This window comes from Salipiger mucosus DSM 16094 (genome assembly GCF_000442255.1).
Taxonomy (GTDB): domain Bacteria; phylum Pseudomonadota; class Alphaproteobacteria; order Rhodobacterales; family Rhodobacteraceae; genus Salipiger; species Salipiger mucosus.
Genome location: NZ_KE557274.1, coordinates 501,520 through 559,190, shown reverse-complemented (window position 1 = coordinate 559,190; position 57,671 = coordinate 501,520). Strand labels below are relative to the sequence as shown.

The following is a 57,671-nucleotide window of genomic DNA, read 5'->3' as shown; positions in this document are numbered from 1 at the left end:
GGTCACGCATGCCGTTGAGCGGGGTGGTTTGTGTGTCGATAGCAGCCATGTCGGCCTCCTTGAAAGATCATCTGTGTTCTCTGTTGCCGCTAACATTTGCCTCCCCGCTCTCAATGACAACGGACACAAACTGGATGCCGCCTTGCGTTTGCTGCAACGCGGCATGAGCCGACCCCGCTACGACCGAGCGGATTTTCGGGAAACTCAGCAGAAGGCCGGAGCCGGAACCGGATCGAACGCGTCGGGATCGGCTCCCTGGTCACGGATCCTGGCAATGCGCTGGGCTGTCACGTGCACCGAATGGCCACGTTCGGAGAACCCCAGCCCCTGGGAGGCCTCCAGTTCCCCGTCCCAGGCCAGATCCTGAAAATGGTCCGCATAGGCCAGGATCATCTCGACACCGAACCCGAGGCCACGATGCGCCTCATCGATCCAGGCTTGGAAACGCCAATAGAACCCGCAGGTCACGCCCTCCGGAGAGAACAGGACAACCGCCGGCTCGTCGAAACACTCGATGGCCCGGATGAAGTAGCCATCCTCGGAGCGCTCAATCACCGGACCATCTTCCGGGTCGACCTCGAGCAGAAACGCATACTCGTCCGTGGTCCCATCGATCTCGAAAGCCGGAGAGATCAGCGCTGTTTCCAGAACGTGATCCAGTTCTGCGTCGACCAGCCTGGACATCGAAATCCTCCACACAATAGACCGCAAAGTTTGCGGGCCGGTCGCATGGGTCAATTGCCGAACAGGTCCCGGATGATCGTTTCCTGGTCGCTCTGCGAGGACTCCAGCAATCTCTGCACGGACTCCAGAGAGCGCAGGCCTGTCATCTCCTGCACGGATCGAAGGCTCAACCGGTCCTCGGTCGCCTGCCGACAGGCCCGGACGATGAATGTCGCCCGGGCCGTCAGCGCAGATGCGTTGGCGATCCCCGCCTTTTCCATGATCTTCCAGTAAACGTAGGAGATGCTGTCCCGGCGCATGGCCCGCAGCGGCTTCGATCCCGGGTCCTTCGTGGCCCCGCCACCATCCACCGCGCGTTCCGAGATGATCAGGGGATCGCCAGGGACAGCCGGCGCGTTCTCAAGCAGTGAGTGCAGCGCATTCCAGAGACGCCCTTCGCGGGCCATCGGTATCACCCGGGAGGTGAGATACACGCCCGGCTTCGCCCGCAGGTCTATGGCCTCTCCCAACAGATCGTCATCCCCGTAGACGTGGTAGCGTTTCAGGAAGGACATTTCCCGCGGCGTGAGACCGGCATCCGTGCCAAGCAGGATAATCGCCCGGTTCCGGATCGGGTATCTCGTTTTCGATGCGACGGTCAGCATGTTGTCGACATCGAGATCGGACAGGATCCGGATCCCGTTGACCGTCCTTTCCTTGATCCTCCTGCTCTTTCCTACAGAACGGGCCATCTCCATGCGCTCCTGACCTTGACAAACAGTCTCATGGAACAGATTCTCGCACGGAAATACGGATCTCGCAATGACTGAAGAAAATCCTCGCCCCGCGGCGGATTCAATCACCTCGGAGTGGCTTGTGCAGGCAGCTCTGGGCTATCTCAAGAGCTACGAGACGACGACCGGTCACCTCCGGGTTGTTCTTGAAAGAAAGATCCGTCGCCGACTTCGTGGGACTGAAACAGATCTGTCGGAGTTTCACGCCGAAATCGATGCGGCCATCGCGTACTGCACCGAGCGGAACTACGTCGACGACCGGCGTTTCGTGGAGCTTTTCATCGAGAACGCTCTCCGGACCGGAATGTCGCTCCGGAAAATCGACGGGAAGCTGAGACAGAAGCAGATCGATCCGGAACAGTACCGGGACGTCATCGACGAGGCGGAATACGATGAGCTGGAAGCCGCCATCGCGTTCGCCAGGAAGAAACGGGTTGGTGCTTTTCGGCCGGAAGACCAGGATCAGTACCGTCAGAAGGATATGGCGAAACTCGCCCGGCAAGGCTTCGGGTACGACATTTGCCGCCGGATTGTGGAAGAGAATTTCGCTGATGAAGATTAACACTAAGCGGCTCAAGAAGCAGACGTCGCGGAAAGAGAAAACGACGCGCGAGAATAGCCCCGCGGCAGGCGCGGAGTCGCGACCATCATCAGCGGGTCGGTCGCCATCACCCGGCAGCAACACCTCGGTCAAGGACCTTCCATGGTTCTGGCTGTTCAAGGACCGGGGATACAAGGACACGGCCATCCCCCGGGATCCTCCTCCCCGCATCAAGAGCTACGAGAAAATCGAAGAGTGGGTCACCGGAGGGGGATGGATCCTCGACGAAGATGCGGATCTCGCGATGGACATCTGGCTGCGCCGCGTGGATCCGCTCAACTACGAACGGCAAGTGACCCGAGAGCCGTCCAAGCCGGCCCGGCAGGCATCTTCGTCCACCCAAGCCCCAAAGACCGACCCTGCAGGATTTTCGACAGGAAAAAAGAGCAAACGCTTCGGCAAGCGGCGCCGGGAAAGGGAAGCTGCTCACGGCCCGTCCGGGCCGTGACTTTCACGGAAAATCGGTCAATGCTCTGGTCAGATCATTCTGGATTGACCGGCGGGCCCGCTCTGCGTCGTTGATCATATCCTCGGCAATTCGCAGCGGCTTTTCCATCGCCGAACGCTCGAACGAAAGTCCCGCTTCGCTCGTCAGTTGTGTCGCAGTAATACTGATCGGGCCACTCTCGTAGCCCGGAGCATTGATCGATACGTCGAGGAACCTGTCATTCCCTGCAGCGAATGGCGTGTCGAACGACACGATCCTCGTCCCGAGCACCTCGGGTTCTCCGAACCTCTCCTCCGTTTCCCAGGCTGCCACCGTAATCCCGAGGGATGAAAGGTCTTGTTCCGTGCCGTTCCGGGTCTGAACGTTGATCCGAAGCGTGTCATCGTCCTGATCGACCTGCGGCTGGATGAACGAGATCAACGCGAAGACTTCCTCGAGCTGTTCGTCCTTTTCGACCAGAGTCTCGCGCTTGGCTCGAAGGTCCTCGAGGTACCTCAACAGCGCATTTCTGTACTTCGTCACGGCGTTTTCCTGATGAGCCGCACCCATCGTCTTGATACTCTCGAACGTAACTCCGCCGTTGCCGATCCGCTCAGCCTCTACCTCGTAGAAGCTTGACAGAAACTCGCTCGAGAAAGGGTCGGAAAGACCTTCGTACATGTCGACTTCGGGAAGGTCTTGTCGCATATCCTCGACGGTGACCGTCAGCGGCTTGAGCCGCATGATCTGGGCCATGCCACGAACGACCGAGGTATACTCTTCCCGGTCGGCATACCGCAGATCGCGCAGCTCCGGCCGGATCTGAGACAAGAACGGGCCGACGGCGTCGGCCTTGAACACCGCAGGGTATTTCTCGCTCAGCTCTGCCTCGATGTCATCGGCCGGATCGGAGTCCCCGCCTGGCCAGCAAGCACCGGTCATGACCGTCACGAAGCTCAACAGAGCCACGCGGGTCATCATTCGTCCGAACTTTATCATTCGTCTATCTCCGGTCGGCAATCGTGATGGAACGATATTCCCGCCAGGTTAATCCGACGTGTCAGGCCTGTTCGACAGTGCTCTTCGAGCTTTCGTCTTCGTCCATTCCGCGGATAGGCTTGAACGGCCAGAGACGGTCCGTGGAGTGTCATTGGAAGACCTTCGGGACCTCAGGGTCATCGAAGGTCGGAAAAGCAACACAGGGCCGTTCCTGCGGCTTGTACGCCGCATCTCCACATCTCTGCTCCGCAAACCGGAGGCCATTGGCGCATCAGCGCCTCGGGAAACCGGGATTCCGACTCTGCCAGACGCGTAGAGAGATCGCGCTGCACCGTTGAACAGGTTTCTTCGGTCGGTGAAGGAAACTTGCTTCTGCCAGGAAACCAATTTGCATTGGTCGGTGATCACGACTGGCAAGGCGCGTGACCGCGCCGGCATGAGCCCTGATCTCGTCGTTGCCACCCCGATACCCGGGTGCGCACGCGCCTATCGGTTCCAGTCCTTGATCCGGGAAACGTTCGATCCTACCCGGAACCTGATCCAGGACCGGTCTTCCGGATCCGTCTGGCTCGGTCACGCGCCCTTGGGAATCCGACTCCCTGCACATTCTTCGGCAAGCGGATCACGACCTGGACCTTCAGGTCCAAAACAGGAAACGGATGACAGGACCGGCGAGCCCCGGTCTTCCTGGCGCGCTCACGCGCTCTCCGGAATCAGTCTTCCGAATGTCGGACTCGTGTGCATCCGGCGCGGTCACGCGCCATCCGGAATCTGAATTCCGAAGGGATCTTCGGAGTCTGGCTCACCAGAAGGGCCAGGACTCGGCTTACCGACCAGGAGGAAGCAGGTTTCCCGGGCACGGTCACGTGCCACAGGTTCCCTGTTCCTTCCCGGGTAACCATCGACGAAACAGGGAACCGGATACCCGGCACGGTACCCGATTTCCTACAAGCGCGGTCACGCGCCGTTAGGAATCCGATTCCAGAAAGCTGAGCGGGAAACTGGCTGACGAAGTCGCGGCCACGCGAAGTACGGTAACCAGGTTGTCTCCCGGAATCCGGCTCGGGGACAGTCAAAGGTCGGCGGAAAGCCCGACGCCTCGCGCGCGTAGGCGCACGCACGTACAGGCGCACGCGCACGCGCGCGCATTCAATATTCAGGGGGGTTCTGGGGGTCAGTTAAGTTATTGCCATGACTGGGACAATTCGGGCGTTAACTCCCATTTGCCCTAAGGATTTTATGGAAGTTCCCTAAAGATTTTATGTCAACATTCGAAAAATCTCTGTTCTTCCCCTACAGATCTTATGAAGTTCACTTCATTTTCTTGTTGTCCTTTAGGGGAAACAAGGATAGGTGACTAGTGAAGTTCAGAACAGACGTAGGGAAGTTCACCTATCCATGAGCAGTCGAACCGCGATATCCAGGCAGGCCTCGGTCTGCAAAAGTTACGAGGTCATCATGGCCCGTGGGAAGCATCAGCTCGACCTGCAGGACATGAAGACCTTCCTTTACCTTCTTCACCGGTCCTACAACGAGTCCGCCGACGCCGGGATCCAGAGCGTGCCTGTCGCCGAACTGCTGAACTATCTTGGCCACACGAGCATCAAGCTGATGCACCGGTCCCTCAAGAACCTCGGCAGCGTCAAGATCGACATCGATTACCGTGAAGGAGACGATGAGCATTCCGTCAGCTGCCATTTCCTGTCCTACGACGTCTCCCGGACCTCGAACGGCATGCTGGAGTACGCGTTCGATCCCATCCTGATGCGTTTCATCTTCGAGCCGCAGATCTACGGCAAGATCAACATGTCGCTGTTCTCGCACTTCAAGACGACGCACGGAGCCAAGCTCTACGAGATCATGACCCTGTTCAAGAACCGGTTCCATCGGACCTGGACCGTCCCGGTCGACGAATTCCGCGACCGCTTCGGGATCGGGACCGACCAGTACTGCCGGTTCGACAACCTGAAACGCCACGTGATCGAGAAGGCCGTCAAGGAAGTGAACCGGATTGCCCCCTTCGGGATCGACGTGTCCTACATTCGCGGCGGCAAGGGTGGCAAGGTGGAGACCCTGCGGTTCACGGTGATCCCGCGCACCGAGCTGCCGTCGGAGGCCGTCGCAACCGGAAACGATCCCATTCCGCGCGGACGGGACCCGAAAACTGTCGACATGCTGACCGGCCAGACCGACGAGGAAAACACGCTCAACCTAACCGTTTCCGACGAAGCCCTCGAGGAAGCCGTCTTCATCATGTCTTCGAACGGCACCGACGAAGGGGAGCTGGAACGCTACCTGGACGACTGGCGGGCCTCAGTGGCCGGCCAGCGGGTGACCGACCCTGGTGTGAACTTTCTCCGTTGGCTGCGCCTGAAGTTCAGCACGCGGAAGGAAACCGAAATGGAACAGCTCGACGATTCCGTCATCGACAGCATCCTCGCGGAGTACGAATGACCTACGCCAAGCAAGACATCGACGCACCCCTGCACTACGTCAAAGGCCTCCTCGCCCAGCTGCATGTCGAGCCGACGCTGCTGGAGGTCATCGACAAGGAAGTCGAAGAGACCCGTTTCACGGCAGACGCTCTCCGCCGGGAGTGGATCAACGATGTCCTGAGCCGGCCTCCGGAAGATCCCGTCCGGGCCGCTGCCCTCGAGAAACCCGACATCCAGTTCTACCGGTATGTCGAGAAGCGGGCAGCCGATCCTCTGTCCCCTGCCCCGCGGCTCGTGCGTACGCTCGTGGACGAGTTCGGCGTCGAGGTTGTTGCCCCGATCCGGGAGCACACATGGCACCGCCAGATCGACTGGGCCCGTCGGCTCCAGATGCACCCGGACGACGAGTTCGTGTTGCTGGCCAAGTTCTTCCTACGGGAAGCAACCGGAGAGCATTGCGATCAGGCCTTCGAAGGGCTCATTCGGTTCCAGCGCGAGCAGTGTGATCCGGCCGCCTACGAAATCATGGTCGCGCACGACCACACCGGCGAGGACATCGCGACCCTGAAAATCGACGATCTGGAGACTTTCCCGACCTGCATCGAGTACATGCGGAGCAAGCGGGCGGCGAAAATCGCCACGATGACACCGAAGATGCGCAGCGACGTTGCGGCCGGTATCCGGCGGCAGAGTCAGATCGAGGCACAGTCGGACCGCATCGCACGGCTGAAGGAAAGCTACGCGAAACGCCCGGTCTACTTCAGCAGCCTCATTGCCGTCGAAGCCGTCATCATGGGCCTTTCGAGCGATGACATCCTCTCGGTCAACGATGACTTCATCGCATCCCTCGAAACCCAGGGGCCACCGGACGGCGACACGGGGACCGCGGAAAGCCGGTTCCTTGCCCTGATGAACCGGTACACCCGGGAGCAACGAACCGTTCCGGAAATCAGCCCGGCCCAGCGCAATGACCGCATGGACCGGATCCTCTCAATCGGACCCGGCTGGGCAAAGAAACTCGGTGCCATCCACGCTGACGTGGACGGGCTGAATCCCTCCAACTGGAACCGGTGGCTCAGAACCATTCACCACGGCGAAAGAACACCTCCCCGCGACTGGTCGCTCGACTACTACCTGTTCTTGCTGAAGATCGTGCGGGGATAGACAAATGAACGCCAATCCTTTACAACCACCAAGAAATTCGCGAGAACCACACCCATGAGCTCAGACTTTTCCTTTTTCGACGACGTCCTCGGCCGTGACACTGCCCCCAAGCCGGCTCCGGCCAAGCAGCAGTCCAGGTCCAAGACCGTGGCGCGATGGCCGGAAGCCCCTGCAGAAGGATCGGAGCGCCAGCCACGGTCTCAGAAAACGCAGGCGCTTTCCTTCGACCCGGACCAGTTTAGCGCATCGACTTGGGATCGGCACAGGCAAACGGATGACGTCGTCGAGCCCTACGCGCCCAGCGCGCCGCGCAAACGTCCGCCGCGTCGGATGAACCCCATCAAGGCACCTGCCCAACAGGCTGCTGACCCCGAACCCGAGCCGGCCCCGGAAAAGGACGCCAAGCCGAAGCAGTTTCTCCTGCCGGCGCCGGAGCCGGAAGAGATCACGCCGCCCGGACGCAGTGCCCGGACAGAAAAGTCGCGTCCGCGCCACCGAACGGATGCAGAGCGGGCATGGTCGAAGACGGTTGAAACCGTGAAATCGATCTAGCGAATTTAACCGCCCAAAATCAATGATTTGACGCGTGGCCCTTGTTGACGAACAGGGCCACGTCCGTCTCTGCGTCTTCAATTTTTGTGGGATTGTAGCAAGCCCACGCCCGCCATACCTGGCTCCTTCCCCGCCAGTGAAGAATAGAACGAATAAACCGAAAGGATGAACATGACTCCGCCAACTGCCCAGGGCCTTCGCCTTACCCGCCACTTCACCACGGACCAGGAAGGTCCCTACGATCTCATCGATTTCGAACCTCGGACGTCGGAAATCCGACAGCCGAGTGGCGAGGTGGTCTTCTCGATGGTCGACTTCGCTGTTCCGAAGGGGTTCAGCCAGGTGGCGGCGGATGTTCTGGCGCAGAAGTATTTCCGGAAGGCCGGCGTTCCCGCGCGCCTCATGAAGGTTGCGGAAGACAACGTGCCCGAGTTCCTGCAACGGTCGGTTGCCGACGAGGACGCCCTCCGCGAGCTGCCCGAAGACCAACGGATTGTCGGGGAAACGGACAGCCGCCAGGTATTCGACCGCCTCGCCGGGACCTGGGCCTACTGGGGGTGGAAAGCCGGGTACTTCGCGACCGAGGCCGATGCCCGGGTCTACTACGACGAAATGCGCTACCTGCTCGCGTCGCAGCGCTCGGCACCGAACTCCCCGCAGTGGTTCAACACCGGCCTGCACTGGGCCTACGGCATCGATGGACCCGGCCAGGGGCACTACTACGTCGACCACTTCACCGGCGAGATGGTGAAATCGCAATCCGCCTACGAGCATCCGCAACCGCATGCCTGCTTCATTCAGTCTGTCGGGGATGACCTCGTCAATGAGGGCGGCATCATGGATCTCTGGGAGCGCGAGGCGCGCCTGTTCAAGTACGGCTCAGGGACCGGCACCAACTTCAGCGACATCCGTGCCGCGGGCGAAAGCCTGTCCGGCGGCGGCAAGTCGTCGGGCCTGATGTCCTTCCTGAAAATCGGCGACCGGGCAGCCGGCGCCATCAAGTCGGGCGGCACCACGCGCCGTGCCGCCAAGATGGTCATCTGCGATGTCGACCACCCGGACGTCGAGGAGTTCGTCTCCTGGAAGGTCAAGGAAGAGGAGAAGGTGGCCGCCCTCGTCGCCGGCTCGAAGACCCACCAGGAGAAGCTTAACGAGATCTTCGGCGCCATCGCGGAAATGGAGGGCCCCGAGGCCCACGATCCGAAGGCCAACCCCGCGCTCAAGAAAGCAGTGAAATCGGCCAAGCGGGCCCATGTCCCGGAGACCTACGTGAACCGCGTTCTGCAGTACGCACGTCAGGGCTTCACCAGCATCGAGTTCCCCGATCTCGATACCGACTGGGACTCCGAGGCCTACAACACCGTGTCCGGCCAGAACTCCAACAACTCCGTGCGCGTCACCGATGCCTTTCTCAAGGCGGTCGCGAACGACGATGTCTGGGAGCTTCTGGGGCGCAAGGACACGAGCTTCCGCAAGGAAATTCGTGCACGCGATCTCTGGGCACAGATCGGCGAAGCCGCATGGGCATCGGCCGATCCCGGCATCCAGTACCACGACACGATCAACGCCTGGCACACCTGCCCCGAGGACGGTCCGATCCGCGGCTCGAACCCCTGCTCGGAGTACATGTTCCTCGATGACACGGCCTGCAACCTGGCCTCGATCAACCTCCTGCCCTACTATCAGGGTGGCCGGTTCGACGTCGACGGCTTCGAGCACTCCTGCGAGCTCTGGACCCTCACGCTCGAGATCTCGGTCACCATGGCCCAGTTCCCCTCGAAGGAGATCGCCCAGCGCTCCTACGACTTCCGCACCCTCGGCATCGGCTACGCCAACATCGGCGGTCTGCTGATGAACATGGGCCTGGGCTACGACTCGAAGGAAGGTCGCGCGCTCTGCGGCGCCATCACGGCACTGATGACCGGGGTGGCCTATCGCATGTCGGCGACCCTCGCGGTGCCTATGGACCCGTTCCGTCGCTTCGAGGCCAACCGCGAGCACATGCTGCGCGTCATTCGCAATCACAGGAACGCGGCCTTCGGCAAGGAGGACGCGTACGAAGGCGTGAACGTGAACCCTGTTGCACTCGATGCGGCGGGCTGCCCTCAGGACGACATCGCCGAGGCGGCCCGCGTGGCCTGGAACCAAGCCCTGACGTTCGGCCAAGAATACGGTTTTCGCAATGCGCAGGTTTCGGTGATCGCCCCGACGGGCACAATCGGCCTCGTGATGGACTGCGACACGACCGGCATCGAGCCCGACTTCGCGCTGGTGAAGTTCAAGAAGCTGGCCGGCGGTGGCTACTTCAAGATCATCAACCAGTCGGTGCCCGCGGCACTGAGCAAGCTGGGCTACACGCAGGCCCAGAGCGACGAGATCATCGCCTATGCCGTCGGTCACGGCACGCTGAAGAACGCCCCGGCGATCAACCACGAGAGCCTGAAGGCGGCCGGCTTCACGGACGGGATCATCAGCGATATCGAGAGCAAGCTCGCCTCGGCGTTCCACATCCAGTTCGTCTTCAACCGTTTCGGTCTCGGCGACGACTTCTGCCGCAATGTGCTCGGCCTGTCGGATGCACAGCTGAACGACCCGGCCTTCTCGATCCTGAAAAGCATCGGGTTCTCCAAGGCGGAGATCGAGGCGGCCAACGAGTACGTCTGCGGGACCATGACCCTCGAGGGGGCGCCGGGCCTGAAGGACGAGCACCTACCGATCTTCGACTGCGCCAACCCGTGCGGCTCGAAGGGCACCCGCAGCCTGTCCTACCAGGCGCACATCGAGATGATGGCGGCCGCGCAGTCGTTCATCTCCGGTGCGATCTCGAAGACCATCAACATGACCTCGGATGCCACCATCGAGGACTGCCTGGATGCCTACCTCCTGTCGCATGCCCGCGGCGTGAAGGCGAACGCGCTCTACCGTGACGGTTCCAAACTGTCCCAGCCCCTGTCTGCCGCCCTGGTCGACGAAGATGATGACGACGAGGCGGACGAGCTGGCCTCGGCGCCCGCGACCGAACAGGCGCAGGCCGTTGCCGAGAAGATCGTCGAGAAGGTGATCGCGAAGACCGAACGCACCAAGCTGCCGACCCGTCGCAAGGGCTACACGCAGAAGGCGGTACTGAACGGTCAGAAGGTCTACCTGCACACGGGCGAGTACGATGACGGCCGCCTGGGCGAGATCTTCATCGACATGCACAAGGAAGGTGCAGGCTTCCGGGCCCTGATGAACAACTTCGCCATCGCGGTCTCGGTCGCTCTGCAGTACGGGGTGCCGCTCGAGGAATTCGTGGATGCCTTCACGTTCACGAAATTCGAGCCCGCCGGCATGGTGCAGGGCAACGACAGCATCAAGAACGCGACCTCGGTGCTCGACTACATCTTCCGCGAGCTCGCGGTGTCCTATCTCGACAGGACGGACCTCGCGCATATCAAGCCGAAAGGTGATCACATCGCCTCGGTCGCGAAGGATGCCGAAGAAGGCTCGGAGCTGGAAGAGGACGTGCAGTCCGTCCGCCAGATGTCGTCGACCGGATACCTGCGACAGCGCGTTCCTGAGGCTTTTGCCAGCCGGGATCGCGCCGTGGCTCCCGAGGCAACGGCGGCCGTCGTCGAGAAGGTTCTCGAAACGGCCAATGCCGAGGCGGAAGCCGACCCCGCTCCGGCCATGGATGAACGCACCATGGCCAAGATGAAGGGCTACGAGGGGGATCCCTGCGGTGAATGCGGGAACATGACCCTCGTGCGGAACGGCACCTGCATGAAGTGCAACACTTGCGGGTCCACCACTGGCTGTTCGTGAGCAGGAAGAGAAAGGCACGGTCCGATAAGGGGCGCCCGCGGGCGCCCCTTATTTCAAGGATTCTCTGCCACTTTTCCAGCTGCCAAACGAACCGGCCCTAATCGACATCCGGCTCGATCAGCAGCGCCGGGTTCAGATCGACGAGCTTTTGCGCAAGCTGAAGAAGGTCGGTCGCGGCCTTGCGATCACCCCATCCACATAGGCGGGCGCCGAAGTCGTCCCTTACGAAGCGACGTCTTCGGACGGGGCCGGAGCAAGTCTGCCGTCCAGCTTCACCTGCATGAAGGCCAGGTCGAGCCACTTTCCGAACTTCGTTCCCACCTCGGAAATCTGACCAACCTTCTCGAACCCCAGTTTTTCGTGCAGCCGTATGGACGCGACGTTTCCCGCTTCAATGCCGGCGACCATCACATGTTTGTCCAGGTCCCGTGCTCGCTGCATCAGTTCGATCATCAGGGTTCGTCCGATCCCACCGCCGCGCTCACTACTCAAGACATATACGGAATGCTCGACAGAAAAGCGATAACCGTCAAAGGCTCGCCAATCCCCAAAGGTCGCGTACCCGACGATCTTGCCCTCGTCCGACTGAGCCACGAGAACGGGATACCCAACCCGCAGGCGCTCCCGCCACCAGGCGAGCCTGTTGTCCCTGTCGACCACATTGTCGTTCCAGATCGCCGTCGTATTGCGTACGGCATCGTTGTAAATTTCGGTGATCGCGTCGATGTCGTTCTCTTCCGCGTCGCGTATCTGCATGTCGCCCTCGCTCTGCTGATTTTCATTAGAATTTTGCCATTATGGTGCACATCGCCGTACCCGAACTTCACTCTTCGGCGCGATGCCTGCGCCGGCATTTCGTGTTCAATCATCCCAATCAGGCGTGATCAGCCGAAAAGACAGGCGCTCACTCACTATACTGATGAACATTCACTCACTCCTCTCAAGAAGGGGCCTTGCTTTACTACTATAGTGTACGAATCAGCATCTCTCGTTCAGCTCGGTCCGGGACCGCATACGGTCAGATAACGGAGAACACGATGACATACGAAAACGAGAGTTCGGGCGTGACACGCCGTGGAACAATGTTCGGAATGGCTGCTGGCGGCGCAGCGATACTCGGCGGGGCCGCAAAGGCCGCGAATGCAACGGAAGAGCGGCTCAAAGGCGGTGCGGCCGCAATCCCCGAACTTGCGCCTCATTGGCAGGAACTCGACCTGAGGGAAATCCTTTCGAGGCCAGCAGCCTTCATGTCGGTGAGCCAGGTAAAATCACTCTACGAGCCCTGGGGGGTTCAAGCGGCCGAGCGCCACTGGGAGCGCGGCAGTCTTCCCGCAACCGTCAAGGCGGCAAAGGCGGCCCGTGCTGCCGGGAACTTCGTTTCTTTCAACTGGATCGGATACCCGGTTTATCGGCCGACGCACCCGGTGAATGATTTTGACGCGGTTCAGTATGCATCCTGGACTGCCGGCGCGGACCAGACCGAAGAGCAGGCTGCGGCGGACAACGACCTAGCCGATGATCTGCAGGCCCTTGTACGTCCGGGCGACAACGAGTTCAGCGAGGTCGCGCTCCAATGCGCGTGGTTCGGAACACCGCTACCACTGGAACTCACCCGCAAGCAGGTGCAGCCGATTGTCCTGACCGGCATTCACCTCGACTGGTGTATCGAAGGCAACGCAAGGGTCGCGCGAGACAACGGTTTCCTGCCCATCGTCATCGGCGACGCATGCGGCTGCGTCCGACCGGACCAGGAAGCCGCCGCCATGGACAGGATCAACGCATTCTTTGCACCGGTGATCTCGTCGGACGAGTTCGTTCGACTGGTCTCCTGAGTAATCTTTGTGTGGCGAAACCGCTTGGTGGCGGTTACAAGAACAGGGCACTGAGGGGTCGCTGACTTGAACGAGCCATTCGCCAGCAAGGCAACCAAGACTACCGCCGTTCCGCAGAGTTTTGCGGAACGGCTCTTGAAGCTGCGAAAGGACGCGGGTTGGAGCCGGCAACACCTCGCCGGCCTTGCCGGGGTCTCGCAGGGCATGATCAACAAGCTCGAACGTGGGCAAAGCAGTCCGACAATGGAAATGGTCGGGAAACTCTCTGCCGCCTTTGGTATGACGGTATCCGAGATCGTTGCCCAACCAGAGATGGCAGAACTGCGGGTGGCTCGGCAAACTGACCGGGCCACGTTCTTCGATCCGGAAACACGACTCTCGCGCGAAACCGTTTCTCCGGACGGCTCCAACACCGGGATGGATGTCACCAAGGTCGTACTCCCGCCCCATGCAGAGGCCGAATTTCCGGCGGAAGCGTACACGTTCATTAACCAATTAATCTGGGTCCTCGAAGGTGACCTGACCATTGTCTGCGGTCCGGAGACCGAAGTTCTCGGGGCTGGTGACTGCATGTCGCTCGGCCCGCCTACTCCTGTTACCTTTCGGAACCCAACGGATCGTTACGCGATCTATGCGGTGATTGTCCGCCGGCGGTGAGACGTCCACTGGGATCTGTTCAAGCCATATATTTTATTCTTGACCACGAAGCCAAAGGATAGTACCTATTCATTCCATCATTTGAGAACACGAGGACCAGCATGGCATTTTCCCTTCGCAAACTGAACTCCCTGCAGCACGAGATCCGTGCTCAGATCGAAGCGCTGGAAACTCCCCCGGTCCTCGAGGTGAATGCTTTCGACGATCCCGTGCAGCGGGCCCCGATGGTCGCCGAGGAATGGTCCGGAAAGCGCCAGGATGCAGAAAAACTCCGCGAGGTCCTGTTTGAGATCCGCAAGACCGTCTCTGCCGCGAACCACGTGTCGGGTCTGAATGACGTTCTCGCCGATACCGCCATGGTCGACGAGAAGATCAAGGCCACGAGGAAGGCGCTGGAGAAGGATGCGCGACCGAGCGACGATGTTCTCTCGGGCACGAAACAGAAGATCCTCGAAGACGACGGACGAAGCACCATGTTCGCCGAATACAACCACAAGGTGCCATTCGGCGCCCTGAACCAGGAAGTTCGGGGCGAGCTCGAACAGGAGCTTACGCGCCTTCGGAAGCAACACCGGGACCTGAAGGATCAGGCCCTCGAGATCAACGTCGAGAACAAGGTCGACCTGTCGCCCTCCTCCGTGTCTGTCCTCGAACAGCACGGGGTCATCTGAACATCAAGATGACGGGAGCCGGAACCGATCCTGAAATCGGGATCACGCCGGCTTTCGTCCGGGAAGGGTTGCACGAGACAGCAATCTTTATGACCTAGTCCGCGTGACAGCGCGAACGAACGCAAACCCCGGGCTCCTGTGGCAATACCAGCCACTTGCACATTGCTACCCGGCCACGTGTTCCAGTCGCGCATTGCAGCTTGCGCCTTGTTGCCCTTGCGGCTGCATTTTGCTTCGCCTGACGGCACCCTTCCCGACCAAAAATCCGCGATCTCTCCCAAGAAAAGACTGCCAGTAGAATTGACAACAATCGCAACACGTCATATCTATCAATTAGGACTTGACGAGATGGTTGGATAAATGCCATGCGGCTATCCACGACGCAGCTTGCGCGCAGAGAAAGGGTAACGTCTCAGACGATCAGGCGTTGGATTGAGGACGAACGGTATCACAGATACGAACGTACCATCGGAGGACATTATCGCGTCTGGATCGATGCAGATCCGGAAACCGTCCTCTACGCCCGGGTTTCTAGTGCCCGTCAAGCTTCTTCCCTCGATAGGCAAGTACAGATTCTTCGGGAACGATATCCAGACGCGCGAATTGCCCGTGACATTGCCTCTGGATTCAATTTCCGTCGACGAGGCTTCCTCGCCATACTGGAACGCGCTTTGCGCGGAGACCCAGTCCGAGTGGTGGCTACCACATCGGACCGTATCACCCGATCCGGACTCCCGCTCATCCGACACATCCTCGAACTATCTGGAGGTGGAGTCGAGCTTCTGGAAGAGCAAGATCAAGCCGATCCTTTCGACGTGCGCGAACTCGTTGCGTTTATCACTTCCTTCTGCAACTCCGTCCATGGAAAGCGCGCACATCAAAGGGACCGAAAAGATCCGCGTTTACCCAAGGGATGAGGCGTTTGTCATCGGTCTCTGCCGGCAGCATCGCCGGGCCTACAACCAGGCCATCGGATGCTTCGTGGAAGCCGACGAGGGGTATATCGACCGGAATGATCCCGACCTGCGGAAGGTCAACCTGAGGCGCATCATCCGGGACTTTGTCCGCGCGGAAGCGCATGAGCGGGGCGAGACCTTCGGCTCCGCCGCATGCGACGAAGCCGTCGTCGAGGCGTTCAAGACACGCGATGCCGTCATCAAGAAGCGCATGCGCGGCGAGAAGTGCGACTATTCCTTCAAAAGCCTCAAGGAGGTACGGCAGGGCTTCATCATCCAGAAGCTCACGCCCTACTTCGTGACGCGGAATTTCCACGTCTCCGAAGCGCTTCCGGAGGAAGCCTTCGGAGCACAGACGAGAATCATTTCTGAGCGGGGGCAGTGGTTCATCTGCGCTCAGAAACACATCACCACGGTCGGTCAGGACGAAATCCAAGCCCAGTCCGTCGTGGCTATAGACCCCGGTGTGCGGACCTTCGCGACCGCGTACTCAGTGGACCAATGCACCACCTACGGAGAAGATTTTTACATCACGCGGATCTGGCCGTTGTTGGAAAAGCTCGACGAGCTCATCGGCAAACGGGCGAAATCCCGAAATAGCCAGTGGACACGGCACTTCCAGAAGAAAATTGATCGTGCCATGGTCCGGGTGCGAAACCTCGTGGACGACCTGCACAAGCGGGTCGCACATGATCTCGTGAAATCCTTCGACGTGATCCTGCTTCCGACCTTCGAAACGTCCCAGATGGTCGAAAAGCAGGAACGAAAGATCAACACCAAGACCGTCAGGTCCATGCTGGGCTTGGGCCATTACCGCTTCCGGCAGAGGCTCGAGTGGATGTGCCGGAAGTACGGGAAGCGCCTGGTGATGGTCAACGAGGCATATACCTCGAAGACCCGCTCGTGGGATGGTGTGATCCACGACAACCTGGGTGGTGCAAAGAAGATCAGCGACGGAACAATCGTTGTTGACCGGGACGTAAATGGCGCGCGGGGCATCATGCTGCGAGCGCTATATGGCGACCAGGAGCCATGTACGTAAGACTAACGGTTCAATTCTCTGAATTGTTGCGTTTGTTGTGTACGAAACTTGGTGTCTCCGTTGCCGTGCGGGCGAGCTCGGCCGATACCGTGCCTCAAGTCTTCAGGGCCGAGGGGCAGGCCCAGCCGGACAGGCGGACCGCTCTCCGATCCGAGGCGTCGGGAACCGTGGCCCACGTTGCCGTTCGGAAAGGCGCGGACCTGGCGGCCGGGCAGGAGATCGCCCGCCTCGTGGATCGGGATCTCGAGGCCGCGCTTCAGCAGGCGAGCGAAGAGCTCAACCGCGCCCAGCGCGAATTCGACAACGCGCGCTCTCTCTTCGACCGCGGCGTGGCAACGGCCGACCGCGTATCCGATGCCCGCGCCGGTCTCGCCAGCGCAGAAGCCCAGGTTGCTCGCGCAGAGGAAAACCTCGACAATGCCGTCATCCGGGCGCCCTTCGCCGGGCGTCTCGATGCCCTCGATCTCGATGAAGGCGAGTTCGTCCAGGCTGGCACGGAAATCGGCACGGTCCTGGACACCGACCCCCTCGAGATCGCCATCCAGGTCCCCCAGCAGTCCGTGGCACGGATTTCCGAGGGACAGGCCGCGCAGGTCGCGTTCATCACCGGGGAACAGCGCACCGGCGAGGTCGTCTTCGTGGGCGCCGACGCCGATCCGGAAACACGGACGTTCAAGACCGAGATCCGGGTGCCCAATCCTGAAAATGATCTGGCGTCCGGTCTATCGGCGCAGGTGCGCATTCCCACAGGGACATTGCAGGCCCACTTCGTCTCCCCGGCTGTGCTTTCGCTCGGTACAGATGGGACCCTGGGCGTGAAGACCGTCACCCCTGACGACGAGGTCGTATTCCACCCCGTGAGTGTCGAGAGGACGCAGGTCGATGGTGTCTGGGTCAGCGGACTTCCTGAAAATGCCGACATCATCACCATCGGTCAGGGGTTCGTTCGGGACGGAGAGATCGTGGACCCGAGTCCTGAAAAATCAGAATCCGAGCAGGGCACCGGAGGCCAGCAATGAATCAGCTGATCGATGCCGCGTTTTCCAGATCGCGCGTGGTCGCGATTGTCATCCTTATCGTGCTCGCGACAGGGGCCCTCGCCTATTCGATGATCCCCAAGGAGTCCTCGCCCGAGGTCCCGATCCCCATGGTCTTCGTCAACGTCGGCCTGGAGGGGATCGCGCCGGAGGATTCAGAGCGCCTGTTGGCAGAGCTGTTGGAGACCGAGCTCAGCGGGATCACCGGGCTGCAGGAGATGACGGCCACCGCCGGTGAGGGGTATGCGAGCGTGCAGCTCGAGTTCGATCCCGGCTTCGATGCCGACGAGGCGCTCGACAAGGTGCGCGAGGCCGTCGACACCGCGAAGACGGATTTGCCGGCGGATGCGAACGATCCCACGGTCACCGAGATTAACACTGCCCTGTTTCCCATCCTGACGGCGATCCTGTCCGGGCCTGTTCCCGAGAGGACCCTGAACGACCTGGCGAATGATCTCCAGGATGACCTGGAGGGCGTCTCCGGTGTGCTCGAGGTCGACATCGGGGGCGCGCGCGACGAGCTGCTCGAGGTCCTGATCGACCCGACGGTCTTCGAGACCTACAACCTCAGCTTCGACGAGCTGATCAACCAGATCAGCCGGAACAACCGCCTCATCGCCGCGAGGGCCATCGATGGTGGCGCCGGCCGGATGGTGCTCAAGGTGCCCGGGCTGATCGAAGACCTCCAGGATGTCATGGAGCTGCCGGTGAAGGTGCGCGGGGACACAGTGCTGACCGTCGGCGACATCGCGACCGTGCGCCGGACATTCGAGGATCCGACCGGCTTCGCGCGGATCAACGGGCAGCCGGCCCTCGCGCTGGAGATCAAGAAACGCGTTGGAGCGAACATCATCGAAACGGTGGCCGCCGTTCGCGACGTTGTCGACCGGTCACAGGCGGATTGGCCCGACAGTGTCCGGGTTACCTACATGCAGGACGAGTCCGAGCAGGTGAAGACCATGCTCAGCGATCTCGAGGCCAATGTCATCGCGGCCGTTCTGCTGGTGATGATCGTGATCGTCTGGTCCCTGGGTCTGCGCTCATCGATCCTCGTTGGCATGGCGATCCCGGGCGCTTTCCTAAGCGGTGTCGCGGCCCTCTATTTCATGGGGTTCACCATGAACATCGTGGTCCTGTTCAGCCTGATCCTCGTGGTCGGCATGCTGGTCGACGGCGCCATCGTCACGGTGGAGCTCGCGGACCGGTATCTTCTGGAAGGAGATACCCCGAGGGACGCCTACTCGAAGGCCTCCAAGCGGATGGCCTGGCCCATCATCGCGTCCACGGCCACCACGCTCAGCGTGTTCTTCCCCCTGCTCTTCTGGTCCGGTGTTGTGGGGGAATTCATGAAATTCCTGCCGATTACGGTTCTCCTGACGCTCTTCGCGTCGCTGGTGATGGCGCTGATCTTCATTCCCGTGCTGGGCGGGATCATCGGCCGCCGGCAGCCGCAGACCGCGGCACAGGCCCGGCAGATCCACGCGGCGGAGAAAGGCGATCCCAGGAACATGACGGGACTGTCCGGCCTCTATGTCCGGGCATTGGAGTGGGCCATCCTGCGCCCTGTACGGACTCTGATTTTTTCCGTGCTCTCTCTGGTAGGTGCCTTCCTGGCTTATGGGGAACTCGGAAACGGGGTCAGCTTCTTTCCCTCGGTGGAGCCCGATTTCATACAGGTCCAGGTCCGCGCGAGCGACAATTTCTCGATCCATGAAAAGGACGACCTCGTCCGTGACGTCGAAGAGCGCCTTCTCGAGTACGGCAACGTGGCCAGTGTCTATGCCCGCACCGGTGGCAGCCAGCGGTCCGATGCGGAAGAGATCGGTACGATCCAGCTCGAGCTGACCGAGTGGGACACCCGCAAGCCGGCGAAGGAGATCGCAGCCGACATCCGCGAGGACATGTCCGATATCGCCGGCATCGATGTTCAGGCACAGGTGCAGTCCAATGGCCCCTCGGGCGGAAAACCGGTGAACCTGAAGGTGATCTCCAATGACCGGGACGCGCAGGCGACCGCCGTCGAGGAGGCGCGGGCGGCCATGGACCGGATAGGTGGCTTCACGGACGTGACCGACACCCGCCCCCTGCCCGGCGTGGAATGGGAGCTCGACGTGGACCGGTCCGAGGCCGCCCGCTTCGGCGCCGACGTGACCTTGCTGGGGCAGGCTGTTCAGCTGCTGACCCAGGGCATCACGGTTGCCGACTACCGTCCTGACGACACCGACGGATCGGTCGACATCCGGGTCCGGTTCCCCTCTGAGGAACGTACCCTGGAAGAGCTCGAGAGCCTGAGGGTCCCGACAAGCAACGGCCTGGTGCCGGTATCGAACTTCGTCGAGTTCCGGCCCATTCCCCGGTCCGGCGCCATCGAGCGGATCGATCAACAGCGCGTCATCGCCATCGAGGCCAACGTGGCCCCCGGCCTGCTGGTCAATGACCAGGTCATCGCCCTGCGGTCGGCGCTCGAGGAGATGGATCTTCCGGACACGGTCGAATGGACCTTCGGCGGCGAGGCCGAGGACCAACAGGACGCCATGACCTTCCTTGTCGCCGCCTTCGCTGCCGCCATTCTCATGATGACGATCATCCTGGTGACGCAGTTCAACAGCTTTTCGCAGGCCATGATCGTGATGAGCGCGATCATCTTCTCGGTGGCCGGCGTCCTTCTCGGGCTGATCGTCACCGGGCGTCCGTTCGGGGTTGTCATGGGCGGCATCGGGGTCATCGCCCTGGCCGGCATCGTGGTGAACAACAACATCGTCCTCATCGATACCTACAACGATTTCAGGAAGAATGGCATCGATGCCCGCGAAGCGATCCTGAGAACCGGTGCCCAGCGCCTCAGGCCCGTGCTTCTGACGTCCATCACGACCGCCCTTGGGCTCCTTCCGATGGTCATCGGCGTGAACATAGATTTCTTCACCCGGGAGATCGTCTATGGCGCACCGTCAACGCAGTGGTGGACGGAGCTCAGTTCCGCGATTGCCGGCGGGTTGGTCTTTGCGACCGGTCTCACCCTGATCGTGACGCCGTCCATGCTGATGGTTGCGCATCGGCTTGGAGGTCGCAGGCATCTTCGCAGGAGTCGAGCGTCATAGGACGACTGGCGTCCGAGCACGGCCTGGAATAGCATTCTTCGAAAACAAGGAGTCCCGAATGCTACTCGCTCTAGGAGACATCTGCTTTGGCAACCTTGCACTGGGCACGATCCGTGTGACCCAGCTGGATCCGACCGATGCGGCAGACAGGCTCGCGCATGCCATTTCCAGTGGAGACGCCCTCGGGATTTTTGAGTTCGGTGCCGTTCCTGACACCGGATCAGAGAAGACGTTTCGGGAGGTTCTTGAGGCCATCTCCAATGTGCACGGTGTGACGGTCCCTCCTGAGATTTTCTTTTCGGGATCCGGAGAAGACGACGACCCGGTCTTCCCGTTGCCGCCGAACCTTGTTCAGATGCGGCGCGACAAGCCCATCCTTCTGGTCACCTACATGCTCGAACGTGACGAGAAAAACAGAGCCTCCACGCCAAGCACGGCTCCTCTCCCTGGAACGGATAGAGAAGCCGTGATGGACTTCCTTCGAAGTCGCTTCCCGACCAGGGTCGCCAGAGACTCGCTCGAGTTCCACTTCGTGGAGCTTCTTGACGACCGGGAATAGCCAGTCGTCAATCGCAATGACGAGCGTCAACCTCGCCGGGTCTTTTTCAATGCCTTCGACTGCCGTTCGATTTCCGGCATGCGCGCCCGGATCCGGTCGAGGTCATCGGGAACGAAGTGCCGCGCACCGACAGTGCCCTGTCCGGTGACCCGCATGCGCCGATGGAAGGAGGCCTCGACGAGTCCTTCGCGCTCCCACCGATCCAGACGACCCTTCGGAATCTCGAGGTATTCGGCGGCGGCCGTCAGGCGCATCCCGGGACGCCGGTATTCGCTGACCCGGGCGATCTGATCCTTGTTGAACCCCAAAAACCGGAGTTCTTGCTGGCTGTAGATGGAACGCGCACCGGTCAGAGCTGGATCGTCAGATTCCCAGATGCGTTTTTTTCTTCGTCCCAATACCGCTTGATCTCGGCCCGCCGCTCGCGATGACGACGATCCGCCTCTTCCCGCTCACGTTGTTGCCGCGCTTCTTTCTCGGCGGCATGTTTGAACCACTGGTCCAGTCGCTCCCGTTCCTGATCGGTCAGGCAGGCGAGGTCTTCGTCCGTCAAGCTATCCCTGTACTGCAGGATGAGCTGGAATGTATTCTTTTTGCGGATACGAAGCTCACTAATCTTCTGCTGGAAGGGCTTCTTTTCGTATGGAAGATCGAAGTCCGGGCCAATGATTTCGCGCACCCGCTGATCTTCCCGATTTTTGCGCGCTTTCTTTCGTTCCTTGGCCTCCCTGGCTCTCTCCTTCTTGGACTTCGTCTTATACTTCAGCATTTCAGCGGGGTCCGAATATGCTTTCTCGACCGAATGCCGCTCCTCGGGGCTCAGTTCCTGCAGGTCGTCCTCAGTCAGCCTCTCGAAGTTCTGGATCGCATACCAGAGAATGTCCTTACCGAGCGCCTTCCTTTCGCGGATACGCTCCCAGAACGGCTTCCACCTTTTCTTCTGGACGCGGCCTTCAGAAGGCTCTTCCTTCGGAGATACAGTTTCAGGGTTGGCGACACGCGAATTCTGTTCTTGGATCATGTCAACAATTCTAGCGCCCTGTCAGCCTTGTGTAAACCGGCCACCTCAAGAAAAACCCAAGAGGGGAAGCTCGCGCATCCGCGACCACTGCCCAAAACTTCATCTTCCCGAAAACCTCTTTCCTACATCAGAGGTTGTGACCGGTCGGCATCTTTTCTTTGTCGCTTTCGTCCTCAGCGGTACCTGCAGAAGTATCGAAGAGACGATGGAATGAGTGCTTTTTTCGATTGTGATGCTGCCTTGGTCGCAGAAGCGACATTCAACCTACGCCGCGGACGGGTCTTCCCCGTTTCGCGGCTTTTTTTTTGGAGATCCCGATGGGCAAACCAGTGAAGAAGACCACCCCTGACAATGTGACCGTGATGTTCGAGGAGGAGCAGGACACCTTCCCTTCCCCGAAGATTCAGGGTTTCACGCCGCGCAGCGACGGCCAGAAAGCCCTCCGCCGTGCCATCGGGATGCATGACGTCTGCTTCGGGCTGGGCACCTTCGGGACTGGCAAGACATTCGTTCCGGTCGCCATGGGGGTCGAAGGTGTTCAGCGCGGCTTCTTCGAAAAGGTGATCTTCGTGCGGCCGGCCGTGGAATCCGGGGAAAAGCTCGGATCTCTGCCAGGGGACGGGAACGACAAGATCGCACCCTTCATGATGCCCATGCTCGATTGCGCGGTCGACTTCGCCGGAAAAAAGACGGTCGACCGGATGCAGAACACGCGTCAGATTCTCCTCAGGCCCATCGCTCACATGCGGGGGAGCACGCTATCAGACGCGATGATTGTCGTGGACGAGGCCCAGAACTGCACCTATGGGCAACTCAAGATGATCTACACCAGGCTCGGGCACGGCTCGAAGATCGTCTTTGTCGGTGATCCCGATCAGAGCGACATCGGTCAGAAGTCGGGCCTGATGGAGATGGTGCGCAGGATCGGTGACGTGGAGGGCATCGCCACCCATCGCATGGGCCCGGAAGACATTGTCCGTCACCCGATCCTGTCCAAGACAGCTCACCTGATCTGAGGGGCGAGCTCAGCCCAGCGCCTTGAAGAGCGTCGGGCTGAGCTCTCGCTCGAAGGCACCAAGATCGGTGTCCTCGAACCCGCGGCGGCGCAGGTAGGCCGCCAACCTGGGGTTGTTGACGCATTCCACGACGATCCCGTCGACACGGCCGCGGCAATTCGCTTCGAGATGAGCGAGCAGCTCGGTCATGCGGCCTTTCCCCATCTGCGCCTCGTCGTACACGTCGATTGCGGCGATGGTCAGAACATAGCGTTTGCCATCGATCAGCGGCAGGAAGCGGTTCTGAACGCGCGTATAGACCTTCATGTCCTCGCCGTAGACGAACTCGCTGATTCCAAGCATTTTTTCTCGGCTCGTTCGGTCGAGCAGCGCACACATGGCGTCGGCGATTTCTCTGGTATCCATGGCGCCCGCATCCGAAGTCTGATGGCGGACGCTACCTTCGAGAGCGGTCCACCACAAGCAGGACGCCGTGTAAGCGTGCTTCGAAGCGTGCTTCTCATCGGTCGAAGTACCGCAACGGGTTCGGATACCGGGTTCAGGTTTGTCCCCAGTTCACGGGGACAAACCTGTGGATGACCTTCGCGGACATCAGGCCTTGAAGGGCAAAGTACAGTATGCTCATTTTTTGAGCATACTGTCAGAGTGCGGTTCTACCACGGCACTCCGGATGGTGGTCTAGTCGTCGCGCACCTTCGACTTGAGGTCCTTTCCGGGCCGGAACATGATCCTCTTGGATTCCGGGATCATCCGGATCTCTCCGGTTGTCGGGTCCTTGCTCTTGCAGGCTTTCCGGGTGGTGACCCGGAAGGAGCCGAACTTGGAGATCCGGACGTCCTGCCCCTTGCCGATAGCATCCCCGATGGTCTCGGTGACCGCCGACATGACCCGGGACACATCCTTCCGTGTCATTCCGAGCTCCTCTGCGACCTTGGCCTCAATCTCCACCTTGTTCATCCAAGCTTTCCTTTTTTGTAACTGCACTTGTCACTTGTAATGCGAAAGTATTCAGTTAGGATTTACGCGAAAGGATAAGCTCGGATAGAACCCGGGCGGGCAGTTCATGAACGATATTGTACGAGACCATTCGGCGGCCGCGGGGAACGACCTCCGACCGACCGGGCTTACAGATTTCACCGGGCAATCGGATGCGCTCGAAAACCTGTCCGTCTATGTCCGCAGTGCCCGGCGGCGCGGTGATCCGCTCGACCACGTGCTGTTCCACGGTCCACCCGGGTTGGGAAAGACGACGTTGTCCCAGATCATCGCGAATGAAATGGGAACCGGTTTCAAATCCGTCTCAGCTCCTGCCATCAAGAAGCCCGGTGAAATTGCCACCCTTCTCGTCGCCCTGGAGCGTGGCGACGTGCTCTTCGTCGACGAGATCCACCGCCTGCCGCTTTTCGTCGAAGAGGTTCTCTACTCCGCAATGGAGGACAGCAAGATCACGATCCTCGTCGGGGAAGGCTACCAGCAGCCCGAGCCCATCGAGGTCCCGATCCAGCCATTCACCCTCGTTGGCGCCACAACCCGCAAGGGATCCCTCTCGCAGCCACTCCTGGACAGGTTTGGCATCCCGGTACGATTGGAATACTACGATGACGAGGCGCTGACGGAGATCCTGAAAAATGCCGCGCGGAAGATGGGGGAGTTCCCGGGGGACGAGGAGTGCCGAGAAATCGCCCGTCGGTCACGCGGTACGCCGCGGATTGCCATCCGGATCCTGAAACGACTGCGGGATTTCCGAGAAGATGCCGGCGTCGAATACGACATGGATTTCGTCATCGCCTGTCTCGACCGCCTCGGAATTGGTCCGGATGGCCTGGATGAACATGACACGCGCTATCTGGATGCCCTTCGGGACATGTTTGGCGGCGGACCGGTGGGGATCGAAACGATGTCCATCGCCCTCTCCGAGAGTCGGGATACCCTGGAGACATCCATCGAGCCCTTCCTGATCCGGAATGGATTGATCGCGAAAACGAACCGGGGACGCGTTCTTGTCGACGCGCAAGAATAGATCCTTGAGTCTTTGCCAACACTGATCTAATGTGGAGGAAACGTACAGGTTTCCTACCATGGCACTTGCAGCACGCACCCCGCGTCTCAAGAGATCTCTTGCCCGCGTCCGCCGGACGCCGCCCTCCGTCCCCGCGCCGGAGGACGTGATCGACGAGGCCCCCGAGAGCCGGGAAAGTGAAAATCACGATGGCATCGGTGAACAACCGATGATCAATGGCGCGCAACAGGTCGAAGCCTTCAAGGGCATGCCACCGTGCTATGTCGGTCACGTCAAACTGCTCCGGTGGGGGCACACCTCGTCGTCCGGCATGTCCTTCACCCTCGAACTACTTGATGCGGATCAGGACGAGTCCCACCCCTTCAAGGGATTGCGTGCCGCGCGCGGCACCAAGACCGAGGGGCAACGCCTCCGCATCTTTGTGTGTCATCCGGAACATCTCTCGCAGACGCCGGGCGAAGAAGTCTATGCCGGTGAAAGCCTCCTGATCTGGTGGGCCGAGGACTGTGCCGAGGGCATGAAGGTCACCCTGCGGCTCGATGAGGGGCCCGACGGTGCAGGCCCTGTCCACCCCTGTGACGGCATGGCGCACGGCAAGAAGAACGGCGAGATCCTGTCCCTGGTGGTCTGGCCCCTCAACGATGAAGATCAGCCGGACGCCCCTTCCGCCCGCAAGAAGCGCCGGAGTTTCGATGACCTGTCGCCCACGGCACAGTCGCACATCCTGTGCAACGACGAACGCTTCGGGCACTGGCTGGCGCGCCGCGAGGAGCGTTTCGTACAGGACCCGATCTGCCGGGCCGACCTTGGGCACCTGCGGGGTGTCGATGCGAAATCCTACGCGGAACACGTTCTGAAAATCTGGTGCGGAATCGAAAGCCGGGCCGAACTGACTCACGACACCGACCGGGGCCGACACGCCCGGGATCGATGGTCGATGATGCTTTCCGCCTACCAGGATGAGCGCTGGGGACGTCCGGCCGGATGAGGAAATTTCAGGATTTCTGAAAAAATATTCCCGATTAACCAAAATCAGGGTTTTTACTTTCAGGATCGATATAAAATTTACAGGAAAGCAGACAAACCGGATCGGTAACCAAGATGGCCAGAGACGAGACATCCAGCGGCGTGAAAGCCTACTCCAAGGAGGAGATGCTTTCCGGTGCCGAAATTTGGAAGAACTACTCGGCCGCCCTCTCGCAGCGGACGGGCGGAGCTCTGTCCGGCTTGCTGAAGGACAATAGCTTCGACAACGTCTGAATTTCTGAACTTCTGAACGCTCTCCATAGCGCCAAATTTGTTTACCGGGCCGTAAGCGTCCGCACTTATATTCTTCGGAGCATCGGAGAATATGATGGAATACTGCGACTTCGAAAGATGGAGACGACAAGAAGGCCTCCGCTTCGACACCAAGACAGCTGACAAACTCGGCACCTCGGCACAGACCCTGCGGAACTGGCGGGGTAAGGGGAGGACACCGCTCTGGGTGGATCATGCCACGCGGGCGATTTCGTGCGGCTGTGAGCCCCTCGTGCTGACCGTGACCACCGTGAAGGATTGGCAGATCCGCAACGGCCTCGATACCTACGAGGCGACCGCCAAGGTCTTCGGGTACAAGCGCCAGGCCGTCCACCAATGGTTCAGCCGGGGAAGTTTTCCGCGATGGCTGGCCATGGCCGCGCCCGGCTATGAAATAAAGGATCACTTAAGCGATCCGGGCAATGTATCTGCAAAACGCGCGAGTTGATCCATGAATTTTCGACCCTCATTCCTGCTGTTTCTCGCAGCCGCCGCGGGCGCGGCGCCCGTCCATGCCGAAGAGCCGGTGACCGGGTTCGGTGACAGCATTCCGCTGACCTTCGCCGTCGACCAGATCCTTCCTGACAAGTACGAGGTGACGTTCGGCCCCGGGGTCGACGTCGATCAGCGCGTGTCCTGGAAGGGCGGCGATGCCTGGGACGTGGTCCTCGAGGACACCCTCTCCGAGGTCGGCCTGTTCGCCGACATCACGGAAACGGATCGCGTCCGGATCACCACGAACCCGCAGGCGCGCCGGGAGCTTTCCAGCGGCCTGCGGATCTCGGAGTACAGCCGGCCGAAAATCGGGCCACGCAAGGACAGCTACCCGGATGATCTCCAGGGAACCCCGGGCCTGAAGCTCGGCGGCCAAGAAGACGCATCGAAGGCCGACCCTGGAACACCCGGACTTGCCGTTCTCGATCACTCCCTGCGTCCCAAACTCCGCCCAAAACATCTCGGCGAGGACGCGATCCTGGTTGGCGTGGATGAAACGAACATCGCAACCGACGACGAGGTCTGGCCCGTCTTTGCCGGGTCCTCGCTCGAGGAAACCTTGAAGGACTGGGGTGATCGCGCCGGTTGGACCATCCACTGGAACAGCGAATACAGCTATCCAATCGAGGCCTCCGCGGAATTCGAAGGCAACTTCATCAGCGCCGTCAACGCGCTCTTCAACGCCTTCGACAGCATCACCCCGGCCATCCAGGGCGATCTTTTCAAAGGCAACAACGTTCTCGTCGTCTCGAACCCCGTCGAGGGCGGCTGAAAGGAAATCTCATGACCAAGGCACAGATCCTGAAATCCATTTCCGCCCTCACATTCCTTGCGGTCGCAGCCTGTTCGACGCCGGCCGTTCAGGAGGCGGACAAGGTGACTGACAATGCCCGGCAGGAAACCGAGCGCCTGATGGTATCTTCTGCGCAGCCCCTGCCACAGGGCAACACGGCCAACGTGCAAGTCTCCGACAAGATCTGGCTCGGCAGCCAGGCACGCGAACTGCGCAATGGCAAACCCCTGCCCCGCGCCGTGGAGCGCGAGGGCGTGACCCTCGTGTCGTTCCAGGACCTGGATATCATGGGGATCGCGGCACTCCTCGACGAAACGACAGGTATCCCGGTCAGTGTCGAGGAATCCATCGTCAGCAACAGCGGTTCTGGCTACCCGAGAGAAATGTCGGTGGACTACGAAGGGAAGCTGAGCAAGTTCCTGGGCCGGGTCGGCAACCATTTCGGGATCAACTGGCGCTACGATGGCGACGAGATCGATTTCTTTCTCCACCGGACCCGGACCTATGCGGTTCGCCTTCTCCCCTCGAGCAGCACGGGCAACATGAGCGTGAGTTCCGGCGGTGGCGGATCCGGTGGTGGCGGTGGCGAGGGCTCTTCGGGGTCATCGAGCCAGTCCATGAACTCCACTTTCAGCATCAACATCTGGGAGGAGCTGGTCACGGCCATCCAGGGCATTGTCCAGCCGCGCGGAACGGTTACGGCGTCGCGTTCAACGGGCACCTTGTCGATCACGGCTCCGAACGCGGTGCATGACAAGGTTGCGGACTACATCGCCCAGCAGAACAAGCGTCTGAGCAAGCAGGTTGCCGTCAGCGTCCAGGTCTTCAACGTGTCCATGGATGACAGCGGCGAGCTCGCCACTGATTTCTCCCTTGCCGACGTGGAGTCCGGCGAGTTCGATTTCCGGTCGAGCGGCGGAAGCAATGATCTCGCGTCCTCGCTTGGATGGCAGATCCTCGAACCCATCGGGCGCATCGGCAACCTGTCCGGTGCCGTGCGTATGCTCGAGGAAAAAGGCGACGTGAGCGTGGTCACGACTGCCAACGCGACCACGCTGAACAACGTGCCAACTCCGATCCAGGTCGGCAACGAACGCAGCTACGTGTCGGAGATCTCGGAAGAGACCGACCAGGAAACCAACGAAACCAGCACCACCTTCGAGACCAGCTCGGTCCAGACCGGTTTCAACATGCAGGTCCTTCCGCGCGTGGTGTCGAACGGACAGATCGCGTTGCAGTACAACATCTCGACCTCCGAGCTGGTGGGATCCGAAGATGGCTTCGAACGTTTCGCGGTCGGCGGCAGCGAGGTCCAGCTTCCCAACATCAACAACCGCAGCTTCACGCAGCAGGTGATGGTTCCGCAGGGCAACACGCTCGTTCTCAGCGGCTTCGAGCAGACCACGTCGCGCAGCGACAGGCAGGGTGTCGGCAGCGCCGAGAACTGGCTCACCGGTGGGCGGGTCAGCGGCTCCCTCGAGCGCGATGTCATGGTCATCATGATCACGCCCGTCATCCTGGATACCGGCAAGGCCATCGAAGAAATCAGGTGATCGCCTATGAACTCCGACGAGGAAATCGACGAGCTCTTTGATACCGACGGTCGGAATACCGGCTCGGATCCGGAGGAGTCGGCCGATGACGAGGGTATCTTCGACGACTTCGAGGAGACCGAAGTCGCCCGGTCCACGGGAAGCGGCACCCTGGATATCGGCAAGAAGACCTACGCCATCGGCCTGACTTGGAACTCGTCGTCGGATGTTTCCTCCGCAAAGAAGGAGGCCCGCGCCGCATCCGAAAACTACGACATGACCGCGGAGTTCTACTGCGTTCGGAACGGCGATGTTGTCCAGTACGGTTTGGGCTCGAAAGCCCTTGGTCACAAGGTCGGCATGCCGGCCCTGGCAGATCGACTGTGCAACAACTTCGAGGGCAGCTGGCTTGTCGTGTTTCGTCTTGGGCAGACTTACTACCTGGCCGCCGCGCGCGATGGCCAGGTCCTGACGGACTGCGACCGCCTGTACTACGACGAGGAGGATGCGCGCGAGCGCTTCATGTCCCTGATGCATTCGTCGGAATGGGACAGGATCGTAGCGCCGGCCAACTGGCCCGTCGACGACGCGGAAACCATCGATCTGCGTCAGTTGAACCTGTCGGGTCGGGGATGCAAGCTTCGCCAGACGAACCCGACCGGCACGATCATCCTTGCCGGACTCGTCCTTGCCGTGATCGCCGGGAGCGCTGGCGGCGGGTACTACTACTACAACAAGAAGCAGGAAGAGGCCCGGTACGAGGCCACCCAGGAGCGCATCGCGCGGGAAAACGAGATCCGGTCCGCCCTCGACGCCGTTTCAGATAGCGTAAACCCTGTCCTGCGACTGGAAGAGGAGCGCCAGGTCGAGGAGACACCACCCGACCCGCCCTGGCTCGGAAACCAGACCGGCCCCGGCACGATCATCGTCTGCGTGGATGATATTCTGAAGACGCCCATCGACGTGCCTGGTTGGGACGTCTTCAGAATCCAGTGCCGCAACGCCGCGATCTCCATGCGCCTGGAAAAGAACATCGGGACCGTTCCCTGGGCCGAGCACTATTTCCGGACGAATGGTTATCCCGAGACCGATTTTTCGGCGAACGCCATGACCTCGACGCTGCGCTTCGTGCGGCCGGGATCGTTCGTCTCAGACTACGGTGCAGGGATCACCACAAGATCCCTCGAGGAGATCCGTCGTCACCTTCTATACTACTTCGAGGAACTCCGCCTTCCCATCGAATGGAGCCGGCACACGGCGAACCGCCAGGTGAAACTCGACCGTTACTACAAGCGCGCATCCTTCTCCTTCACGACGCAACACAAGCCGACCGAGTTTCTGCCAATCCTGGAAGAGATCCCTGCCCTGGTTATCGATTCCATCGAGTTCGAGCCCGAGTCCGGCAACTGGTCAATGACCGCAAACGTCTTCGAGAAGCGCGCCACGCCACTGCCGAAGCCGGTGGAAGAAACAGAGGAATAAGCATGCAACCAGTGAACAGACTTCTGAGCGCGAGCGCGCTTCTCATGATCGTCAGCACCTCCGCCCATGCACAGGGCTTCCTTGGCGGAGACGGATCGAGCAATCGTGGGGCCAGCGAGAGCCGGTTCCAGCAGGACTCGCGATCCAGCCAGGGCGGTTCGGGCAGCGGCGAGGACTTGCCGCCCATGGGTGAGGATGTCTCCCTCGACCAGTTCGACGAGTACTACGACAGCCTCGTGAACGAAGTGGATGACCGGCTCGGGCAAATGTCCGTCACCGAGGACGAAGAGCAGGAAGAGACCCTGCAGGGTCCCGACGTGTCCAGGACGCAGTCCGATCTGGACCAGATCTCGAAATCCCAGCGTGAGATCCGCCTTCTCCAGCTGAAACTGGAACGGGCCCGTCTGGCGAAGGAGCTCTGGACCGAGCTCAGCGCGGAAAGCATCGACGACATGCGCAGCACCATCACCTCTCTCGAGGAAGAGCTGCAAATCGCCCGGCAGGAGCATGCCCAGGAACTGGAAACCCTTGAGACCCGGGCCGCAACAGCCGAGGAAGATCTGGCCGAAACCACCGCCGACCTCACGGAAGCGGAACAGGAAATCGCGCGGTTGCGACAGGAACGGGACGATGCACTGGCCCGGGTGCGTCAGCAGGGACCGGCAATGCAACCCACGGCCACGCCTGATCCCGGTGTGGCGACTTCCGGTGGCTTCACCGCCTCCGCGCCGCGCGTCCAGGATATCCGCATGATTGGCGGACGGGCGACCGCCGTGCTGTCGTACCCCGGGGGCGTGGAGCGTACGGTTTCGCTTCACGACGAGCTGCGCGACGGCAGCCGTGTCACTGCCATCGGCCGTACCGGCGTGGAGGTTTCGCAGGGGGACAACTCCTACATGCTGGACCGCGGCTCCTATGCCGGAAGCCGGCAACAGCAGACGTCCCGGCCGAGCTCGGAATCCAGCCGGACGCGCAACGCGGCTCCTGCCGGGGCCCCCGGGTTCCTTGGACAGGCGGCAGATAACGCCAATCCCTGAATCTCGAGGCTCGACAAGGCGCCTCCGAGCGATTATCAATCCTTTAGCCCTACGCGCATAGCTTGCTCATGCCGTAGGGCATTTAGGATACGCGTGTCAGTGACCCCGGACTAAAGTCCGGGGCTTGAAGGCAGCGGTGCTGCCTTCGGGTCCTAGATCGAGGTTCGGCGCGTAATCCACGCGCATGCTGACCAGCACAAGAAAGAAAGGAGTTATCTTATTCAATCTACGTTGAACCATACGTCAAAGACCGACGGTCGTGTGCCTCCTCAGCACGGCCCTCTTCTCGAAGCACCGTCAGTAGACAAGCCGGGTCAGGCACGAAACGGGGCGGATGCATGTGCGGGTGGTCAACATGTGCGAGAGGAGACCGTCAAAAGACGGCGCCACCGGAGGGGGCAGCCCTCCTCCGCGAGCGGCGTAAGCCGCGTATTCGTGCTTGCCCGCAACGGCAAGCCCCTCATGCCGACGCGGCCCGCAAGGGCCCGCCGGCTCCTGAAGGACGGCCGGGCCGTCGTTCACAAGACCTACCCCTTCACGATCCGGCTCAAGGATCGTGCGGAAGGGGACACGCAGGATGTCGAACTGCGGGTCGACCCTGGCTCGAAGACCACCGGCATGGCGCTTGTCCGCAAGGACGAGGCGGCCGATGATGTCCTGCACCTCTCCGAGGTGACCCATCGTGGCGGCGCCATCCGCAAGAAGATGGACCAGCGGCGTGGTCACCGGCGCCGTCGGCGCTCCGCGAACCTGCGCTACCGTAAGAAGCGCTTCGACAACCGGCGCCGGGCCCCGGGGTGGCTGCCGCCATCCCTGCAATCGCGCGTCGACAATGTCGCCAGCTGGGCGGCACGGTACCGCAAGCTGGTGCCGGTCACATCCATCGCCGTCGAGCGCGTGCGCTTCGACATGCAGATGCTCGACAACCCGGAGGTCTCCGGCGCCGAGTACCAACAGGGCACCCTCGCTGGCTACGAGGTGCGGGAGTATCTTCTGGAAAAATGGGATCGCCGCTGCGCCTACTGCAACGCGCGGCATGTGCCGCTGCAGATCGAGCATATCCACCCGCGCTCGCGCGGCGGATCGAACCGCGTGTCCAACCTGGCGCTGGCCTGCGAGCCCTGCAACCAGGCCAAGGGCAACAAGCCGGTCGAGGCGTTCCTGGCAGGAAAACCCGCCAGGCTGGCCAGGATCCGGGCCCAGGCAAAGCGGCCGCTGAGGGACGCGGCCGCGGTCAATGCGACGCGCAATGCCACCTGGCACGCTTTGCGGGCCACGGGCCTGCCGGTGACGACGGCCACCGGTGGCCGCACGAAATACAACCGGGCGGCCCTGGGCATTCCCAAGACGCACAGTCTCGACGCGGCCTGCGTCGGTGAGGTCAACAGTCTGACCGGCTGGGATCAGCCGGTCCTGCGGATCACCGCCATGGGCCGCGGGAGCCACGCACGGACGCGGCTGGATCGGCATGGTTTCCCGCGGGGATATCTCATGTCGGAAAAGTCGATCCACGGTGTCCAGACGGGCGACATCGTCAAGGCGAGCGTTCCGAACGGCCGCAAGGCCGGGACGTATACTGGCCGTGTTGCCATCCGCCGGAGTGGGTCGTTCAACATCCAGACCCGGACGGGTACCGTCCAGGGCATTTCGCATCGCCACTGCCGTATACTTCAGCGCAACAACGGGTACGGATATCATATTGCAACAGGTAACTTCCGTAATGGGCATTGGTTGGTCAAGTCCCGAGTGTCACACGTCGCCGGTTTCATGCTTCCGTTCGTGGTCGGCGCGCGGCCGCCACATCATGCCATCCAGGTGAACCCCGAGCGCCTATCTGAAAAGCGTGCTCCACGGCCGAGGACGTGTCACGAGCAACCTGCCGGCGTCATCGAGGTTCGCGTCCCGGCGACGGGACCTCTAAGAACCGGCAGCCCAGTGCCGGCTCAAACCTTTTCCGATGGGCTCAGCCGGTCCGGACGACCTCCTTGCCGAAGCGGAACGTCGAGCCGTCGATCCACATGCGATGGAGAACGGTGGCCAACTTCCGCGCCACGGCGACGATTGCCCGGTTTCGCCCTCGCCGCTGTGCAACTCGCAAGCCCCACGCCTTGAGCCGCGAGAAGCTCTGCGTCCGGGTCAGCATCGCCTGCGCCGCCTCGTAGAGCATCGAGCGCACCATTCCGTCGCCGGCCTTGGTGATTCCGCCGGTGATGTCCGTCTCGCCGGATTGGTGCTTCTTCGGGGTCAGACCGAAATGCGCTCCGACCCGTTTCGATGAGCGAAAGCGGCCAGGATCGTCCACCGCGGACATGAAGGTTAGCGCCGTCAGCGCGCCCACTCCCGGCACCGTCATCAGCCGGCGGCAGGTCGCTTCATCCCGCGCAAGATCGCGTGCGCGCTTGTCGAGCGCCGTCATCTCCGTCTGCAGCGCGTCGCGCGCGCGCAGCATCGCCGCTGACACTTGTTCGAGCATCGGATTGCCGTGCGCCAGCTCCCGCACCCGCCGGGCGAAGCGGCCCCTACTGATCTTGCCGATCCTGAGCCCGAAGCCCCTGAGCACACCACGGAGACCGAGCTCGATGTCGAGCATCTTCTTCTGGAGCTGCTTGCGCGCCGTCAGCAAAGCGCGCACCTCTTGAGCCGAGGCGGACTTGCAGTGCACCGGTCGGAACCATCCCATCCGCAAGAGCTGCGTGATCCCGCGAGCGTCGCGCCGGTCTGTTTTGATCGGCATCGCCGATAGTGCCGCCTTCACCTGCCGGGTCTCCATGAGAACCACCTCGACACCCGCCGCCGTCAAGCCGGCATGGAGCCACTGCGACAACGGCCCGGCTTCCATGCCGAGGAGCGTCACCGGATGGTCCAGGCGCCCCAGGAAGTACAGAAGCGCCTCCGGGTCGCTCGCTACCTTCGCCTCCCGCTGGATCTTGCCCGTGCGATCCATCACACAGACGCTCGACTCTTCCAGCGACACGTCGATGCCGACATACTGTTCCATGGCTGTCTCCCTTTGTGGCCCTTGGGGCCGCGTCTGCGGACCCCGTCACAGCTTCATACTGGGGGACAGCCACCGACCCCGCCAACCGGCGCGGCCCGCCCATTACGGCATCTGATAAGGCGCTCCCTCCCCGGACTTTAGTCCGGGGAGGGAGCGCCAATTTATTCGGATGAAATCTCTGGTGAACGATATTCTCGAGAAGATCGGGCTTCGAACCTCCAAGAAGTCCGCAGGAAAAGCCCGTTCCCCTCGCAAACAGGAGAACGCTGCCTCTTCGCGTCACCAGGAAACCACCCGGCCGGGCATTCTTCGGATGCTCGGTCTCGAGAAAATGTTCGGGAAGCCGACTGGTAAGCCTTCGGGGAAGGCTGCATCCAAGGGTGGAAAATCAGGGAAGAAGACAAGCGCGTCCGGCTCCTCCGGAAACAAGAACCGGAAACAGGCTTCCAGGAATTCAGAAAGTCCGTCAGCGAAGGCCGACGGTGGTAATCCCGAGCCCCGGGGGACCGGCCGAAAGGCCATCGGATCGTCCAGGGAAAAGGCCGCCGCGAAAGAGCAACAGCGCAAGAGATACCGCCACGCCACCGCGGTCGATGCGAACAACGTCCAGATCAAGGATTTCCTGACGAACCGCGAGCGGGAAGTCATGACCCTTTCGGAAGGTCGGATCCCCACGTCCGAGGAACACCGCAAGAAGGCGCTGCTGTTCAGCGACGGGATCCTGCTGATCGCGACACCGGATTACCTCGATCCGATGCTCGTGGAAATCAGGAACCGCGCGGAGCAACGCTCGATCCGCATCCGTCAGGAATTCCGGGTTCCGAGCGAAATCTTGCAGAAGATCTACATGCGCGCGGAAGCCGCCCGGACGCGGGGGCGTGAGCGTCGGGGCTCCGATGACGCCAAGATGCGGCGGGATTTCTTCAACCTCGTCGAGGAAGCCTTCAACAACGGCGGCACCGACATCCACCTCGTGAAGGAACGCTTCGAGGCCATCGTTCGCGTCCGTAGCAACGGTGTCATGGAGGACTTCAAGTCCATTCCCGCGTCCCAGGCAGACGAGCTTCTGTCTGCGATCTTCTACATGTCGGACGTCAGTGATCCGTCCTACCAGCCGTACAAGTCCCAGCAAGCCCGGATTTCCTCGAGCGACGTGACGCTGCCCGAGGGTGTCGGGTCGATCCGCCTTCAGTTCAATCCATTGGCCAACAGCGGCCGGGAGCTGATCGCCCGGATTCTGCCCGAACAGGACGTAGACGAGGACCAGGATTCCGACATCGATGTCCTCGGGTACTCGCAGCGGCAAATTCGGGACATCAAGGCGATGCGGAAGAAGAAATACGGCATCGTCATCATTTCGGGCCCGACCGGTTCGGGCAAGTCCACGACGCTCCAGAAGGCGCTGACGGCCCTCATCCGGGAAACCCGCGGCGAACTGGCCGTGCGCACCATCGAGGACCCGCCGGAATACAACATTCCCGGCGCGCCCCAGGTGCCGGTGACCGCATCGGACGACAGCGGATCCCGCGAGGAAGCCTTCGAGGCGACCATTCGCGACGCGCTTCGTTCCGACCCGGACGTTATCATGATCGGCGAGGTCCGCGACGCGAAGTCCGCCACGCTGGCCTTCCGCGGTGCGATGACCGGCCACCAGGTCTGGACGTCGATCCACGCCAACGACGCGATCTCGATCCTGAACAGGCTGCGGGACATCGAGGTGCCGGACTATCTCCTTTCCGATTACACACTGGTGACCGGCCTCGTTGCCCAGCGCCTTGTTCGGATGCTTTGCCCGCACTGCAAGATCCCGATCCAGGACGCCATGGCCTACGAGGATGCTCGCGTCATCGACCCTGAAACTGTCGAAACGGTGAAGGAAAAGATCGGGAAGGAACATCTCGACCAGTTGTACCTGGCGAACCACAACGGCTGCGAACACTGCCGGCGCGGCACATCGGGCCGTTCCGTGATCTCGGAGACCATCACCCCGGATCGCCATTTCATGCAGTACATCTCGGAAGGCGACAAGATCGGCGCGTACGAGCACTGGCTCAATCACATGGGCGGTATGACCATGGCCGAGCACACGATGATGAAAGTACTCCAGGGCAACGTGGATATCCGCACGGTGGAGGCCGAACTCAGGGAAGTCGACAAGGAAAGAATTCCGCTCGTGCTGGAAGAAGCGGAAACTGAGTCATAATTGGGATTGAAAGCGGAGTTTTGAAATGAATATCCAGCACAAACTTATTATTTGGCAGATATCCGGGAAGAAGCGGCTCGCGATGTATCGCAAGCTCATGAAGTTCCTCCGGAACGGGGTCTCCCTTCCCCATGCTCTGGACACCATATGGCAGTTCGAGTCCGCGGACGGGAAGAAACCAAAGCGACCCATGGCCAAGATGATCGATGCCTGGCGTCGAAAGGTCCGGGACGGTGCGCCCTTCGGCAGCGCCGTGAAAGGATGGGTTCCTGAGCAGGACGCCGTGGTGATCGCCTCCGGGGAATCCGCGGGCAGCCTGGACGTGGCCCTGGAGAACGCGATCTACATCCGCGAGGGCGGCAAGAAGATCAAGGCAGCCATCGCGGAGGGCCTGGCCTACCCGGTCCTTCTGATCGCCGTTCTGGTCGCCTTCCTCTACCTCGTGGCTGTGAAGATCGTGCCGGCCTTCGATGACGTCTATGCCAAGGAAAACTGGACCGGCTCCGGCGGGAGCCTGGCGGCGGTCGCTGACTTCATGAACAACTACCTGGTGCCCAGTGGCATCACCCTGTTCGTGGTGATCCTGACCGCCATTCTGGCCCTGCCCCGCTGGACGGGAGCCGGCCGAGTTACCGCGGACAAGATCCCGCCATTCTCGATGTACCGGCTCTCTGTCGGCGCCGGCTTCCTGTTGTCCATGTCCGCGATGGTCCGGGCCGGCGTCGCATTGCCGCGGGCTCTGAAGATCATGCGGCGCAACGCCAGCCCCTATTTCAAGAGCCGCCTCAACGCGGCGCTCGGGCACCTTCTCGAAGGCAAGAACTTCGGTGACGCCTTGCACGCATCGAAGCACGATTTCCCGGACAAGGAAGCCGTCAACGACCTCAGGGCATACGCCCTTCTCGACGGCTTCGACGAGACACTGGAAACCCTCGGGTCGGAATGGATGGAAGACAGTGTCGAGAAGATCAAGGAACAGTCCGCGATCATGCGCAACGCCTCCATGATCATCCTCGGTACCGTCTTCGCATGGATTTCCTCTGGTATCTTTTCTCTGCAGACGCAGGTGACCCAGGCACTCCAGTGAGGCGCCGATAAAACGAGTGTTAATGCCCAAAACCATTTCGACAGAGATGCTGCCAGACAGGAGAATTTTTTCATGGACCATCTGATTAAAAACGACCAAGACACCCGACCAATGCGCGGCGCCAAGCGTGCGGCCGAGCGCGGCAACGCCCTTCTGGGCATCGCCATGGCGCTGATCATCTCCGCGGTTGTTGCCGCCGGCTACCTGGTGTTCTTCAACAACGCCAACAACAGCGCCAAGAACAACGACTTCATGGCCCAGCTGGCTGCCGTCCAGACGGCCGTGCAGTCGCTCTACTATGGTCAGTCGACGTACACCGGTCTCGACACGGCCACGCTCGCGGATTCCGGAACCCTGCCGGAGAAGATGCTCTCGGGGTCGGCCATCAAGCACCCGTTCAACGCTGACATCACCGTGGCGCCGGGTGGTACCAACGACACCTTCGTCGTCACGGCCACCAACATCCCCGAAGCGTCATGCACCACGCTCGTGACCAAGGACCTCGGCCGCAGCCTTGTGCGCCTGCAGACCGACGTGGCCGGCAACGCGGTGAACAAGCGCGCCATGTCGCCGGCTGAGGCCCAAGCCAATTGCACCGATCCCGGCGATGGCGTGATTACCATCATCTGGGAGTTCTACTGATCTCCACGACAAGGGCCCCGATCTCCGGGGCCCTTGTTCCGCAACCAGGTAGGTTGGGAAAAATGCCGAAGCAAAAGCACGAGACAGGTCTCGGTCTTCTTCAGATAGCCCTTTGCCTCGTTGTCGCGACAACAATCACCTCTGGCGTGATGCTGAAATACTCCGAGTACCAGAAACAACGAGAAGTCAGCTCCGCAATTGACGATATCCGCCTGATCAAGAACAGTGTCCGTCGGCTTTTTTCCCACAAGCGTGATTTCACTGGCCTGAACACCGACTTCATCATTGAGCATGCTGGTCTTCCGGAAAGCATGCTCAATCGCGAAGACGGAACGATCCAGGGGCGTTTCAACTTCTACCATCAGGTCGGAAACTATATTGTGGTCCCGCACACGGCCGACCAGTTCCAGATCGGAGCCATGTATGTGAGCGACAACGCCTGCCCTAAGTTGTTGACGTCATCCCTCGCCGAAGAGGCCCAAAGCGTGAAACTGCGGAACATGGGCGGGCAGGAAACATTCACGTCGAAACCCTCCCTGAGCGATGTTCAGGACATCTGCTTCAACGAACGGCCGGCAACCCACATCCGGTTCCGGTTCGGCAGGTGATCTGATGAAGACTGTTCAACCCACCCGACACCTAGCCGCCCGGGAGCGCCGGGAACGTGGTATAGGAGTCCTTCAGATAGCATTGTGCCTTGTGGTCGCGGCGTCCATCGCCGCAGGAACGATGATGAAGTACTCTGAATTTCGGAAGAACCAGGAGATCGCGGCCACGATAGAGGATATGCGTATCATCAAGGATCAGGTGGAAACCCTGTTCGTCCATCGCCAGGACTTCACAGGTCTGGACAACGAGTTCCTGATCGCGAACGGAAACCTCCCGGAGCGGCTCATCGACGGCGACGTCATCCACGGCCAGTTCAACTTCAACCAGAGCGTCGGAAACTACCGCGTGAGAGGCAACGGGACCCGGTTTCAGCTCAACGTGATGTTCGTGAGCGACAATGCCTGTCCAGCGCTGGCAACCTCGAGGATCGCCTCGTCTGCCGCCACGATCTATATTTGGGACCATGGCGGTCAGCGGACTTTCACGTCCAAACCCTTCCTGAGCGACGTTCAGGACATCTGTTTCAACGACCGCCCCGCGACACACATACGATTTGTATACGAGGAGTGATCTTTACCATGGCATCGAGGCGTAATCATCCATGCAAGCTTTCCCAGAGAGGCATCGGTCTCCTTCAGATTGCGCTCTGCCTGATCGTTGCTGCGTCCATCGTCGCGGGCGTGATGATGAAGTACAGCAGGATGCAGGAAGATCAGGACGTGGACACCGTCAATCGCCAGGTGATGGCGATCCATGACGAGATCGCCCGCCTGTATGCGAACCGTCCGAATTTCGACGGAGTGACCCCGGAGTACGTTGCCGTCAATGGGAACCTACCCGAGTCCATGATCCGGTCATCTGCCGGTACGACCGAATTGGTCTCTCCATTCGGAAAATACGAAATCAGTCCGATCAGCATCGATTGCGGCCTGTGCCAGAACACATTCTATGTCAACGTCAGGTCCATCCCCCGGTCCATGTGCGCAAGGATTGCAAGGACCGCAGTTGCCTCCACGGCAAACCGTATACGTCTATGGAACCATGGACACGGTACCTTCTTTGAAGAGCGCCCGACCATGTCTCAGACGGACTCGGTCTGCCAAGACCCGGACTGGAAGCCGAACGTCCGCTTCGACTTCATCAGGTAGGAACACAGCCGTGAGCAAGACAGGACAAATTTCAAGGAAATCCACGCCGAGACATGAACGCGGCCTGTCGCTTCTCAGCCTTGCCATCGGTCTGACCCTGGTGACCTCGATTCTTGTCTCGACCATCATGTGGTACTCGAGCATGAGCCACAAATCGAAGGTCAGTTCCGTCGCAACCAACGTCCAGGTTCTCGCAAGTAATATCCAGGACGCGTTCCAGTTCAAACCGGATTTGTCGGATCTCGATAATAACTGGGTTGTACAGAACGAAATGCTGCCCGACCGCTTCACCATGACCTCGATGGCCATGGCGGCTCCCGACATCAAACATGGGCTTGGCGGTGACGTGACGGTCTATCGGTCGAACCCCAATGAGATGGGCATTCGGCTCGATGGCCTTGAGCCGGAAAGCTGCGTCCAACTGGTCAGGCAGACTGCACCGAAGCTCGACAGCAACCTCGGAAGGCTGGCATTTCCCATCACAGGGGACACATTCACCCATAACGGCGGAGGCGCCCCCTCTCCAGGGGAGGTCGTGAACCTTTGCGCTTCGACCAACGCGGACGACACCACGACGGTGGTATTCTTTTATCGGAAGTGACAGATGCTGAAAATGCGCCACAGGACCATTGATCAACGCGGCTTCGGAACGTTCGAGGTCGCCCTCGTGATCATGGTCTCCGCCATGATTTTCGCCGGCGGGCTCTGGATCATGAGAACCGTAAAGCCTCAGATCCAGGCGGAGCAATTCCGAACGCATCTCGAGACGCTTATCGATGTTGCCGATCAGGTCACGGCTAGTCAGCACGACTATCGCGGCCTGACGGCAACCAGGATGATCGACTCCGGCCTCCTTCCCAACGGCATGGTTAATGACGGGAGCATCATGAACCCGTTCGGCGGGGCAACAAGTGTGAGTGCAATCCAAGCCGGTTCGTCATGCACAACCAGCGAATGTCCGCAGACACTGCAATTCATCGTATCAGGGATCCCCGACGCTGATGCATGTGTGCGTACCGTCCGGATCGCTCAAGACTTCAACGCGACCATGATTGCGATCCTCGGGGCGGGCTACGTGGAATTGCCAGGCGACGTCATCGGCATCTGCAGTTCCGTCACCGACAAGCGCGTTTTCATACGGTTCTAGGAGGAGAGACCATGTACGTCATCTACATCATTTCCCTGTGCATGATGGTGATCTCCTTCGTCGTTCTCGGATCCTTTGATGAAGGCCAGGGCGGTCAGGCCAAGAAGTCAGACATCGAGGCTGGCCAAATGGTCATTCTTCATCAGGCCGCGGAAGAGTATTGCAGGGACAATCCGGCAAGCTGCAGCTCCGCGGTGCGCCTCGCCAACGCGGATCTTCTTCCCTACGTTCCCGGGATGGCCTCCAATGGCGGGAGCTATTCCGATGAGCACCAGTTTGCCAGCTTTTCGGACGGCAGCGGACACGTCTTCACCACCATGGTGGTCGGGATGGCCACGACCTCCCAGGTTGGCAGCACGACCTGGGACAATGAAGAGGCTCTTCTCAACGGGAGAACGGCCGACATCCGGCGCTTTCTGGTAACCACGACGCGGCAGAGATACTTCGCCGGCCCCTATGACCGGGCATCCCAGACCCTCGCTGGTTCCGAGGGTACGTCTGTGACCCTTCCCAAGGACATCGATGGATGGTCCATCATGGATGACGCCCCGACCGTCGCAAGCGCGTGGTGACGGCCCCTCCGAACTGTTCATGAAAACTTCCTGATTTTTACTTGCATAGGGATCTATTCTTATGTAGCGACTATCCTTGTTGCTTGCCGCCGATCCTGAAAGTTCACTGGATACCGGCACACAAGGATAGACTGATGACCAAGACCACCGACATTCGCGACCAGATGCGCGAAATCATCTACAGCACCCCGCAGGCCAGTGTCCTGGAGGAGGCCCATGTGGAGCGGTGGATGGATCGTGTTCTCGAAAACGAGCCGGACCGGGCCCTGTGGCACTGCATTCGCCTCCAGGGCTCCGGTGGGTCCGAGGTCGGTCCCCTTTCCAAATCGCTGCGGGGCGAGGCCAATAACTTCACCTCCGCGCACCAGATCTGTGCCGGAAAGCTTTGCATCATCCCGCCCGGCAAGGGAGACGAACACACCCGTCGCGGACAGGTCCTCGAAGACCTCGTGCGCGACGTTTTCGAGACCCAGATGGAGGCCAAGGGTTTCAAGCTCGAGCGCCTGACCGAAGAGCGGGAACGGGACATCGAGAACAAGGAAAACGACAAGTATTTCTGGATGCGGTCCTCGCTCGACGAGTTCTACAGGGTTACCTACCCCGATGGGAAAACCACCGAGAAGTGGGTCGTCGACTTCAAGTGTCCGAGCCCGGACATGATGGCCAAGTACGTCTCTGACTGCACCAAGATCATGGAGCAGACCGAGGCAGAAACCGAGCTGGGCTACGTCATCCCGCGGGGCGAGACACGGCGCGCTTGCGGCTGGGACAAGGAACCGGAATTCGACGACTACATCTACCAGCTTCACCACTACCGCGAAGACGCCGACATCAAGGGCGTCGAGGTCGACCGTACGGTCCTTGCGGTTTTCGACTACATGCGCGCTTCGATGACCATGTTCGACGTCGAGTACGATCCCGAGGTCGTCGCCGGCATCGTCGAGGCAAGCGAGTTCTACTGGAACGAGTTCGTGCTCAAGGGCCAGGTCCCGCCCCCCGAAAAGAAGCAGGTCATCGATCCGGAGCACATCGACGACGAGATCAAGGAGGCTGCGGCGAACTTCGTGAAGTACAAGACCGTGGAGAGCCAATTCAAGGACAAGTCCGCGACCGTGCGGGCCAGGATCGAGGACGAATTGGCCGGCGTCGGTTCTCTCGGGGACAATGTCCTGTCCCTGTCCGGCGCCAACGTGAAATCGGACATCGTTCCCGATGAGGATCTCGCCTACAACCGTCTGCTCGAGCTCGGCATGAGCGAAGAAAAGATCGATCAGCTTCGCAAGCCCGGCAACTACGACACCACGAAGGTCAAGAAGCTCTGGCACGAGCTGATCTCGGAGTTCGGCATCCTCGAGGAAAGCGTCACGAACGGGGACAAGCCCGGCGTCCAGAGCGCGATGCTGAACATCCGTGAACTCCGTGAAAAGGTCCCGCAGAAGAAAAAAGGCGCATTCGATGAAAAAAAGTTGCGGGACACCCTTCTCTCTTTCGGTGAGGACGCAAACTGCTTCTTCAAAGAAGAGCTGAAAACGGAGCAAGCTCGAGGAAAGAATGCAGAGCGTGATCTCCTTAAGGATCAGGTTCTGGATAGAATGGAAGAAATCGAGGATCTCCTCAGCCGGCCGGAACCGGCGATGGATCCCTCACCAATCGGTTAACAAGGAGACCATTATCCATGGCGATGAAGCGCAGAACAGAGGCGAAGCGTCAGTCCAGCGGCGGCGGCGGAAACAGCAACGCCTGGACGAACGAGATCCTCAAGGTCGCGGACCCCAAGAAGGACATCGTGATCGACAGCACCGGTGTGCACTTCACCGGGACCCTGGTGTCGGGCAAGAACGAGGGGCAGGAAGTCACCGTTTCGGCGCGCGACAAGCGGACCGATGCCGTGAAGGGCTACCTGCAGGGCAAGGAGCAGCTCAAGAACATGGCCCAGCCGAACACCACGGTCATCCTGGAAGGCTTCCATGCCGAGGGTGACGGGTACCGGTTCAACTTCGCGCGCCCGTTCCTCGAGCCGAAGAACGTCATGGACTTCTCGAACATCAACGAGGAGACCGGCAAGCCGACGCCTGTTTCGGTCCACAACATCCGCACCGACCAGTACGTGCAGCTGGGCCGCGGCTTCACTCGCAAGAAGGAAGACGGCACCGTGAAGTACGGTCGGAACGTGAACATTCACCGTCCCGACATGGCCTTCGGCGTCAGCGGTCCGGCCGGCAACGGCGATGAAAACCCGCTGTCCGCCACTCGCGCCATCGCCGCCCAGGCGGTCGAGGACCTTGCGGAGGTTCGCGACGAGCTCGACGAGGAAACCCTGGATATCCTCACGCGGGCCGAGAAGTTCGACGAACTCAACGGCCTGGAGAAAATGGCTGTCATCTGGGACATCTACGTGATGTCCGGCGAGCTGACCGACAACGCCTCCAAGGGCTTCTCGGGCACGCTGCGCGCCATCGACATGGAGGACGACGGCATCGAGATGTACGGTGGCGTCCTGCAGGGCGGCAACATCCAGGATGCCGAGGGCAACTGGCGTCCGCGCTACTTCGCGGAAGCGGTGGAGAACACCCTGAACTTCTACTCGGACGCCGACGAGGACCGGGTCACCTTCGACGAGATCCTCGAGAAGGGCGTCATCGATGCGATGGAGAAGAAGGCCACCTACACCGATGACGACGAAGTCCTCTACGAGGAGAAGAACCCGCGCGGCAACAACGCCCGCCGCATCCCGGTCGGCATCGTGGACATCCTGGATCACGTGCAGAACTCCTGCATGGAAGAAGATGCCCAGAACAACGTTCTGATCGAGATCATTCCGGTCGAGCGCCTGGACATGGGCAACGACACCGCGCAGAACAGCGCCGCCGAGGCCGAGCCCTTCCATCCGCAGAAGGAAGCCACCGACAACGAGGGCAACCACTACACCGAGTCCGTCATCTCCACCGGCCACGTGGCCTCCCGCGTGATGACCTCGAAGGACGAGGACGGCATGGACGTGGTTCCGCCGGAAGGCGAACGCCACAACATCGTCACCAAGGTGCAGGTAAGCCAGTCCTTCGGTGTTCCCGGCAAGCCCACCCGCGCGACCGGCTGGGTCGGCCGGCCCAGCATGCTGCCGACGCCGAACTCGGACCAGATCCCCGCGGTCAAGTCCCACCTCGAGAAGACGCGTCAGGAGTACGCCAAGCAGTTCGACTCCCGCAACTGGGGCAAGAGCAACTCGAAGGACAACGATGGCCCGTCCAACGAGGAGAACGAGTACGAGGCAGAAGGACGCTCGCCCGGAATGGGCTGAGGTCCGGCCAGACGAGAAGACCAGGGCCCGCATTCACGTGCGGGCCCTTTTTTATTGGACGGAGGGAACATGACCGCGCGCACGATTGAATGGGTCGACCTGGGAGACGGACACAGTCGCCTGTACCGAAGCTACTTTCAGGATACCGGGCTCGAATGCGTCGCCATCGAAACATCCCGTCATCCTGACTTCCGGACGATGCAGTCCCTGAAATCTTCCGGGTTCACCCGGATCGGATCCTGGTTTCTCCGCCCCGGTCGCGAAATCAGGATGTCCGAAATCACCGCGGCATTCCCTGGTGCGAAGAGACAGGCACAGCCGCTGACCGAGACCCGGCTGGCGTTCGAGGATGAGACCCCGAGAGTGCTCGAAGGCCACCTTTCTGCCGATGCAGTCGTGGCCGGGGCTGGCGACAGCCTCCCCATGCTCAACAGTTTCCAGGCCAAGTACGTGCCGGCCAGCGCCGGTGGTGAGCCGATTGCTGCCATCCCCCTCAGCCTCGCGGAGGGAACCATCGAGGCTCTGCAGAGGGTCAGGGATCGTCACGGCGATATCGATGCCTGGGTGCGCGGCGAGCTCGAGTACCCCTCCCTCGAGGCGATGCACAAGGTTCTCTCGCCCGAGCAGATCGACGCCGTCGCCCTGTCTATCGATGGGTGCTACGAGGAGTCCGGGGCGATCTGCGCGGACCAGACCGGTCTCGGCAAGGGCCGCGTCGGGGCTGCACTCGCTCGCTGGGCCGCGTTGAACGACCGCCGGTTCGTCTTCCTCACGGAAAAGGCCAACCTCTTCACCGACTTCATCCGCGACGTGATGGATACCGACTCTCTCGACATCATCGGAACGCCCTACATCCTCAACGACGGCGCCCGCGTGCTCGATCAGACCACTGGCGAGGTCCTCTTCCGATCCCTGTCCCAGAAGAAAAACAAGGAGGTGATCCGGACCCAGGAGCTCCCCGAGGGCACGAAGATGGTCATGGCGACCTATTCGCAATTCAACAAGGCGGGATCACCGAAATCCCAGTTCTTCACCGAGATCTGCGAAGGCGCCCACCTGCACGCCGACGAGAGCCACAACGCTGCCGGGGAGGGGTCGAACACCTCCATCGTCTTCGACCAGGCGGTCGCACGGGCCACGAGCTTCTCCTACTCGTCCGCCACTCACGCCAAGCGGGCCGCCAATCTCAAGGCCTACATGCCGCTCCTGCCGCAGTCCGTGACGCGGATGGAAAACATGACCGACGTCCTGGGCGCCGGCGGGATGCCCCTTCTGGAGGCGCTTTCGCAGATGCTGGCGCGCACAGGCCGGCTGATCCGCCGCGAACACGATCTCTCTGACATGACCATCCCGGTGGTGGTTGACGAGAAGCGCACGGAAGACCACGAGGCGCTGTCCGACCAGCTCGCGCCGATTCTGTCGGAACTGAGCCGGCTGAGCATGGATATCTCGACCCACCTCGAAAAGAAGACCGAGGAACCGGAGGCCAAGGATCGCAAGGAGGTCTACTACGCCGTCCACTGGGGCGTGCGTTTTTCGGGCGTGATCGAACAGTTCATCTCCGCCTGTGGCGTGGAACACTGCATCGAGCAGGCAGTGGATTGCCTGCGCAACGACAAGAAGCCCGTGATCGTCGTGCAAAACACGATGGAGGCAGTGCTGCGCGAGGTCATGACCGATGCCGACGGAGCGCTGGCTGGATACCTGACCGACAACGCTGGAAGCCAGCGTTCTGCGGAATTCAAGGATGTTCTGAAATTGCTCGTGGACCGCTCCATGACGGCCCGGATGCGACGCGGGAAGGATGATCCGGTCACCATCGATATCGAGGACCCCGAACTCGAGGAACGGGCCCGCCAGCTGCACGAATGGATCGAGTTCTTTCCCCGGATGCCGATCTCTCCCATGGACGCAATCATCGAGGGCGTCGAAGCCGAGGGGCGCCGGCTGCACGCGGCCGGAGAGATCGAAACCCCCTGGTCAATGGGAGAGATATCGGCGCGGGGCATCAAGGTCGCCTCCGGGGAGGTCATCCCGACACAGGAAGCCGACCGAAACGTGACGATCAATCAGTTCCAGCATGGCCATCTCGACGGCATCGTTTTGACCCAGGCAGCCTCGACTGGCCTGTCACTGCACGCGAAGGAAGGCATCGAGGACCAGCGCGTTCGTCGGATGCTGGAATTCCAGATCCCCAAGGACCCGGTCGACCGGGTGCAGTTCTGGGGCCGGATTAAGCGCCGTGGTGGCGTGAACGAGCCGGAATTCGCTTGCTTGTCAACGGGGATGTCCCTGCAGCTCCGGAGTCTCGCGGCCCAGAACAAGAAGGTCGAGGCCCTCAGTGCGAACGTGTCCGGAAGCGGGGAGGCCGCGGTGAAGCTGGACGTGCCCGACCCGATCAACGCGCTGGGCGACCGTATCGCGCGACGCGTTCTGCAGGAAAATCCGCAGGTGGCGGCGAAGATGTCGATTTCCCTGAAAATCGAGGAAGAAGAATCCGCGGAAAGCCTCTACTACGTGAACAAGATCCTCTCCCGCCTGGCTCTCGTCAGCAGCTCCGAGCGTGACGCGATCTATTCGACCTTCCTGGATGCCTACCAGGACGCCCAGCGCTCTTTGGCCTCAAAAGGCATCCATCCCACGCGCCCCCGGGAGCTTCCCGGACGCTGGCGCGAGGTGGACCGGGCCCTGTTCGATGCCGGAACCCCCGAGGACGGACCGGTCTTCGGGGCGCCAGTCTACCTGACCACCATCGAGCGGGAGGAGTATGTCTACCCGATCAGTCGCGACGATCTCCTGAACATCCTCGAAGACCGCAAGGCCCGGGATGCGAAAATGGAGGAGACGCGGGACGCTTTCCTGGCTCACCTGAAAGACAATCGGAAGGACTTCCTGAAAAACTCGCTCCCGAAAGAGTATCGCTCGGTGGTCGATGCTCTGAATTCGCGGAAGACCAACATGGTTAAGGTCGAGGCCGACCGTCTCACCGGAATCGAGCGAGCCCTGAAAACCGTGCGTCCCGGGATCCAGGCAACCGTAACCGACGACAACAACGAACCCCGCGTCGGCGTTCTGCTTGGCATGAAGTTTCCTCGGGATCCGGCGGACTATCACAAGGCGAGCTCCTACCTGATAGACTACCTCCTGCCTGGGGACGAAGAGCCGCGCCGGGCGACGCTCGCGACGCTGCGCAACGATCCGGCCTTCCAGATCCACAAGCCGGCCGGGACCTACCAGGAGCCCTATACCGAGTTCGAGAACCTCGAGAGCGGCAAGGTTACCATTCAGCGCAAGATCCTTGATGGCAACGCCTTCATGGCCACCATTCTCGGCGTCCAGAGCGAGGTTGGAACAACAACCAGGATCACCATGGAGGACGGGCGGACGCATTCGGCGGTCCTGATCCCGGTGTCCCGGCAGCGGGACACCGTCCGTATTCCCGGCCGGACCACTGACCCCGACGTGGCATTCGAGATCCTGCGCGAGGGAGGCGAGGTCTACTCCAACTCGGCCGGCCGCAGCGAGGGCATGATCATCGAACGCGACGGTCCGAAGCTGAAGGTGACCATCCCCGGCAAGAAGTCATTGGCCAAGCCGTACCAGACCCCGGAAATCGAAGCCATCACGGGGAAACTGAACGGTGACTGGCGCGGCATGCGGGGCTGGATCGATCCCGACGACCTCACTCCTCTGGCAGAGGCGCTCGGAGAGAAGGGCATGGCGCTCAACTTCGCAGGCCTCTGGCGAAGTCTCGCCAACGAAGCGACACTGGAAAAGCAGCGAGAGGCGGCCCCGGACACCTGCGCTGTTTGACGCCTGTTCTTCTCTGGTGTAGTTCTGTTCTTGTTACCTTGCTTTCAGGTTTCGGCGCCACTTCTTCATGCGGCGCCACCATAAGGATAGAAATTGCCCCAGCACCTGTTCATCGCAGAGAAGCCCTCGCTCGCAGAGGCCATCGCGAAAGCACGCGCCGAGCAGATCGGTGCGAAAGCCACGAAGTCCAACGGAGCGTGGGAGGTCGGTGAAGACCGAGTGTGCTGGCTCTTCGGGCACATGTACGAGCTCTGCGCGCCGAGTGAATACGACGAGCGCTACGCGAAATGGTCCCTCGACAACCTCCCGATCATTCCCGACAAGTGGAAGCTGAAGGTGGTCGACGACAAGCGGGACCACGTGGCCGCCATCCAGAAGCGCATGAAGAGCGCGGATGTCGTGGTGAACGCCGGGGACGCCGCGCGCGAGGGCCAGCTTCTCGTGGATGAGCTCCTCATCGACAGTGGCTGGGACGCCTTCTCGGACAAGACCAAGCGTTTGTGGGTGAAATCCGTCGCCCAGAAGGACCTTCTCAAGGCCTTGGACGACATGCATCCAAACGCGGAAAAGGAACGCCTGTATCTTTCCGCCATTTGCCGCCAGCGCGCCGACTGGCTGCATGGTCTCAATCTGACCCAGCTCTACACGCTGAAGGCCCGGCAGGCGGGCGCGGACCAGCTGGTCAGTGTCGGCCGCGTGCAGACCCCGACGCTGCGTCTGGTCGTGGACCGCGACCTTGAGATCAAGAACTTCAAACCGGTCGACCACTACCTGCCGAAACTGACGTTCACCCACGAGAACGGGACCTTCGAGGCCAACTATATCCTCCCCGAAGATGGTCCCGGACAAGACAGCGAAGGGCGCCTGACAGACAAGGCCGTTGCCGACGAGGTTGTCGCCAGGGTTGCCGGGAAACGCGGTGCGGTCTCCAGCTTCGAGGCCAAGGACCGCAAGAAGTCACCGCCCTCCTTCCCTTCTCGCTTTCGGCCTTGCAGACGGAATGCTCCTCCAAGCTGGGGCTCTCGGCCCAGCAGACTCTGGATGTGGCCCAGAAGCTCTACGAGACCCACAAGCTCACCACCTACCCCCGCTCGGACAGCCGTTACCTCCCGACAGCGATCCTGAAAGACGAGGCACCGGGCATCCTGCAGGCGCTGCGGGCCGTTGATGGTGCCCTTGGGAAAGCGGCCGACGATGCCAACCCGAAACTGAAAAGCGACGCCTGGAACGACGGCAAGGTCAGCGACCACCACGCGATTATCCCGACATCCGATGCAACCGCGGCCAAGATAGCCAACCTGGAAGGCGTAGAGGCGAACGTCTTCGATATCATCGCCAAGACCTTCGTGGCCCAGTTCTATCCCGATCAGCGCTGGAAGGCACTCACGGCGAAGATCTCCGTCGAGGAGGATCATTTCAGCGCAACCGGCCGCAAGGAGATCGATGCCGGCTGGAAAGTGGTCTTCACCGGTGACGTGAAGGGTGACGACGAAGAGGACGACGAGGAGGGCGGACAGAGCCTGCCGACCATGCAGAAGTCCGATCCCGTCACCGCCGACAAGGGCGAGGTGAAATCCAAGCGCACGACGCCGCCGCCGGCCTTCACCGACGGTACGCTCATCGCCGCGATGTCCAACGTTCACCGCTTCGTCCCCGACAGCGAAGCCAAGAAGCGGCTCAAGGAAAACGAGGGCCTCGGGACGGAAGCCACCCGGGCCAATATGATCGAAAAACTGATCAGCCGGAAATTCCTGCAGCGGAAGGGCAAGAACAAGCTGGTGTCCACCCTGACAGGACAGTCGGTTGTCCAGGCCCTCCCCCAGGAGGTGACCGACCCGGCTCTCACAGCGATCTGGGAGGGCTACCTCGACAAGGTATCGCGTGGCGATCTCGACTACGAAAAATTCATGGAGGGCCAGACCAAGAACGTCGAGAAACGCGTTCAGGAAGGCAAGGAAGCCGAGGTCAAGATCAAGGGGGTCAAGACTATTCAGCCCCTCGAAGGGCACGGGGAGACCTGCCAGAAATGCGGCCAGGGCAAGATGGTCACCCGCGAAGTGAAGAAGGGAAAGCACAAGGGAAAGAAATTCCTGAGTTGCGACCGCTATCCGGACTGCGATGCCGTCCACTGGCCCAAGCCGAAAGTCGACCCCATCGAAGGTCACGGCGAAACCTGCCCGAAGTGCCAGAAGGGAAAGATGGTCACCCGGATGATCCAGAAAGGGGATCACAAGGGAAAGAAGTTCCTCTCCTGTGATCAATACCCGGAGTGCGACTCCGTCCAGTGGCCGAAACCCAAGCCCATCGAGGGCCACGGAAAGCCCTGCCCAAAATGCTCGGACGGCATCATGGAAACCCGCAAGTCGAAGAAGGGCACCTTCTTCCTGGGGTGCAACAACTACCCCAATTGTGATGCCGTCGAGTTCCAGAAGGACAAGGTCAAGCCGATGAAGGGCGACGGCGAGACCTGCACCAAGTGCAAGAATGGAACCATGCGGACCAAGAAGATCCACAAGGGGGATCAGAAGGGGAAGACCTTCCTGGCCTGCAACCAGTACCCGGAGTGCAAGAACGCGGTCTGGCCCGATTAACCATCTCTAAACTGGCTCTCCTTAGGGTGCCGTCAAATTTCGAGGTCATCATGAAAAAACTGATTTTGCTTTCCACGGTCGCGGCCTTCCCGGCCGTCGCACAGAACTCACAGAACGCGCAGGCCCCGGCGATCCCGTCGGTGCCATCGGAATCCGTCATGAACTCTCTGAGCGGCAAGGAGGCTCCGGAGGTCCTGGAGTATCTCATGGATAGCGGCGTCAAGCTGACCTATCTCGGGGATGCCGGCGGGCTGAAGGGATATCTCGGCGAAAGCCCTTCCGGCAAGGTGCAGACCTTCTACATGACGCCGGATGGCAACCACGTGGTCGCAGGTGTTCTCTTCCGGTCCGGCGGTACCAATGTCACCGGTGTCCAGGTGTCCGACATGGAGAACCGGTACAAGGCCGCCCAGCGCAACGCGCGTATCGCCCGCGGCCAGGCCGATGTTCCGGTGACCGAGGTTCCCGAGCCTACGGTGTCCAACGGACTGGATGAAGTGAGCTCCGAAGAGATCCAGGACGGCGATGCGGCCATGCATGACGTTTCGGAATACCAGTCGGACCGGTCGGACAGTAACCTTCGTCAGGATCTCGAAAGCGCGGCCTGGTTCCAGGTCGGCTCGGATGACGCCCCGGTGGTCTACATGATCGCGGATCCGAACTGCCCCTACTGTCATCAGGCCTGGCAGGACCTGCGCCCGCGCGTGATGAACGGGGAGATTTCCCTGCGTGTTCTTCTGATCGCGGGGCTGCAAGGCAGTGAGGCCAAGTCGCTGTCGCTCCTGTCGCGAGAGAACCCCTCCAGGGCCTGGTTCGCCGGCGAAGGATCGACACGGACGCAGCCCGTCCAGGATCCCCCGGCAGTAGACACCGATGCCTTTGGACGGGCCCAGCGCTACCTGAACCGCAACATGCGGCTCTTCGAGCGCCATGACCTGACCTCGACGCCAACCATGTTCTATCACGACAGCGAAGGCACCCTGTACGAGACCAGCGGCCTTCCGCGCGACATGGATGTCTTCCTCGGCGAGGTGGCCCAATGACCGAGACCGGGGAAATCGTCGCGATCAACGGACTGGCCGGTGCCGGCAAAAGCACGGCGGCCGGGTTCTTCATCGACCAAGGGTACGTCCGCGTGAAGATGGCCGACACCTTGAAACGGATGACGGCCCTGCTCCTCGAGGAGGCCGGCGTTCCGAAAGATGATGTCTGGCGTTTGATCGAAGGATCCCAGGAAGACAAACTGGAACCCGTTCCCCACCTCCGCGGAACCACCAGCCGGCATATCATGAGAATTCTCGGCAACGAGTTCCGTGACCTGATCTACTCGGACGTTTGGGTCGACATCGCCTGTCAAAAGATCGGCCGCCTGCTCGGTGACGGGAAGAGAGTCGTGGTCGATGATATCCGGTACGATCACGAGATCGCCTACCTGCGCTACATGTTCGAGGATCGCGCGCAGTTCCTGAAAATCGAGGCCGCCAACCATGACGAGCTCGATTTCACCGAAGCCCATCCCAGCGAGACCCCGATGGAGGACGGCAAGTTCACCCATGTTCTGCGCAACAATGGTACCATCGGGCAACTGCACGCGGCTCTCGACCGGGCTCTTTGGGAAGGCGCTGCGAGAGAAGCCGGAGCCCGGCTGACATGTGACGACCTTCCGGTTGCCGAGAGCTCCTTTCCGGCTTCTGTCTCTCGCCTGGCCTGATATGCTCACCGGATGGATATCGTCATCATTACCGCGATCATCGCGTCCCTGTTCTTCCTGATCGGCGCGGCCGAGCCATTGGCCGCGCGCCTCCGCCTTCCCTACAGCGTGATCCTTGCGGTCCTCGGTATCCTGATAGGCGCCGGGGCAATCTTCTTTCTGCGAACGGAACTGACCGACGCGCTAGATCCTGTGGCCGAGGCGATCATTGACCTCCCGATCCGGTCCAATGTCTTCCTCTACATCTTCCTGCCGACGCTCCTGTTCCAGGTGACGCTTGGCATGAACCTGAGGCGCATGCTGGACGACTGGGTCCCGATCCTGGTGCTTGCCGTCGTCGCGGTGGTGGTGGCGACCTTCAGTGTCGGCTACGCGCTCTCCCTTGCCAGTTCCCTGCCGCTGGCCGCTTGCTTGTTGCTGGGTGCCATCGTATCGACAACGGATCCGTCGGCCGTTGTCTCGATCTTCCGCTCGATTTCCGCACCGCGGAGGCTGGCCAGGATCATCGAAGGTGAAAGCCTTCTGAACGACGCCGCGGCCATTGCCCTCTTCGGGCTCTTCATGGGCTACGTCATGCTCGGTGTCCCGGACCCGGAGCTCGGTGACGCCCTCGCCCGGTTCCCGGCCCTGATCGCGGGTGGTGCAGTGGCCGGATGGCTGGCGGCGCGGATCGCGGTCCGGATCATGGCCCTGTTCCGGCGTCATGAGCTTGCACAGCTCTCGATCTCGGTCGCTCTGCCCTATCTCGCCTACATCGGTGCTGAACAACTCGTCGGCGCATCCGGTGTCATCGCCGTCGTTGCCGCCGGCCTGACCCTGAACCTGACCGGGCCCGGCCGTATTCCGCCCCAGGCCTGGACCAACCTCCGCGAGCTCTGGGATATCCTGGCGCATTGGTCCGGGGCCCTGATTTTCATTCTGGCGGCCCTGCTCATCCCCCGGCTTCTGGAAGAGGTGCGCGTCGATGACCTCGTGTTGGTCGGTGTCGTGATCCTTGCCGCAATAGGCGCCCGGGCGCTGATCCTGTTCGGCCTCCTCCCGCTTCTGTCGGCCCTCAATTTGTCCCCTGTCGTTGAAAGACCGTACCGGACGGCGATCCTCTGGGGCGGCCTTCGTGGCGCCGTAACCCTCGCACTGGCGCTCGCGGTGACCGAGAGCATCCGTGTTCCCGACGACATTCAGCGGGTGGTCGGCATCCTTGCCACCGGCTTCACCCTGTTCACCCTGATCGTTCAGGGCACGACACTCCGCTGGGTGATCGGGCGTCTGAAACTGGACAGGCTCTCGCCCCTCGACGAGGCGCTTTCGAAACAGGTGGTTGCCGTTGTCCTTCAGACCGTGCGGGAAGACGTTTCTCGTACGACAGAAAACTACGAGCTCAGCCACGACACTGTACGCTCCGAAGCCAAGCGCTTCGGGGATCGTTTGAACGACGCCGTGAAATCCGCCGAGGACAGCGCAGACATTCTCGACAGAGATCGAGTGACCCTGGGTTTGATCGCGCTCGCCGGCCATGAACGCGACACCATCCTTGCCCGGGTCCGCGAGCGCACGATTTCCGCTCGAATGGCGGACCAGGTCCTGTCGGATGCCGACCGCCTGATCGAGGGAGCCAGGTCCCAGGGCCGCAGCGGGTACCAGCAGGCCGCGCGCCGCAGTGTTGCGCACGGACGGGCTCTTAGGATTGCGGCCAGAATTCATGGCCGAATGGGCGTGCCCGGACCCCTGGCCCGGATGACCGCGGACCGGTTCGAGTTGCTGCTGTCGCAACGCCTGATCCTTCGGGATCTCGGATCCTTCATTGATGGCCGCATCCGGCGGATTCACGGGCAACGCGTGGCCGACCTCTTGCGCGAGCTGCTCAACCGACGGGTCGATATGGTGGAAACGGCGCTCAAGGGCCTGCGCGTGCAGTACCCGGGTTATGCCGAGAAGCTGGAGCGCCGTTTCATCCGCCGCACGGCCCTGCGCCTCGAGGAACGCGAATACACGACCATGCGAGAAGACGGCCTGATCGGGTCGGAAGTGTACACCACCCTCATGCACGACCTCGATGCCCGTCGCGCCGCTGCCGAGGAACGCCCCCGGCTCGACATCGCTCTTCAGAGAGCTGAACTCATCCGGCAGTTCCCGCTTTTTTCAGGCCTCGACGACGACAGGCTGAACCGCCTGGCTCGGGCACTCAGGACCCGTTACGTCGATGCCGAGGAGGTGATCATCCGCCGGGACAGCCCCGCTAGGAGCGTGTTCTTCATCGCCTCCGGCGCCGTGGAGCTCAAGGCGGCCGGACAGACCTGGAGGATGGGGCGCGGCGAAATGGTCGGGCAGATGGCGATCCTCATGAAGAAGCCCCGCCGCGCCGAGGTCCGCGCCCTCACGCCTTCGACGCTGCTCGTGCTCGACGAGGCCCGCTTTCTCCGGCTTCTGAACCGAAGCGAGACACTTCGGGAGGCGGTCCGAGAAAGTGCCGAACGCCGCGGGATCGATCCGTCCGGTCTCCTGCCTCGTGGACCAGCGATCTCATGACGTCCAAGCCCTCCGATTCAATCCGATTTTTCTTCGCACATCACAGTTGCGACCACGATGTTCACAGCACATCAGCGAATGGAGACAGATCATGTCCGATGACCCTGCCCGCGCCCCACTGACCTTCCGCGCCCCGACATCCGAGGACGGTTCAGATGTGTGGGACCTCATCCAGAAGGGCGGCCCACTCGACGAGAACTCGATGTACTGCAATCTCGTGCAGTGCGACCACTTCGCCGACACCTGCGTGATCGCGGAGCTCGACGGCGAAATCGTCGGCTGGATCTCGGCGTTCATCCCGCCTGATGCGCCGGACACGCTCTTTGTCTGGCAGGTTGCTGTCGGCGAGTCCGCGCGCGGCAGAGGTGTTGCCAAGAAAATGCTGACCGAGCTCTTCGACCGACCCATCTGTGCCGACGTCACGCAGCTCAAGACCACGATCACCGCTGACAACGAGGCGAGCTGGGCCCTGTTCAACAGCTTCGCGGAGAACATGGATGGGGAACTGGACCACGAGACGCACTACGAAAAGGATGTGCACTTCGGCGGCAAGCACGCGACGGAATACATGGTCACAATCAGCGACATCGAATCTGCTTCCGAGAATGAGCAGCAGCCCAACGCCGACGTCATTTGACACTGGGATCACCAAAGGATCCTGAAATTTTGGATCTCTCAGGACCCTGCGGTGTCAGTCGTCGCTGTCGTGGAGACGCTTGCAGCGGTCGCAGATCCGGTTGTGCGCGCCCTCGCTCCAGAACGGGGTATCGCAGGTGAGGCACTTGCGCATGCGCTCCTTGTAGCGCTTGTCCACGATGGTGCCGCGTTCCGCGTAGGGCTTCTCCCCGCTCTTCGTGTCAAGCGCCTTGTCCATGATATCCCGGATGTCTTCGGGAATGTCGACCTTCTCCGCGAATGCAGCCTCGCTGCCGAACTGTTCCTGCAGCTTCGCCGCAATCGCATCGACGCTTCGGTTGAGATCAGCCGCGATGGAGTAGATATCGATCATCCCTGCGCCTGTCGTGTTGTCCTTCAGGGCCGCCTCCAATTGACGCTCTTCGGTGCGTGACCAGCGACGGCGATGACGGTGAAGTTGTTCGCTCCGACGTGGCAGGGCAATCCGGCTCGCCTGCGTCTGCACGGAGGACTGGCTGCGACCGAGGAGGATCGAGATGATCACGATGCTCCCGATCTCATCCCAGGTGCGGATGAGGCGCTCTGTTTCGTCCGAGCTCCAGGGTTTTCTCTGTACTTGCGTCATATGTGCATCCTGAAAATGGAACTGATCTTCTGTTCTTAATCTGGATTTACACCAGCCGGATAAAAGCCGGTTGAAAGCC

Annotated in this window: 52 protein-coding genes and 1 pseudogene (1 of these 53 running past the window's edge); 42 read left to right on the top strand and 11 right to left on the bottom strand. The window is 60.9% G+C overall.

The genetic code is table 11. The annotated features are described in order from the left end of the window. From SALMUC_RS08700 to SALMUC_RS08690, 3 genes are all read right to left on the bottom strand, one after another. Positions 1–49, bottom strand: the start of a protein-coding gene (locus tag SALMUC_RS08700) for a DUF1127 domain-containing protein (RefSeq protein ID WP_020038374.1). Its footprint begins 167 nt before the window's first position; 49 of the gene's 216 nt are visible here — the first part of the coding sequence; its start codon is at positions 47–49; its stop codon lies beyond the left edge, outside the window. Between the two features lie 155 nt (positions 50–204). Further along, a complete protein-coding gene (locus tag SALMUC_RS08695; RefSeq protein WP_020038375.1) occupies positions 205–684 on the bottom strand; it encodes a hypothetical protein in 480 nt (159 codons plus the stop codon). Between the two features lie 50 nt (positions 685–734). Further along, on the bottom strand, positions 735–1,421 hold the full coding sequence (locus SALMUC_RS08690) for a site-specific integrase (protein ID WP_020038376.1): 687 nt from the start codon (positions 1,419–1,421) through the stop codon (positions 735–737). A gap of 64 nt (positions 1,422–1,485) precedes the next feature. Between SALMUC_RS08690 and SALMUC_RS08685 the strand changes: the two genes are divergently transcribed. Together SALMUC_RS08685 and SALMUC_RS29685 are read left to right on the top strand one after the other, a co-directional pair. Further along, on the top strand, positions 1,486–2,019 hold the full coding sequence (locus tag SALMUC_RS08685) for a regulatory protein RecX (protein WP_020038377.1): 534 nt from the start codon (positions 1,486–1,488) through the stop codon (positions 2,017–2,019). Then, positions 2,009–2,506: a hypothetical protein gene (locus SALMUC_RS29685; RefSeq protein WP_156883447.1), complete on the top strand. Its 498-nt coding sequence runs from the start codon at positions 2,009–2,011 to the stop codon at positions 2,504–2,506. The genes SALMUC_RS08685 and SALMUC_RS29685 overlap by 11 nt, the downstream gene beginning before the upstream one ends. Before the next feature lie 3 nt (positions 2,507–2,509). Here the strand turns inward: SALMUC_RS29685 and SALMUC_RS08680 are convergent, their stop codons facing one another. Then, a complete protein-coding gene (locus tag SALMUC_RS08680; RefSeq protein WP_020038378.1) occupies positions 2,510–3,484 on the bottom strand; it encodes a hypothetical protein in 975 nt (324 codons plus the stop codon). Between the two features lie 1,398 nt (positions 3,485–4,882). On the opposite strand from SALMUC_RS08680, the gene SALMUC_RS08675 reads away from it, so the two are divergent. The 4 genes from SALMUC_RS08675 to SALMUC_RS08665 all read left to right on the top strand — a co-directional run bounded on the left by SALMUC_RS08675 (position 4,883) and on the right by SALMUC_RS08665 (position 11,439). Beyond that, positions 4,883–5,938, top strand: a complete 1,056-nt coding sequence (locus SALMUC_RS08675) for a replication initiation protein (protein ID WP_020038379.1) — start codon at positions 4,883–4,885, stop codon at positions 5,936–5,938. After that, the gene (locus SALMUC_RS08670; RefSeq protein ID WP_020038380.1) at positions 5,935–7,083 is read left to right on the top strand and encodes a hypothetical protein; all 1,149 of its coding nucleotides are present in this window, start codon (positions 5,935–5,937) and stop codon (positions 7,081–7,083) included. Before SALMUC_RS08675 ends, SALMUC_RS08670 begins: the two co-directional genes overlap by 4 nt. A gap of 54 nt (positions 7,084–7,137) precedes the next feature. Next, complete coding sequence (locus SALMUC_RS29680) at positions 7,138–7,635, top strand: hypothetical protein (RefSeq protein WP_156883446.1); 498 nt, start codon at positions 7,138–7,140, stop codon at positions 7,633–7,635. Between the two features lie 165 nt (positions 7,636–7,800). Further along, positions 7,801–11,439: a vitamin B12-dependent ribonucleotide reductase gene (locus SALMUC_RS08665; protein WP_020038381.1), complete on the top strand. Its 3,639-nt coding sequence runs from the start codon at positions 7,801–7,803 to the stop codon at positions 11,437–11,439. 222 nt (positions 11,440–11,661) lie between these two features. On the opposite strand, the gene SALMUC_RS08660 is transcribed toward SALMUC_RS08665, so the two are convergent. Next, positions 11,662–12,195, bottom strand: a complete 534-nt coding sequence (locus tag SALMUC_RS08660; protein WP_020038382.1) for a GNAT family N-acetyltransferase — start codon at positions 12,193–12,195, stop codon at positions 11,662–11,664. Between the two features lie 281 nt (positions 12,196–12,476). Here SALMUC_RS08660 and SALMUC_RS08655 point away from each other — a divergent pair, with 281 nt between their 5' ends. From SALMUC_RS08655 to SALMUC_RS08620, 8 genes are all read left to right on the top strand, one after another. Then, on the top strand, positions 12,477–13,271 hold the full coding sequence (locus tag SALMUC_RS08655) for an isochorismatase family protein (protein ID WP_021120106.1): 795 nt from the start codon (positions 12,477–12,479) through the stop codon (positions 13,269–13,271). Positions 13,272–13,337: 66 nt separating this feature from the next. Further along, positions 13,338–13,928: a helix-turn-helix domain-containing protein gene (locus SALMUC_RS08650; RefSeq protein WP_020038384.1), complete on the top strand. Its 591-nt coding sequence runs from the start codon at positions 13,338–13,340 to the stop codon at positions 13,926–13,928. 101 nt (positions 13,929–14,029) lie between these two features. Further along, positions 14,030–14,599, top strand: a complete 570-nt coding sequence (locus tag SALMUC_RS08645; protein WP_020038385.1) for a hypothetical protein — start codon at positions 14,030–14,032, stop codon at positions 14,597–14,599. A 365-nt stretch (positions 14,600–14,964) separates the two neighbouring features. Further along, positions 14,965–15,516, top strand: coding sequence for a recombinase family protein (locus SALMUC_RS31795; protein ID WP_084513954.1), 552 nt, complete (start codon positions 14,965–14,967; stop codon positions 15,514–15,516). Next, positions 15,461–16,597, top strand: coding sequence for a zinc ribbon domain-containing protein (locus tag SALMUC_RS28175; RefSeq protein ID WP_084513953.1), 1,137 nt, complete (start codon positions 15,461–15,463; stop codon positions 16,595–16,597). The genes SALMUC_RS31795 and SALMUC_RS28175 overlap by 56 nt, the downstream gene beginning before the upstream one ends. Further along, the gene (locus SALMUC_RS08630) at positions 16,588–17,616 is read left to right on the top strand and encodes an efflux RND transporter periplasmic adaptor subunit (RefSeq protein WP_020038387.1); all 1,029 of its coding nucleotides are present in this window, start codon (positions 16,588–16,590) and stop codon (positions 17,614–17,616) included. The genes SALMUC_RS28175 and SALMUC_RS08630 overlap by 10 nt, the downstream gene beginning before the upstream one ends. Continuing rightward, positions 17,613–20,732, top strand: a complete 3,120-nt coding sequence (locus SALMUC_RS08625) for an efflux RND transporter permease subunit (protein WP_020038388.1) — start codon at positions 17,613–17,615, stop codon at positions 20,730–20,732. The genes SALMUC_RS08630 and SALMUC_RS08625 overlap by 4 nt, the downstream gene beginning before the upstream one ends. Positions 20,733–20,790: 58 nt before the next feature. Beyond that, the gene (locus SALMUC_RS08620) at positions 20,791–21,291 is read left to right on the top strand and encodes a hypothetical protein (protein WP_020038389.1); all 501 of its coding nucleotides are present in this window, start codon (positions 20,791–20,793) and stop codon (positions 21,289–21,291) included. Positions 21,292–21,317: 26 nt separating this feature from the next. Here the strand turns inward: SALMUC_RS08620 and SALMUC_RS08615 are convergent, their stop codons facing one another. Next, on the bottom strand, positions 21,318–21,599 hold the full coding sequence (locus SALMUC_RS08615) for a hypothetical protein (protein WP_021120102.1): 282 nt from the start codon (positions 21,597–21,599) through the stop codon (positions 21,318–21,320). 41 nt (positions 21,600–21,640) lie between these two features. Further along, positions 21,641–22,312 (bottom strand): hypothetical protein, encoded by a 672-nt coding sequence (locus SALMUC_RS08610; RefSeq protein WP_021120101.1) that lies wholly within the window; start codon positions 22,310–22,312, stop codon positions 21,641–21,643. Positions 22,313–22,641: 329 nt separating this feature from the next. Between SALMUC_RS08610 and SALMUC_RS08605 the strand changes: the two genes are divergently transcribed. Continuing rightward, positions 22,642–23,328, top strand: a complete 687-nt coding sequence (locus SALMUC_RS08605) for a PhoH family protein (RefSeq protein WP_217626329.1) — start codon at positions 22,642–22,644, stop codon at positions 23,326–23,328. A 9-nt stretch (positions 23,329–23,337) separates the two neighbouring features. On the opposite strand, the gene SALMUC_RS08600 is transcribed toward SALMUC_RS08605, so the two are convergent. After that, positions 23,338–23,733: a hypothetical protein gene (locus SALMUC_RS08600; RefSeq protein ID WP_156883445.1), complete on the bottom strand. Its 396-nt coding sequence runs from the start codon at positions 23,731–23,733 to the stop codon at positions 23,338–23,340. Positions 23,734–24,006: 273 nt separating this feature from the next. Further along, the gene (locus tag SALMUC_RS08595; RefSeq protein ID WP_020038393.1) at positions 24,007–24,285 is read right to left on the bottom strand and encodes an HU family DNA-binding protein; all 279 of its coding nucleotides are present in this window, start codon (positions 24,283–24,285) and stop codon (positions 24,007–24,009) included. Between the two features lie 106 nt (positions 24,286–24,391). Between SALMUC_RS08595 and ruvB the strand changes: the two genes are divergently transcribed. The 9 genes and pseudogenes from ruvB to iscB form a co-directional block, all read left to right on the top strand. Beyond that, positions 24,392–25,348, top strand: a complete 957-nt coding sequence (gene ruvB, locus SALMUC_RS08590; RefSeq protein ID WP_020038394.1) for a Holliday junction branch migration DNA helicase RuvB — start codon at positions 24,392–24,394, stop codon at positions 25,346–25,348. A gap of 145 nt (positions 25,349–25,493) precedes the next feature. Continuing rightward, positions 25,494–26,336, top strand: coding sequence for a hypothetical protein (locus tag SALMUC_RS08585; protein WP_020038395.1), 843 nt, complete (start codon positions 25,494–25,496; stop codon positions 26,334–26,336). A gap of 113 nt (positions 26,337–26,449) precedes the next feature. After that, complete coding sequence (locus SALMUC_RS29675; protein ID WP_020038396.1) at positions 26,450–26,608, top strand: hypothetical protein; 159 nt, start codon at positions 26,450–26,452, stop codon at positions 26,606–26,608. Positions 26,609–26,702: 94 nt separating this feature from the next. Further along, positions 26,703–27,095 (top strand): hypothetical protein, encoded by a 393-nt coding sequence (locus tag SALMUC_RS08580; RefSeq protein WP_156883444.1) that lies wholly within the window; start codon positions 26,703–26,705, stop codon positions 27,093–27,095. A gap of 3 nt (positions 27,096–27,098) precedes the next feature. Further along, complete coding sequence (locus SALMUC_RS08575) at positions 27,099–27,914, top strand: toxin co-regulated pilus biosynthesis Q family protein (RefSeq protein WP_020038398.1); 816 nt, start codon at positions 27,099–27,101, stop codon at positions 27,912–27,914. Positions 27,915–27,925: 11 nt separating this feature from the next. Continuing rightward, positions 27,926–29,488, top strand: a complete 1,563-nt coding sequence (locus SALMUC_RS08570) for a hypothetical protein (protein ID WP_020038399.1) — start codon at positions 27,926–27,928, stop codon at positions 29,486–29,488. Positions 29,489–29,494: 6 nt separating this feature from the next. Continuing rightward, a complete protein-coding gene (gene pilO2 / locus SALMUC_RS08565; RefSeq protein ID WP_020038400.1) occupies positions 29,495–30,949 on the top strand; it encodes a type 4b pilus protein PilO2 in 1,455 nt (484 codons plus the stop codon). 44 nt (positions 30,950–30,993) lie between these two features. Further along, complete coding sequence (locus SALMUC_RS08560) at positions 30,994–31,986, top strand: hypothetical protein (protein WP_156883443.1); 993 nt, start codon at positions 30,994–30,996, stop codon at positions 31,984–31,986. Between the two features lie 261 nt (positions 31,987–32,247). Beyond that, positions 32,248–33,351, top strand: a pseudogene (gene iscB / locus SALMUC_RS31015) (RNA-guided endonuclease IscB); the annotation flags it as partial. A 598-nt stretch (positions 33,352–33,949) separates the two neighbouring features. Here iscB and SALMUC_RS31010 read toward each other — a convergent pair. Next, positions 33,950–34,984 carry an IS110 family RNA-guided transposase gene (locus SALMUC_RS31010; RefSeq protein ID WP_020041264.1) on the bottom strand — a complete coding sequence of 345 codons (1,035 nt, stop codon included), beginning with the start codon at positions 34,982–34,984 and terminating at the stop codon, positions 33,950–33,952. Between the two features lie 181 nt (positions 34,985–35,165). Here SALMUC_RS31010 and SALMUC_RS08545 point away from each other — a divergent pair, with 181 nt between their 5' ends. The 18 genes from SALMUC_RS08545 (at position 35,166) to ectA (ending at position 56,968) form a co-directional block, all read left to right on the top strand. Continuing rightward, positions 35,166–37,187, top strand: a complete 2,022-nt coding sequence (locus SALMUC_RS08545; protein ID WP_021120095.1) for an ATPase, T2SS/T4P/T4SS family — start codon at positions 35,166–35,168, stop codon at positions 37,185–37,187. A gap of 25 nt (positions 37,188–37,212) precedes the next feature. Beyond that, positions 37,213–38,274 (top strand): type II secretion system F family protein, encoded by a 1,062-nt coding sequence (locus SALMUC_RS08540; protein ID WP_084513951.1) that lies wholly within the window; start codon positions 37,213–37,215, stop codon positions 38,272–38,274. Between the two features lie 72 nt (positions 38,275–38,346). Next, positions 38,347–38,916: a type 4 pilus major pilin gene (locus SALMUC_RS08535; RefSeq protein WP_084513950.1), complete on the top strand. Its 570-nt coding sequence runs from the start codon at positions 38,347–38,349 to the stop codon at positions 38,914–38,916. 62 nt (positions 38,917–38,978) lie between these two features. Further along, a complete protein-coding gene (locus SALMUC_RS08530) occupies positions 38,979–39,524 on the top strand; it encodes a type 4 pilus major pilin (RefSeq protein WP_020041260.1) in 546 nt (181 codons plus the stop codon). Between the two features lie 4 nt (positions 39,525–39,528). Next, the gene (locus SALMUC_RS08525; RefSeq protein WP_084513949.1) at positions 39,529–40,095 is read left to right on the top strand and encodes a type 4 pilus major pilin; all 567 of its coding nucleotides are present in this window, start codon (positions 39,529–39,531) and stop codon (positions 40,093–40,095) included. Positions 40,096–40,103: 8 nt separating this feature from the next. Further along, positions 40,104–40,673, top strand: a complete 570-nt coding sequence (locus tag SALMUC_RS08520) for a type 4 pilus major pilin (RefSeq protein WP_020041258.1) — start codon at positions 40,104–40,106, stop codon at positions 40,671–40,673. 10 nt (positions 40,674–40,683) lie between these two features. Continuing rightward, positions 40,684–41,274 carry a hypothetical protein gene (locus tag SALMUC_RS08515; RefSeq protein WP_020041257.1) on the top strand — a complete coding sequence of 197 codons (591 nt, stop codon included), beginning with the start codon at positions 40,684–40,686 and terminating at the stop codon, positions 41,272–41,274. 3 nt (positions 41,275–41,277) lie between these two features. Next, entirely contained in the window at positions 41,278–41,820 is a 543-nt protein-coding gene (locus SALMUC_RS08510; RefSeq protein WP_156883442.1) for a type 4 pilus major pilin, read from the top strand. 11 nt (positions 41,821–41,831) lie between these two features. Beyond that, positions 41,832–42,392, top strand: a complete 561-nt coding sequence (locus SALMUC_RS08505) for a hypothetical protein (RefSeq protein WP_020041255.1) — start codon at positions 41,832–41,834, stop codon at positions 42,390–42,392. A gap of 134 nt (positions 42,393–42,526) precedes the next feature. Beyond that, positions 42,527–44,050, top strand: coding sequence for a YqaJ viral recombinase family protein (locus tag SALMUC_RS08500; protein WP_020041254.1), 1,524 nt, complete (start codon positions 42,527–42,529; stop codon positions 44,048–44,050). A 17-nt stretch (positions 44,051–44,067) separates the two neighbouring features. Beyond that, positions 44,068–45,690, top strand: coding sequence for a hypothetical protein (locus SALMUC_RS08495; RefSeq protein ID WP_020041253.1), 1,623 nt, complete (start codon positions 44,068–44,070; stop codon positions 45,688–45,690). 69 nt (positions 45,691–45,759) lie between these two features. After that, complete coding sequence (locus tag SALMUC_RS08490; protein ID WP_020041252.1) at positions 45,760–49,503, top strand: strawberry notch C-terminal domain-containing protein; 3,744 nt, start codon at positions 45,760–45,762, stop codon at positions 49,501–49,503. 93 nt (positions 49,504–49,596) lie between these two features. Next, complete coding sequence (locus SALMUC_RS31005; RefSeq protein ID WP_051155885.1) at positions 49,597–50,628, top strand: DNA topoisomerase; 1,032 nt, start codon at positions 49,597–49,599, stop codon at positions 50,626–50,628. Beyond that, positions 50,517–52,094 carry a DNA topoisomerase gene (locus tag SALMUC_RS28155; protein ID WP_245584694.1) on the top strand — a complete coding sequence of 526 codons (1,578 nt, stop codon included), beginning with the start codon at positions 50,517–50,519 and terminating at the stop codon, positions 52,092–52,094. Before SALMUC_RS31005 ends, SALMUC_RS28155 begins: the two co-directional genes overlap by 112 nt. Then, positions 52,067–53,137 (top strand): thioredoxin fold domain-containing protein, encoded by a 1,071-nt coding sequence (locus tag SALMUC_RS08480; RefSeq protein ID WP_245584683.1) that lies wholly within the window; start codon positions 52,067–52,069, stop codon positions 53,135–53,137. Before SALMUC_RS28155 ends, SALMUC_RS08480 begins: the two co-directional genes overlap by 28 nt. Further along, the gene (locus SALMUC_RS28150; RefSeq protein ID WP_020041249.1) at positions 53,134–53,805 is read left to right on the top strand and encodes a nucleoside/nucleotide kinase family protein; all 672 of its coding nucleotides are present in this window, start codon (positions 53,134–53,136) and stop codon (positions 53,803–53,805) included. The genes SALMUC_RS08480 and SALMUC_RS28150 overlap by 4 nt, the downstream gene beginning before the upstream one ends. A gap of 12 nt (positions 53,806–53,817) precedes the next feature. After that, positions 53,818–56,331, top strand: coding sequence for a cation:proton antiporter (locus SALMUC_RS08470; protein ID WP_020041248.1), 2,514 nt, complete (start codon positions 53,818–53,820; stop codon positions 56,329–56,331). A gap of 91 nt (positions 56,332–56,422) precedes the next feature. Beyond that, positions 56,423–56,968, top strand: coding sequence for a diaminobutyrate acetyltransferase (ectA, locus tag SALMUC_RS08465; RefSeq protein WP_037371378.1), 546 nt, complete (start codon positions 56,423–56,425; stop codon positions 56,966–56,968). 54 nt (positions 56,969–57,022) lie between these two features. On the opposite strand, the gene SALMUC_RS29670 is transcribed toward ectA, so the two are convergent. Continuing rightward, entirely contained in the window at positions 57,023–57,592 is a 570-nt protein-coding gene (locus tag SALMUC_RS29670; RefSeq protein ID WP_156883440.1) for a hypothetical protein, read from the bottom strand. Positions 57,593–57,671 lie beyond the last annotated feature (79 nt).

Excerpts from the sequence above, each read along its gene's own strand:
- SALMUC_RS28175 (WP_084513953.1), top strand. The coding sequence starts at position 15,461 with ATGGAAAGCGCGCACATCAAAGGGACCGAAAAGATCCGCGTTTACCCA.
- SALMUC_RS08560 (WP_156883443.1), top strand. The coding sequence starts at position 30,994 with ATGATCGTCAGCACCTCCGCCCATGCACAGGGCTTCCTTGGCGGAGAC.
- SALMUC_RS08670 (WP_020038380.1), top strand. The coding sequence starts at position 5,935 with ATGACCTACGCCAAGCAAGACATCGACGCACCCCTGCACTACGTCAAA.
- SALMUC_RS08525 (WP_084513949.1), top strand. The coding sequence starts at position 39,529 with ATGAAGACTGTTCAACCCACCCGACACCTAGCCGCCCGGGAGCGCCGG.
- SALMUC_RS31795 (WP_084513954.1), top strand. The coding sequence starts at position 14,965 with ATGCGGCTATCCACGACGCAGCTTGCGCGCAGAGAAAGGGTAACGTCT.
- SALMUC_RS08655 (WP_021120106.1), top strand. The coding sequence starts at position 12,477 with ATGACATACGAAAACGAGAGTTCGGGCGTGACACGCCGTGGAACAATG.
- SALMUC_RS08570 (WP_020038399.1), top strand. The coding sequence starts at position 27,926 with ATGACCAAGGCACAGATCCTGAAATCCATTTCCGCCCTCACATTCCTT.
- SALMUC_RS08625 (WP_020038388.1), top strand. The coding sequence starts at position 17,613 with ATGAATCAGCTGATCGATGCCGCGTTTTCCAGATCGCGCGTGGTCGCG.
- SALMUC_RS08505 (WP_020041255.1), top strand. The coding sequence starts at position 41,832 with ATGTACGTCATCTACATCATTTCCCTGTGCATGATGGTGATCTCCTTC.
- SALMUC_RS08660 (WP_020038382.1), bottom strand. The coding sequence starts at position 12,195 with ATGCAGATACGCGACGCGGAAGAGAACGACATCGACGCGATCACCGAA.
- SALMUC_RS08470 (WP_020041248.1), top strand. The coding sequence starts at position 53,818 with ATGGATATCGTCATCATTACCGCGATCATCGCGTCCCTGTTCTTCCTG.
- pilO2 (WP_020038400.1), top strand. The coding sequence starts at position 29,495 with ATGAACTCCGACGAGGAAATCGACGAGCTCTTTGATACCGACGGTCGG.
- SALMUC_RS08540 (WP_084513951.1), top strand. The coding sequence starts at position 37,213 with ATGAATATCCAGCACAAACTTATTATTTGGCAGATATCCGGGAAGAAG.
- SALMUC_RS29670 (WP_156883440.1), bottom strand. The coding sequence starts at position 57,592 with ATGACGCAAGTACAGAGAAAACCCTGGAGCTCGGACGAAACAGAGCGC.
- SALMUC_RS28150 (WP_020041249.1), top strand. The coding sequence starts at position 53,134 with ATGACCGAGACCGGGGAAATCGTCGCGATCAACGGACTGGCCGGTGCC.
- SALMUC_RS29685 (WP_156883447.1), top strand. The coding sequence starts at position 2,009 with ATGAAGATTAACACTAAGCGGCTCAAGAAGCAGACGTCGCGGAAAGAG.
- SALMUC_RS08500 (WP_020041254.1), top strand. The coding sequence starts at position 42,527 with ATGACCAAGACCACCGACATTCGCGACCAGATGCGCGAAATCATCTAC.
- SALMUC_RS08490 (WP_020041252.1), top strand. The coding sequence starts at position 45,760 with ATGACCGCGCGCACGATTGAATGGGTCGACCTGGGAGACGGACACAGT.
- SALMUC_RS08595 (WP_020038393.1), bottom strand. The coding sequence starts at position 24,285 with ATGAACAAGGTGGAGATTGAGGCCAAGGTCGCAGAGGAGCTCGGAATG.
- SALMUC_RS31010 (WP_020041264.1), bottom strand. The coding sequence starts at position 34,984 with ATGGAACAGTATGTCGGCATCGACGTGTCGCTGGAAGAGTCGAGCGTC.
- SALMUC_RS08690 (WP_020038376.1), bottom strand. The coding sequence starts at position 1,421 with ATGGAGATGGCCCGTTCTGTAGGAAAGAGCAGGAGGATCAAGGAAAGG.
- SALMUC_RS08535 (WP_084513950.1), top strand. The coding sequence starts at position 38,347 with ATGGACCATCTGATTAAAAACGACCAAGACACCCGACCAATGCGCGGC.
- SALMUC_RS08695 (WP_020038375.1), bottom strand. The coding sequence starts at position 684 with ATGTCCAGGCTGGTCGACGCAGAACTGGATCACGTTCTGGAAACAGCG.
- SALMUC_RS08575 (WP_020038398.1), top strand. The coding sequence starts at position 27,099 with ATGAATTTTCGACCCTCATTCCTGCTGTTTCTCGCAGCCGCCGCGGGC.
- SALMUC_RS08580 (WP_156883444.1), top strand. The coding sequence starts at position 26,703 with ATGGAATACTGCGACTTCGAAAGATGGAGACGACAAGAAGGCCTCCGC.
- SALMUC_RS08685 (WP_020038377.1), top strand. The coding sequence starts at position 1,486 with ATGACTGAAGAAAATCCTCGCCCCGCGGCGGATTCAATCACCTCGGAG.
- SALMUC_RS08530 (WP_020041260.1), top strand. The coding sequence starts at position 38,979 with ATGCCGAAGCAAAAGCACGAGACAGGTCTCGGTCTTCTTCAGATAGCC.
- SALMUC_RS29675 (WP_020038396.1), top strand. The coding sequence starts at position 26,450 with ATGGCCAGAGACGAGACATCCAGCGGCGTGAAAGCCTACTCCAAGGAG.
- SALMUC_RS08620 (WP_020038389.1), top strand. The coding sequence starts at position 20,791 with ATGCTACTCGCTCTAGGAGACATCTGCTTTGGCAACCTTGCACTGGGC.
- SALMUC_RS08675 (WP_020038379.1), top strand. The coding sequence starts at position 4,883 with ATGAGCAGTCGAACCGCGATATCCAGGCAGGCCTCGGTCTGCAAAAGT.
- ruvB (WP_020038394.1), top strand. The coding sequence starts at position 24,392 with ATGAACGATATTGTACGAGACCATTCGGCGGCCGCGGGGAACGACCTC.
- SALMUC_RS08495 (WP_020041253.1), top strand. The coding sequence starts at position 44,068 with ATGGCGATGAAGCGCAGAACAGAGGCGAAGCGTCAGTCCAGCGGCGGC.
- SALMUC_RS29680 (WP_156883446.1), top strand. The coding sequence starts at position 7,138 with ATGAGCTCAGACTTTTCCTTTTTCGACGACGTCCTCGGCCGTGACACT.
- SALMUC_RS08665 (WP_020038381.1), top strand. The coding sequence starts at position 7,801 with ATGAACATGACTCCGCCAACTGCCCAGGGCCTTCGCCTTACCCGCCAC.
- SALMUC_RS08645 (WP_020038385.1), top strand. The coding sequence starts at position 14,030 with ATGGCATTTTCCCTTCGCAAACTGAACTCCCTGCAGCACGAGATCCGT.
- SALMUC_RS08520 (WP_020041258.1), top strand. The coding sequence starts at position 40,104 with ATGGCATCGAGGCGTAATCATCCATGCAAGCTTTCCCAGAGAGGCATC.
- SALMUC_RS08630 (WP_020038387.1), top strand. The coding sequence starts at position 16,588 with ATGTACGTAAGACTAACGGTTCAATTCTCTGAATTGTTGCGTTTGTTG.
- ectA (WP_037371378.1), top strand. The coding sequence starts at position 56,423 with ATGTCCGATGACCCTGCCCGCGCCCCACTGACCTTCCGCGCCCCGACA.
- SALMUC_RS08510 (WP_156883442.1), top strand. The coding sequence starts at position 41,278 with ATGCTGAAAATGCGCCACAGGACCATTGATCAACGCGGCTTCGGAACG.
- SALMUC_RS08610 (WP_021120101.1), bottom strand. The coding sequence starts at position 22,312 with ATGATCCAAGAACAGAATTCGCGTGTCGCCAACCCTGAAACTGTATCT.
- SALMUC_RS08680 (WP_020038378.1), bottom strand. The coding sequence starts at position 3,484 with ATGATAAAGTTCGGACGAATGATGACCCGCGTGGCTCTGTTGAGCTTC.
- SALMUC_RS08600 (WP_156883445.1), bottom strand. The coding sequence starts at position 23,733 with ATGGATACCAGAGAAATCGCCGACGCCATGTGTGCGCTGCTCGACCGA.